The following is a 56007-nucleotide window of genomic DNA, read 5'->3' on the forward strand; positions in this document are numbered from 1 at the left end:
CGACGAGAACGGCGAGTACAAGTACCCCGAGGGCTTCGACCCCGAGTCGGGTGCCTGGCTCGAGGGCTTCGACGCTCAGCGCGAGAAGTGGGAGCAGGAGTACGCCGCTGCCCAGGCGCGCTGGGAGGCGCACAAGCTCGCCGTTGCCAAGACGCTCGAGGCCGAGGCTGCCGCTCCGATCGAGACCGGCGGATCGTCGTTCTCGTCCGACGCCTCGAACGGCGGCGGAACGCTGGCCGACGACGAGGCTCTCGCGGCTCTGCGCGAGAAGCTGTCGGGCCGCTGAGCCGCACCGCGTTCGCACAGGGCCGTCGCCCCGGATCCGTCCGGGCGGCGGCCCTGTGCCGTTGTCTTCTGCCGTCGCGCGCGCCCCGGCTGTAACGTCGTCCCATGGCGAGCCCTCCGAGCCCCAGCGGCCCCGCAGACGGCCGCATCCGCGGCCAACTGCGCGACCGCGCCGCGGCGAGCAATCAGCTCGTGCTGTGCGCCGTTGTCGGTGTGCTGTTCTTCATCGGTATCGCCACGGCGTCCCTCACCGACGGCGGCCTCTTCGGGATCGCGGTGCTGCTCGTCGTCCTCGGAGGAGTGGCCGGCCTCGCCGTACCCTGGTCGCGCTTGCCGCCTCACGCCGTGATCGTCCTTCCGGTCGTCGATATCGTCGCCATCGCCCTGATGCGCCTCGCCGAACCGAACGCCGCGTTCGGGTTGCTGTGGGTGTTTCCGGCGATGTGGCTGTCGATCATCGGGCGGGCGGGGTTCGCGATCTCGGCGGTCGGCATCCCGCTCACATACTGGTTCATCCTCGCGACCGGCGCGTCGCCGGCGGGGACGTACGCGGTGGTCCTCCTTCCGGTGGTCATCATCGCCGTCGGCGCTGCCAGCTACACGTCCTCCCGTCGCTTCCGCGCGCAACGGATGCTGCTGGACCGTCAGGCGGTGCGCGTGTCGGCGGCGCACCGCGAGGCGCTGCGTCAGGAGCAGCTGGTCAGCGAGGTGCTCGACACGGTCGACTTCGGAGTCATCCGCCTCTCCGCCGCGGGTGAGGTCGTCCTCGAGAACGATGCGCTCCTCCGCTTCGGCCGCATCCCCGGATTCCTTCCCGGCAGCGGCGGTGAGGATGCCGTCACCGACGAGAAGCTGGTGCCGCTCGATCCTCAGCAGCATCCGTTGGTGCGTCTGCAGCGCCACGAGTCGTTCGACGACGTCGTCCTGTGGTTCGCGCTCGCCGACGGCCGCCGACGCGCGTTCGCCTTCGCCGGGCGCCATCTCACCGATCACAACGGAGCCCCGGCCGGAGCGCTGCTGATCGTCCGCGACATCACGGCGGAGCGGGACGCGCAGCGGGTGCGCGACGACCTCGTCGCCTCGATCTCCCACGAGCTTCGCACCCCGCTGACGTCGATCCTCGGGTATCTCGAGCTGGCGCTCGACGGCGGTGGGCTCTCGGATGACGCTCGCAGACAGGTCGACACCGCGTACCGCAACAGCGAGCGGCTGCTGGGGATCGTCACCGACATCCTGTCGGCGTCGTCGCGGTCGGGGTCGTCGATCGATACGCGCCTGCACCCTCGCGTCGTCGACATGACCGAGATCGTGCGCGCTGCAGCGGCAGGGCTCGAGCCGGTCGCAGAGGGGCGCTTCGTCGACCTTCGCGTGGAGGAGTCGGGCGCGGCCGAGGCGTACGCCGATCCGGCCCGCATCCGACAGGTGGTCGACAATCTGGTGGCGAACGCGGTGAAGTTCAATCGCGACGGTGGCCGGGTGACGGCATCCACCTCGACCGACGGCGTTCACACGACGGTTCGGGTCGCCGACACCGGTATCGGCATGGCCCCCGATGCGGCCGCGAGAGTGTTCGAGCGGTTCTTCCGAGCCGTGCCGTCCGTGCCGGGCAACGGTTTGGGGTTGACGATCACACGTGATCTGGTCGCCGCTCACGGCGGATCCATCGCCGTCGAATCGACCGCGGGGGAGGGCAGCATCTTCACCGTCGTGCTGCCGGCGACCCGCGAGGTCTTCGACCGGGAGGCGTCCACCGGACTCCCGCCCGGATCGGCCGAGCTCACCGACAAGGACGGGGCATGAATCTCGATCTGTTCAGCGTCACGGTCATGACGGCCATCGTGGCGTCAGTCGCCAGTCTGACCTTCATCATCGACACCCTGCTGCGCCGCGATACCGGCCCCGGACGGCTGTGGGCGGTGGCGTTCTTCTGCGGACTGGCGACAACGCTCGCCTACATGGCGTGGTCTGCGGGTGTAGGCGGTGCGGTCTCGGTCGCGGTCGGCAACGCCCTGTTCGTCTCGGTGCCGGGATTCATGCTTCTGGGATGCCGACGGTTCAACGACCGCTCCGTCCTCGTCTCGTCGGTGGCGGTCGGGACGCTTGCGGTCATCACCTTCGTCGCCGCGCTCATCGAGTACCCGACGCGGGGCAGCTGGGGTGGCTGGTGGGCGATGGCGGCATCGCTCGTGCTGCTCTTCGGCAGCGGAGCAGCCGAGTCGCTGCGCAGCCCCATGCGCGGACTGCGCAGTGCGTGGGCCCTGTCGACCGTACTCGCGGCAGCGGGACTGTTCTACGCGGTGCGCCTCGTCGTCTTCGCGGTGCTCGGGCCGCAGAGCGAGCTTTTCTCGCGCTGGCTCGGCTCCCTCAGCGCGAACATCGTCACGGTGATCCTGACGATGGTGGCGGCGATCGTCATGTCGGTGCTGCGCTCGCAGCGCACGACGCGGCAGCGCTACGAGTGGCTGACCTCCAATGGTGTCGCCGCCGACGGTGTCATGCTGCCGCGAACCTTCGCCGGAGCCCTCGCCGACATCGTGGAGCGAGCCTCGTGGCGGCAGGAGGGCATCGCCGTCATCGTGCTTCGTGCAGACGGGCTCGACGAGATCGGCGACGCCTTCGGCGGTGACGTGGTCGATACAATCTCGGCCGCCTGCCGTCATGCGGCTCGGTCCTTCGCGCCGGCCGCGGCTCTGGTCGGCGAGGACGGTGACGGACAGCTCGTCATCTGCACTCTCGCCGAATCGACCGCCGATGCCCGCCGCGTCGGCAGCGCGCTGTTCCGGGGCGCCATCGACGAGCTCACCGCGGTCGCACACGGCCGTCTCGCGTCGGTGGGCGTCGGAGTGGGACTCACCTCGTCGCTCGGGTACGACCCCGGAATCCTCATGAGTGCTGCGCGCTCGGCGGCTCTGCGCGCGGCGCGCATCGCAGAGGCCTCCGTCTTCGTGGCGCCGCCGTCGACGGCTCCGGCCGACGCCGACGTGGCATCCTCGTAGGCATGCCCCTTCTCGCGCTCACCGGTGGCATCGCCTCCGGCAAATCGACCATCGCGCGCCTCCTCGCCCAGCACGGTGCAGTCATCGTCGACGCCGACGCCATCGTCCGCGAGCTGCAGGCTCCCGGGTCTCCGGTGCTCGACCAGATCGCCGCCGCGTTCGGTTCGGGGGTGATCGCCGGTGACGGCAACCTCGACCGCGCAGCGCTGGGAGCGGTCGTCTTCTCCGATGACGACGCCCGTCGCCGCCTCAACGCCCTCATCCATCCGGCCGTGGCGGCAGAGTCGGGCCGGCGCTTCGCCGCGGCGTTCGCCGCCGATCCCGATGCGGTCGTCGTCTACGACGTGCCGCTGCTGGTCGAGGCGCGGGCCGACGACCCGTGGGATCTGATCGTCGTGGCGCACGCCCCCGCATCCCTGCGCGAGGAGCGCCTCGTCGCGCTGCGCGGGCTCACCCTCGCCGATGCCCGCGCGCGGCTGGCCTCGCAGGTCGACGATGACACGCGGTTGGCCGTCGCCGACGTCATCATCGACACAGCCGGATCGCTGGCCGAGACCAGTGCGCAGGTCGAGGCGCTGTGGAGGCGCTTGCACCCCTCGCGCTGAGGTACGCGCTCACGGTCGCGGCACGGAGGCGACGGAGGTCCCTGCGCGGTGGCGGCGTCGACGACGCAGCAGAAGCACGGCCGACACGATGAGGGCGACCACGAGCGCTCCGGCCAGAACGGGCGCGAAGATCGCGGTCACGATGAGTGCTCCCGCAGATACATCCTCCGCCGCCGACAGGACGGGGGCGGCGATGCCCGCGGTGGCGACATTGGCGAGAGGGCGCACCGACGCTTTGAGGGCATGCAGCGCGAGGGCGATCACGACGCCGACGACGATCGGCACCCATGCGGCGCCCGCGAAGAGGCTCGGGTCGTCGACGCGCACCGTCTGCGCGCTCGCACCGGCGCCGAAGGCGATGCCCCCGGATGCCGGGCGCACCACGGTCTGCAGGACGTCGTTCACGGAATCGACCGCGGGGATCTTGTCGGCCACGATCTCCACGACCAGCAGCACACCGGTGATCCAGAGGGCGACGTCGCTGGAAAGCCACGACCAGGAGGCGGGCAGATCGATCACCGGCACGAAACGGTCCAACAGCCCCAGTGCGAACAGCGGCATCCACGCGTTCAGCCCCGCGGCCGCGGCGAGGCCGGACCCGACGAGGAACTCCAGCATGGTTCCACAGTACGGGGCCGAGCGGACCGAGCGTCTCGGGAGGGCATGGGCGAACGAGGACGCCGAGGGCGAACGACGCGGCCGATGTCGGAGGCCGAGCCTACGCTGGAGGTATGCAGACCACGCGATCCGTCCGGCCGTTCGAGGTCGTCAGCGAGTATGCGCCCAGCGGTGATCAGCCGCAGGCGATCTCCGAGCTCGCGGCCCGTATCAACGCGGGGGAGACCGATGTCGTCCTGCTCGGCGCGACCGGTACCGGCAAGTCGGCGACGACGGCGTGGCTGATCGAACAGGTACAGCGTCCCACGCTGGTGCTGGCCCACAACAAGACCCTCGCGGCGCAGCTGGCCAACGAGTTCCGTGAGCTGATGCCGCACAACGCCGTCGAATACTTCGTCAGCTACTACGACTACTACCAGCCCGAGGCTTACGTGCCGCAGACGGACACCTTCATCGAGAAGGACTCGTCCGTCAACGCCGAGGTCGAACGCTTGCGTCACTCGACGACGAACTCGCTGCTGAGCCGTCGCGATGTGGTCGTGGTCAGCACGGTGTCGTGCATCTACGGTCTCGGTGCGCCCGAAGAGTACCTCCGCGCGATGGTCGCCCTGCAGGTGGGCGAGCGGTACGACCGCGATGCGCTCATCCGCAAGTTCATCGCGATGCAGTACAACCGCAACGACGTCGACTTCTCGCGCGGCAACTTCCGTGTGCGCGGCGACACGATCGAGATCATTCCCGTCTACGAGGAGTACGCCGTCCGCATCGAGCTGTTCGGCGACGAGATCGAAGCGCTCTACATGCTCCATCCCCTCACCGGAGACGTCGTCCAGAAGCTCGACAGTGTGCCCATCTTCCCGGCGTCGCACTACGTCGCGGGCACCGATACCGTCCACCGCGCCATCGGCACGATCGAGACCGAGCTGGCCGAGAGGCTGGCGGAGCTGGAGGGCCAGGGCAAGCTGCTGGAGGCACAGCGCCTGCGGATGCGCACGACGTTCGATCTCGAGATGCTGCAGCAGCTCGGTTTCTGCTCCGGCATCGAGAACTACTCCCGACACATGGACGGTCGCGAGCCCGGCGAGCCGCCGCACACGCTGCTCGACTTCTTCCCCGACGACTTCCTGCTCGTCATCGACGAGTCGCACGTCACGGTGCCGCAGATCGGCGCCATGTACGAAGGCGACGCGTCGCGCAAGCGCACGCTGGTCGACCACGGCTTCCGGCTTCCGAGCGCGCTCGACAACCGCCCGCTGCGTTTCGACGAGTTCAAGAACCGCATCGGTCAGACGGTGTATCTGTCCGCGACGCCGGGCCGCTACGAGATGGGTATCGCCGACGGCGTCGTCGAGCAGATCATCCGACCGACGGGTCTGGTCGATCCGCAGATCGTGATCAAGCCGTCCAAGGGGCAGATCGACGACCTTCTGGAGGAGATCCGGGTGCGGGTCGAGCGAGACGAGCGCGTGCTCGTCACCACCCTGACCAAAAAGATGGCCGAAGAGCTGACGGACTTCCTCGGCGAGCACGGTGTGCGCGTGCGATACCTGCACTCCGACGTCGACACGCTGCGTCGCGTCGAGCTGCTCACCGAGCTTCGACAGGGTGTCTACGACGTGCTGGTCGGAATCAACCTGCTGCGTGAGGGGCTCGACCTGCCCGAGGTCTCGCTCGTCGCCATTCTCGACGCCGACAAGGAAGGGTTCCTGCGCAGCGGGACGTCACTGATTCAGACGATCGGTCGAGCGGCGCGAAACGTCTCCGGTGAAGTCCACATGTACGCCGACAACATGACCGACTCGATGCGATCGGCGATCGAGGAGACCGAGCGTCGCCGGGAGAAGCAGATCGCGTACAACACGGCGCACGGCATCGATCCGCAGCCCCTGCGCAAGAAGATCGCCGACATCACCGACGTGCTGGCACGCGAGGCGTCCGATACCAAGGCGCTTCTGGCTCGTGGCGGCGGCTCGGGTCGCGCAGGCTCGCCGACGCCGCGCCTGCGGCGGGAGGGCATCGCGGCAGAGGGTGCCATGCAGCTCGAGGCGACCATCGAGGATCTCTCGCAGCAGATGCTCGCCGCGGCCGGTGAGCTGAAGTTCGAGCTGGCCGCGCGGCTCCGCGACGAGGTGCAGGATCTCAAGAAGGAGCTGCGGGCCATGGTGAATGCCGGCCACGCGTAGCAGGTTCAGCGCGCCGCACCACCTGAACGACGTGCAGGCGGTGTCGCCGGCAGGGTGGACTCGGGCTTCGCACGGCGATGCTGACAGCCGGGTTCGCACTGTTTTGCTATCGTCGCCGAGTGAGCATCGAGCAGTCCTCCCCGTCGGATCCTTCGGAGGCCGGAATGGGGGTTGCGCAGCCCGCCGCGAACCGTCCGCAGAACGTCGTTGCTCGCTCGCTCGCCGACATCGCCGATCAGGTCGGTGCGTCTCTCGTCGCCGGCGACGCGTTCGTCACGGGTATCGCTCTCAGCGCGGCCTCAACGCAGCCGGGTGATCTGTTCTTCGCTCAGCCGGGGGCCCGGACTCACGGCGCGCGCTATCTCGCCGACGCCGTGGAAGCCGGGGCGGTCGCGGTGCTCACCGACGCCGCCGGCGCCGACATCATCGACGCCACGACAGGACTCTCCGCTCTCCCACGGATCGTCGTCGATGGGCACCCCCGTCGGGTGTTGGGTGGGCTCGCCGCCTGGTTCTACGACCAGCCTGCGCGTGCGCTGAAGACGATCGGCATCACGGGCACGCAGGGCAAGACCTCGACGACCTATCTCGTCGATGCAGCGCGTCAGTCCCGGCACACCGGGGTGATCGGCTCGATGGGAACGCGCATCGACGGCGTCGCCGTTCCGTCCACTCTCACCACTCCGGAAGCCCCGCAGATGCACGCGCTGCTGGCGCTCATGCGCGAGCGCGGTGTCGAGGTGGTCTCTTCCGAGGTGTCGAGCCATGCCATCACGATGGGTCGCGTGGAAGGCCTCCGCTTCGACGTCGGCATCTTCCTCAACCTCGGCCACGACCATCGCGACTTCCACGGCACGCAGGAGGCCTATCTGCTGGCCAAGCGCGAGCTGCTGACGCCGGCGATGTCCTGTGTCGCGCTCGTGAACGTCGACGACCGGGCCGGGCGGCGCCTGCATGCCGATGCCGACCTGAACACGCAGTCGTTCTCGGTGACGGGTCGCGACGCGCACTGGCGCGCCGTCGATATCGACCTGCGGCTGGACGGCTCCTCGTTCACCGTGATCGGACCCGATGGCCAGACGGAGCGTTTCACCACACCCCTGGTGGGAGAGTTCAACGTCAGCAACATCCTGGCCGCGGTCGCGGCCCTCGACATCGTGGGTCATCCGCTCTCGGCATCCGTGGCGGGGATTGCGAACTTCGCGGGCGTCGAGGGGCGGGTCCAGTTCGTCCCGGTGGATGCCGAGTTCCAGGTCGTCATCGACGCCGGCCACAAGCCCGAGGCGATCAACGCGCTGCTGCGCGCGATGCGGCCTCTGACGCCGGGGCGCATCATCACGGTGATCGGATCCAACGGCAATCGCGATGCGCACAAGCGCCCGCTCATGGGCCGCTTCTCCGCGATGGCCTCGGACATCGTGATCGTCACCGACGACAATCCCGCCGACGAGGACCCCGCGACCATCAGGCGAGCCGTCGTCGCCGGTACGCGCGGCTCGCGCGCAGAGGTCTTCGACGTGGGCGGCCGAGCCGAGGCGATCCACAAGGCCGTCGAACTCGCCCGGGAGGGCGACCTCATCGCCATCGTGGGTAAGGGCGACGAGCGTCACCAGATCATGCGAGACGGCGTGATCGTTCCGCACAGCGACCCCGACGAGGTGGAGTGGGCGCTCCGGCAGCGCGCGCGATGACCTTCGAGCGCGCCTGACGGGCGATCCTGATCAGGGGCAGTGCATGAGCGGCTTCGGGCCGCTGCGGTCGAACGTGTGCTGGGACATCGCGTGGCCGCAGAGCGGGCAGGCCCGTTCGGCGCGCGCCGGCTCGGGCTCGCTCTCGTACGGCCCGACCGACGCGGGACCGGCCAGGCGGATGAGCCGCGTGTTGAGGTACGTGTACCACCCGCCGGCGTCGCGCACCCGTTGACGCAGCGGCGGCCGCTCGGCATCGTTTCGTGTCATGAACATTAGTGTACTAACGAAATGAGTACAGTAGAGGCATGGATGCGCGCGACGATCTGCTGAAGCTCGAGAACCAGCTGTGCTTCGCTCTCGTGACGGCCGCACGCAACGTCGTCTCCATCTATCGTCCTGTCCTCGATCCCCTCGGCCTGACGCACCCGCAGTACCTCGTGATGCTCGCCCTCTGGGAGCACTCGCCGCGCTCGCTGGGTGAGCTCGCGGAGGAGCTTGCGATGGAACCGGCCACCCTGTCGCCGCTCGTCAAGCGCCTCGAGGCGCAGGGGCGGGTCAGTCGCACGCGCCGCACTGACGACGAGCGGGTGCTGGATATCGCGCTCACCGCCGACGGCACGTCTCTGCGGGCCCGGGCTCTCGACGTGCCGGCGCAGATCATGGCGAGAGTCGGGATGGATGCCGACCAACTTGCGGCACTGCGCGACGGTCTCGCCCCCTTCGCCGGCCGTCGGCCGGACTGAGGAGGCTACGCCCAGAGCGCACCTCGGATCCGGTGTCGGAGGCCACACCTAGACTTGTCCGGTGCCCATCGTCCCTGTTGCCTCGTCGAAACTCAGCGTGCGCGGAGCCCGCGTCCACAACCTCAAGAACGTGGATCTCGACATCCCGCGCGACTCCCTCGTCGTCTTCACCGGCCTCTCCGGTTCGGGCAAGTCCAGCCTCGCTTTCGACACGATCTTCGCCGAAGGTCAGCGTCGTTACGTGGAGTCGCTGAGCGCGTACGCGCGGCAGTTCCTCGGTCAGGTCGACCGCCCGGACGTCGACTTCATCGAGGGATTGAGTCCCGCCGTCTCGATCGATCAGAAGTCGACGAACCGCAACCCGCGTTCGACGGTCGGCACGATCACCGAGATCCACGACTACATGCGTCTGCTGTGGGCGCGTATCGGTGTTCCGCACTGTCCCGAGTGCGGCGCCCAGATCCAGCGGCAGACCGTGCAGCAGATCGCCGATCAGCTCATGGAACTGCCCGAGCGCACGCGCTATCAGATCGTGGCCCCGGTCGTGACTCAGAAGAAGGGCGAGTTCGTCGACCTCTTCAAGGAGCTGTCGGCCAAGGGATACGCCCGCGCCGTCGTGGACGGCGACCTGATTCAGCTCGCGGAGCCCCCGACGCTCAAGAAGAGCTACAAGCATGACATCGCGGTCGTGGTCGACCGGCTCGTGGCAAGTGGCGACATCCTCGGCCGCGTCACCGATTCGGTCGAGACCGCGCTCGGCCTCGCCGACGGCATCGTGCAGATCAACTTCGTCGACGAAGAAGGCGACGACGCGTGGGTGAGTTTCAGCGAGAAGCTCGCCTGTCCGAACGGGCATCCGCTGCAGCTGACCGAAATCGAGCCGCGTACCTTCTCGTTCAACGCTCCCTTCGGCGCGTGCCCCACCTGTTCCGGTCTGGGCACGCGGATGTCGGTCGATGTCGAGCTGATGCTGGGCGATGAAGAGCTGTCGATCAACGACGGCGTCATCATCCCATGGACGACACAGGGCAAGGGGCTGTACCAGTATTACGAGCGCCTCCTGGTGGGCCTGGCCGATGACCTCGACTTCTCGCTCGACACACCGTGGCGAGACCTGTCCACCGACGTCCAGGATGCGATCCTTCGCGGCGAGAACTACAAGGTCACGGTGAAGTGGCGAAACCGCTACGGCCGGGAGATGCGCTACTCGTCCGGGTTCGAGGGGGTGGTGCCCTACATCGAGCGTCAGTACACCCAGGCCGAGACCGACGCGCAGCGCCAGCGATGGGCGGAATACCTTCGTGAGGTCCCGTGTCCCGTGTGTCACGGCGACCGTCTGAAGCCCGAGGTGCTGGCCGTCCTGGTGCACGACCATTCGATCGCCGATGCGTCGCGCATGAGTCTGGCCGACGCGCAGCAGTACTTCGCGCAGCTCGAGCTGACCGACCGCGAAGCCAAGATCGCCGCTGCCGTCCTCAGGGAGATCCGCGCGCGCTTGGACTTCCTCGTGCAGGTCGGACTCAACTATCTGAGCCTCGGACGCTCCGCGGGCTCGCTCTCCGGTGGGGAGGCCCAGCGCATCCGGCTCGCGACGCAGATCGGCTCCGGGCTGACGGGCGTGCTGTACGTGCTCGACGAACCCTCCATCGGACTGCACCAACGCGACAACCGCCGGCTGATCGAGACCCTCGTCCGGCTGAAGGATCTGGGCAACACCCTCATCGTCGTCGAGCACGACGAGGAGACCGTGCAGGCGTCGGACTGGATCGTCGACATCGGGCCCCGCGCGGGTGTCGACGGAGGCGAGGTCGTGCATTCGGGTCCGCTGTCGTCGCTGCTCGAGGAGGAGCGCTCCCTGACGGGCGCGTACCTCAGCGGGCGGCGGGCGATCGCGACGCCCAAGAAGCGTCGCAAGGTCGACAAGAAGAGAATGCTGACCGTCGTCGGCGCGCGCGAGAACAACCTGCAGAACGTCACCGCCGAATTCCCCCTCGGGGTTCTCACCGCAGTGACGGGCGTCAGCGGCTCGGGCAAGTCGACTCTGGTCAACGGCATTCTCTACGAAGTCCTCGCGACCAAGCTCAACGGAGCGCGCCGCGTGGCGGGCAAGCACACCCGAATCACCGGCCTCGACAACCTCGACAAGGTCGTGCACGTCGATCAGGCCCCGATCGGGCGGACACCGCGATCCAACCCCGCGACCTACACGGGCGTGTTCGATCGCATCCGCACCCTGTTCAGCGAGACGCCCGAGGCGAAGGTGCGCGGCTACCAGCCGGGTCGGTTCAGCTTCAACGTCAAGGGCGGTCGTTGCGAGGCCTGCTCGGGCGACGGCACGATCAAGATCGAGATGAACTTCCTCCCCGACGTCTATGTCGACTGCGAGGTCTGTCACGGCAAGCGCTACAACCGTGACACGCTCGCCGTGCACTACAAGGGCAAGAACATCGCCGAGGTGCTGGAGATGCCGATCTCCGAGGCGGCCGACTTCTTCGAGCCGATCCAAGCGATCCACCGCTTCCTGAAGACCCTTGTCGACGTCGGGCTCGGGTATGTCCGACTCGGACAGTCGGCGACGACGCTCTCCGGCGGCGAGGCTCAGCGCGTCAAGCTCGCGACCGAGCTGCAGCGCCGCTCGAACGGGCGCAGCATCTACGTGCTCGACGAGCCCACGACCGGGCTGCACTTCGAAGACGTGTCTCTGCTGCTGAAAGTGCTGGGCGGCCTCGTCGACAAGGGGAACACGGTCGTTGTCATCGAGCACAATCTCGACGTGATCAAGTCGGCCGACTGGATCATCGACCTGGGGCCCGAGGGTGGTTCGGGCGGAGGCCGCATCGTCGCGACGGGGACGCCCGAGCAGGTGGCACGCGTCGAAGAGAGCCACACCGGCGCCTTCCTGGCCGAGATCCTCGCGGCAGGGCCGTCTGACGCGGGAGCGACGGCGCGGGGGCCGGTGCGGAAGGCCGGGTGACGATGGCCGACGCGCTTCCTTACAAGCCGAAGCCGGGGGAGATCCCCACGCAGCCCGGGGTCTACCGCTTCCGCGACGCGGACGGCCGCGTCCTCTACGTCGGCAAGGCCAAGAATCTGCGCGCCCGGTTGTCCAACTACTTCGCGCCGCTGCACACCCTGCACGAGCGCACCCGCCGGATGGTGCTCACGGCGGCATCCGTGGAGTGGACGGTGGTCGGCAGCGATGTCGAGTCGCTGCAGCTGGAGTACATGTGGATCCAAGAGTTCTCGCCGCCGTTCAACGTGCGCTACAAGGACGACAAGTCCTACCCCTACATGGCGATCACCTTGGCCGACGAGGCGCCGCGCGTCATCGTGACCCGCAATCGGCGCATTCCCGGAGCGCGCTATTTCGGCCCGTACCCGAAGGTGTGGGCGGTGCACGACACGATCGACCTGATGATCAAGGTCTTCCCCATCCGCACCTGCTCCGACGCGTCGTACAAGAAGGCCATGGCGACCGGACGACCGTGCTTTCCGGGACAGATCGGTCGATGCGGCGGACCGTGTTCGATGAAGGTCACGATCGAGGAGCACCGCGCCATCGTCGACGACTTCGTCGCTTTCATGGCGGGCGGAGACCAGCGCTTCGCGCGTGACCTCACCGCGCGCATGCGCGAGGCGGCGGCGGCGATGGACTACGAATCGGCCGCGGTCTACCGCGACCGGCTGCAGGCGATCGATGCGGTGCTCAGTCGCAGTTCTCTGGTGCTGGCCGAGGACACGGATGCCGATCTGTTCGGCATCGCGGAGGACGAACTCTCGGCGGCGGTGCAGCATTTCGTCGTCCGGGGCGGTCGCGTACGCGGTGTCCGTGCGACGACCATCGACAAGGAGCTCGACATCTCCTCCGCCGACTTGGTGGATCAGGTGCTCCAGCGCACGTACGGTGACGCTGAGTCATCCGACATCCCTCGCCAGGTCCTGGTGCCGCGCCTGCCGGATGATGCCGCGGAGCTGGAGCAGTGGCTGCAGGAGCGGCGCGGCAAGCGCGTGAGCCTGCAGGTCGCCCAACGCGGGCGCAAGGCCGACCTGATGCGCACCGCCACCGTCAACGCGCAGCAGGCGCTCTTGCTGCACAAGACGCGCCGCACGTCCGACTACACGTCGCGCACGAAAGCTCTCACCGACCTGCAACTCGCCCTCGGCATGGACGAGGCGCCGCTGCGGATCGAATGCTACGACGTGTCGCATCTGTCGGGAACCAACGTCGTGGCCTCCATGGTGGTCTTCGAAGACGGGCTGCCGCGCAAGGATCAGTACCGCTCCTTCAGCATCGCGGAGACGACCGACGACACCGACTCGCTCTATCAGGTGCTGACGCGTCGCCTGGCCCACGTCGACCGCGACGAGGCCGCTGCCGCCGCTGCGGAAACGGCGGTGGCGGGGGTCGATCCCGCCGATGGCGAGTCGCCGGTGGTCACCGAGCGCAAACGACCGCGGTTCGCATACCGTCCGCAGCTGCTGGTCGTCGACGGCGGTGCGCCACAGGTCGCGGCTGCCGCACGCGCCCTCGAGGATGCCGGGCACGCCGAGATCGCACTGTGCGGCATCGCCAAGCGCTTGGAGGAGATCTGGCTGCCGGGGGAGGACTTCCCGGTGATCCTTCCCCGCACCTCCGAGGCCCTCTACCTGATCCAGCGCCTGCGCGACGAAGCGCACCGCTTCGCGATCACCCATCAACGAAAGCGCCGCAAGCGCGACATCTCCACCGTGCTGGGTGAGGTCCCGGGGCTCGGTGATGCACGGATCAAGGCCCTGCTACGGCACTTCGGCTCCGTCGCCGCGCTCAGCAATGCGTCCGCGGACGAGATGACGGCGCTGCCCGGAATCGGCCCCAAACTGGCGGCCGCGATCGAGCAGCGCCTCGCAAATCGCTAGGCTGTGGTCATCCGCACCGGCTTTCGAACACCCAGGGAGAGCACGTGACCGACGAGCAGCGCGCCGGCGAGGTGCTCATCGTCACGGGGATGTCGGGAGCGGGGCGCACCACGGCAGCCAACGCCCTCGAGGACCTGGGGTGGTACGTCGTCGACAATCTGCCGCCGCAGATGCTCGGGCATCTCCTCGAACTCACCGAGATGGCCGGGGGAGCGCTTCCCAAGCTCGCCGCAGTCGTCGATGTCCGCGGCCGCGATCTCTTTCAGGCGCTGCCGGCGGTCACCAATGCGCTGCGGGCGGGACGCCAGCTGCGCGTGCTGTTCCTCGACGCCGGAGACGATGTGCTCGTGCGACGGTTCGAGTCTGTGAGGCGGCCGCATCCGTTGCAGGGCGAGGGCACGATCCTCGATGGCATCCTGCGCGAGCGCGATCGCCTCCGGGTGATCCGCGAGAGCGCCGACGTCATCATCGACACGAGTGAGATGAACATCCATCAGCTCGCCTCGCGCGTCGTCGACCTCTTCAGCGACGCGGGAGAGGCGCGCCACACCCTCACGGTGATGAGCTTCGGCTTCAAATACGGTCTGCCGACCGACGTCGATCTCGTCGCCGACATGCGTTTTCTGCCGAACCCGTATTGGATCCCCGAGTTGAAGGGACACACGGGTGAAGAAGAACCCGTGCGCGACTTCGTCCTGGCTCAAGAGGGCGCGCGCGAGTTCATCGACGCGTACGCCCAGGCTCTGCACCCCGTGCTGGCGGGCTATCAGCGTGAGAACAAGCGTCATTCCGTGCTGGCGGTCGGCTGCACCGGGGGCAAGCACCGTTCGGTGGTCACCGCGCGGGAACTCGCCGACCGGCTGGCAGAGATCCCCGGTGTCGCCGTTCGTGTGAAGCATCGCGACCTCGGTCGCGAGTAGGCTATCCCTTTGTCCCGCACCCCCGAACGAAGGATCGCTGTGTCGCCAACCGTTGACGTGAAGTCAGAGCTGGCCGCGGTGCGCGACCCTCGTCCCACGGCGCGGGTGGCCGAACTCACCGCCATCCTCCGCTTCTCCGGTGGATTGCACTCGATCGCCGGGCGCGTCGCCGTCGAGGCCGAACTGGAGACCGACCCGCTTGCGCGTCGTGTCGCCCGCGACATCATGGAGATCTACGGGGTGCGCCCGGAGCTGCACCGCGTCCAGGCGTCCGGCGGACGCGCCGGCGGCCACTTCGCCGTCCGCGTCATCGAAGGCGGCGAGACGCTCGCGCGTCAGACCGGTCTGCTCGATGCGCGTCGCCGTCCGGTGCGGGGGCTTCCGAACAAGCTGACCACGGGCGCTCGCCATGATCTGGCCGCCGTATGGCGCGGTGCGTTCCTTGCGAGCGGTACGCTGTCCGACCCCGGTCGGTCGGCGGCGCTGGAGATCTCCTGCCCGTCCGGCGAGGCGGCCATGGCGCTCGTGGGCGCCGGCCATCGCATCGGCATCGCCGCCAAGGCCCGCGAGGTGCGCGGGGTGCCACGGGTCGTCGTTCGCGATGGCGAGGCCATCCGCGTCGCCCTCGCCGAGATGGGTGCGGTGCGCACGGCTCAGGCCTGGGAGGAGATGCGGCAGCGTCGTGAGGTGCGCGCCGGCGTCAACCGCCTCGTCAACTTCGACGACGCCAACCTGCGTCGCTCGGCCCAGGCGGCCGTCGCGGCATGCGCGCGCGTCGAACGCGCCCTGGAGATCCTCGGCGAGGAGGTTCCCGATCACCTGCGCGAAGCGGGCGAACTGCGCCTCTCGCACCGCGACGCCAGCCTCGACGAGCTCGGCCACCACGCCGATCCGCCGCTGACCAAGGATGCCGTCGCCGGCCGCATCCGACGGCTGCTCGCGATGGCCGACAAGAAGGCCGTCGCCGACGGCATCCCCGGCACCGACGCGGCGGTACCGGAGGGTCTCGAGGACTGAGGTCGTCGGAGGCGCTTACATCTCGTTCTCAGAGGGAACAACCCCCTCGCCCTCGCGTTGCACCTCAATAGGATGGCAATGTCCCATCGCCGCAGCGCAGTTGCGGCGCCGACGACAGGAAGAAGAGAACATGGCGATCTACACGCTGCCCGACCTCCCCTACGATTTCGCGGCTCTTGAGCCGCACATCAGCGGCAAAATCATGGAGCTTCACCACGACAAGCACCACCAGGCGTACGTGACCGGCGCGAACACCGCGCTCGAGCAGCTCGCCGAGGCCCGTGAGAGCGGCAACCTCGCGAACGTCAACAAGCTCGAGAAGGACCTCGCCTTCAACCTCGGCGGGCACGTCAACCACTCGATCTTCTGGACCAACCTCGCGCCGGCCAGCGACGGCGGCGGCGGGGCTCCCGAGGGCGAGCTGAAGGCGGCCATCGACGAGTTCTTCGGCGGCTTCGACAAGTTCCAGGCGCACTTCACGGCTGCCGCGACCGGCATCCAGGGCTCGGGCTGGGCGGTGCTCAGCTGGGACACGATCGGCGAGCAGCTGATCATCCAGCAGCTGTTCGACCAGCAGTCGAACACGGCGCAGGGAACCATCCCGGTCTTCCAGCTGGACATGTGGGAGCACGCCTTCTACCTGGACTATCTCAACGTCAAGGCCGACTACGTCAAGGCCGTCTGGAACATCGCCAACTGGGGCAACGTCGCCGAGCGCTTTTCGACGGCGCGCGAGAAGACGGCCGGACTGCTCAAGTAGTAGTCTCAAGACCAGGTGAGGATGCCGGGTCCCTCCCGGCGACGGGCGGTGACCCGGCATCCTTTTTCCTTCACACACCAAGTTCGCGAGTGGCGCGTCGAAACGTCGTCGCCGTCGCGACATGAACCGGGAGACAACGTGTCTGTCAAGATCGGAATCAACGGCTTCGGCCGTATCGGCCGCAACTTCCTCCGTGCCGCGCTGGAGCAGGGAGCTGACCTCGACATCGTGGCGGTGAACGACCTCACCGACAACAAGACCCTCGCCCACCTGCTGAAGTACGACTCCGTCGGCGGCCGCCTCGACGCCGAGGTCTCGTACGATGCTGACTCCATCACCGTCAACGGCAAGGCCATCAAGGTCTTCGAAGAGCGCGACCCGGCGAACCTCCCGTGGGGCGAGCTCGGTGTCGACATCGTCATCGAGTCGACCGGTCGCTTCACCAAGGCCGTCGACGCGAAGAAGCACATCGAAGGCGGCGCGAAGAAGGTCATCATCTCCGCTCCCGGCACCGACGTCGACGGCACCTTCGTCATGGGTGTCAACGACGGCGACTACGACTCGGCGACGATGAACATCATCTCCAACGCCTCCTGCACCACGAACTGCCTCGCGCCCCTCGCCAAGGTCTTCAACGACAACTTCGGCATCGAGCGCGGGTTCATGATGACGGCGCACGCCTACACGGCCGACCAGAACCTGCAGGACGGCCCGCACAGCGACCTGCACCGCGCCCGCGCCGCCGCGATCAACATCGTCCCGGCCTCCACCGGTGCGGCCAAGGCGATCGGTCTCGTGCTGCCCGAGCTCAACGGCAAGCTGAGCGGTTCGTCGTACCGCGTGCCGGTTCCCACCGGCTCGATCGTCGACCTCACGATCATCACCCCGACCGAGGGCCTCACGGCCGAGGTCATCAACGCCGCGTACAAGAAGGCGGCGGAGGAGGGCGAGCTCGTCGGCTACCTCAAGTACAACGAGGACGCCATCGTCTCCAGCGACATCCAGCTCGACCCACACTCGTCGGTCTTCGACGCGGGTCAGACGAACGTCTCCGGCAACCTCGTGAAGGTGTCGTCCTGGTACGACAACGAGTGGGGCTACTCGAACCGCCTCGTCGACCTCACCGAGCTCGTCGCCGACAAGCTCTGAGGCTTCACCATGGCTTTGCGCACCCTTGCATCCCTCGGGTCGCTGGCCGGTAAGCGTGTCATCGTCCGTGTTGACTTCAACGTCCCTCTGAAGGACGGCGTCATCACGGACGATGGCCGTATCCGGGCGGCTCTTCCGACCCTCAACGAGCTCATCAACCAGGGCGCGCGCGTCATCGCGTGCTCCCACCTCGGACGCCCGGACGGCGCGCCCGACCCCAAGTACAGCCTCGAGCCGGTCGCTCAGCGCCTCTCCGAGCTGCTCGGCAAGCCCGTCGTCTTCGCCCGCGACACGGTGGGGGAGTCCGCGCAGGAGGCCGTCGCGGCCCTCGAGGACGGCGATGTGACCGTCATCGAGAACCTGCGCTTCAACCCCGGTGAGACCGCGAAGGACGACGCCGAGCGTCGCGCCTTCGCGGAGCAGCTCGCCGCCCTCGGCGATGTGCTCGTTTCCGATGGCTTCGGCGTCGTGCACCGCAAGCAGGCGTCGGTCTACGACCTCGCCGAGCTTCTGCCGTCGGCCGCGGGATATCTGATCGAGAAGGAGGTCGACGTCCTCGATCGCCTCACGGAGAATCCCGAGCGTCCGTACGCCGTCGTCCTCGGCGGGTCGAAGGTGAGCGACAAGCTGGGTGTCATCGCCCATCTGCTGCCTCGCGCGGACAAGATCCTCGTCGGCGGCGGCATGCTCTTCACCTTCCTGGCCGCTCAGGGCCACCCGGTGGGCAAGAGCCTCCTCGAGACCGATCAGATCGAGACCGTCAAGGGCTACATCGCGGATGCCGCGGCGCGCGGGGTCGAGCTGATCCTCCCCGTCGACGCGGTCATGGCATCCGGCTTCGCCGCCGACGCCGATCACGTCGTCGCCGCCGCCGACGCGCTGGAGGACACTCCCTTCGGCGCCGACGGCATGGGTCTGGACATCGGTCCGCGTACGGCGGAGATCTTCGCCGACGCGATCCGCGGCGCGAAGACGGTGTTCTGGAACGGTCCGATGGGGGTGTTCGAGATGCCGGCCTTCGCGGCCGGGACGAAGACGGTCGCGCAGGCGCTCACCGAGGTCGACGGTCTGTCGGTCGTCGGTGGCGGTGACTCGGCGGCGGCCGTTCGTCAGCTCGGTTTCGCGGACGACCAGTTCGGTCACATCTCGACCGGCGGTGGCGCGAGCCTGGAGTTCCTGGAGGGCAAGAAGCTCCCCGGGCTGGAGATCCTGGGATGGGAGGCCTGATGTCGCGCACACCGCTCATCGCCGGCAACTGGAAGATGAACCTCGACCACCTGCAGGCGGTCGCGTTCGTGCAGAAGCTGCACTGGACGCTCAAGGATGCCGGGCACGACGAGGGCTCGGTCGAGGTGGCCGTCTTCCCGCCGTTCACCGATCTGCGCACCGTCCAGACGCTGTTGGACGCCGACAAGATCCCCTTCGCACTCGGGGCGCAGGACCTGTCGACGCACGACAGCGGCGCGTACACGGGCGAGGTCTCGGGAGCCTTCCTGAGCAAGCTCGCCTGCCGGTACGTGATCATCGGTCACTCCGAGCGTCGCGAGTACCACCACGAGTCCGACGCGATCGTCGCCGAGAAGGTTCAGGCGGCGCTGCGGCACGGCCTGGTTCCGGTGATCTGCGTGGGTGAGACGCTGGAGCAGCGCGAACAGTCGGGGCCCACGGCGGTCTCGGTCGCTCAGCTGCAGGCGGCTCTGGCCGGAGTTGCGGCCGACGCGGACATCGTGGTCGCTTACGAGCCCGTCTGGGCCATCGGCACCGGTCAGGTGGCGTCGCCCGAACAGGCTCAGGAGGTGTGCACGGCGCTGCGCCAGGTGCTCTCCGAGACTCTCGGTGCGGACGCCGCGGCGCGTACCCGTGTGCTCTACGGCGGTTCGGTGAAGTCGGGCAACATCGCCAGCTTCATGCGTGAGCCCGATGTCGACGGCGCGCTCGTCGGCGGCGCGAGCCTGGTGGCCGACGAGTTCGCCGCCATCATCCGCTACCAGAAACACGTCGGCGTCTGACACGCTGCGGTTCCGCGCGCGTCGGCCTGCGTTTCGACTCGCTTCGCTCGCTCAACGACCGGGATCCAAGGCCCGGTCGTTGAGCGGCACCGCGGGTGCGAGCCGAAACGTCGGTATACTCGACCTTTGTGCGCTCGATGACGCGAGCGCCGCGAAAGGCATTTTCGACTGTGGATATCCTCGAGTTCGTACTGCAGGTGGTGCTGGGCATCACCAGCCTCCTGCTGACCCTCCTGATCCTCCTGCACAAGGGGCGCGGTGGCGGTCTGTCCGACATGTTCGGCGGCGGCATGAGTTCAGCGCTCGGATCGTCGGGTCTCGCGGAACGCAACCTCAACCGTTTCACGGTCGTCCTCGCACTCGTCTGGTTCGTCGCGATCGTCGCGCTCGGACTCATCACCAAATTCCAGGGGCTCTGATGGCAACCGGCGGAAACGCGATTCGTGGCACCCGAGTGGGTGCCGGTCCCATGGGCGAGCAGGACCATGGCCATCACGCCGACCGCATCGCCGTGTCGTACTGGGATGCGCTGGGAAACGAGACCGTCCGCTACTTCGCCGCGGGAATCGCGGAGGAGGAGATCCCCGACGTCATCGATTCTCCGCACTCGGGACTGCCGGCGGGACGTGACAAGGACAACCCCCCCGCTCTCGCGAAGACCGAGCCCTACAAGACGCATCTGGCTTATGTGAAGGAGCGTCGCACCGACGAAGAGGCCGATGCCCTTCTCGATGACGCCCTGCAGCAGCTGCGGGAACGCCGCGGCCAAGCCTGACCTTCCGGCCTCACGGTCGACGAAGAAGCCCTCGTGCGACGAATGATCGTTGCGTACGAGGGCTTCTGACGTGATATCGGCGTCGATCAGAAGTCTTGGTCGATGAGCTCCGCCGGCACGTTCGCCGCGGCGGCCTCGTCGACGAAGAACATCGTCTTCTTGCGGCCCTTTGCACCTGCGGCCGGCACCGTCTCATAGCTGGCGCCGGCGAGGGCCAGTCCGAGGGCGGCGGCCTTGTCGGTACCAGAGACGACGAGCCAGACGAAGCGCGCCGAGTTGATCACCGGGCGGGTCATCGTGACGCGCACGGGGGGCGGCTTCGGGGCGTCGCGAACGGCGACCACCGTACGGTCCGTCAGCTGGATCTCGACCCGATCGGGGAAGAGCGACGCGACGTGTCCATCGGAGCCGACGCCGAGGAAGCAGACGTAGAACTCCGGCCACGCCTGCTCCGGCGTGCCGAAGCGCGACAGCTCGTCGGCGTACGCGGCCGCGGCGGCATCCGGATCGGCGGCGACGTCACTGGCCGCGATCGCGTGGATGTTGCTCGCCGGCAGCGCGACCCGGTCCAAGAGCGCGGCGCGGGCGGCGCTGTCGCGGCGATCGACGTCGTCCGGCGTCGTGAACACCTCGTCGCCCCACCAGATGTGCACGAGCGACCAGTCGATGTCGGCACGCCGAGGGCTGTCGCCGGCGGCGCGCAGCACCGCAGTGCCGATCTGGCCGCCCGCCAGAGCGATGTGGGTCGTCTTGCCTGCGGCCGATCGACGGGCGAGACGGGACAGCAGGCGTTCGGCGACCGCCGCCGCCAGCGTCGGCGCGTCAGGGCTGATCACGACGCGCTTCTCGGTCCACATCTGCGCCATCGGAACTCCTAGGACTCGCTCGTGGTCGCCGGGCCGAGAAGCTCCCAGCCCTCCGTGATCACTCGACCATACAGGAGGTCCGGATCGAGCCTGCGCAGTTCCTCCGCGAGGCATTCGCGCAGTGTCCGGCGGGGGAGGACGATGTCGTGCGACGGCTGTCCGGGCTGCGTGAGCGTGGCGTCGATGTCGTTCGTCCGCTCGAGCACGATGTCGCCGCTCGCACGCGTCAGCCGCACCTTCTGGATGCCGTGCTCCCATTCCTCCGGGGGCGAGTAGCGCCAGGTGACCGGCACGTCGAGCTTGAGTCGCAGCCATGCGGCGAGCAGACCGGTCGAGGGCGAGCTGCCGGCTCCGACCACCTCGACGCCCGTCACCGGCTCGTAGGGCGGCTGGTCGAGCACCGCCGCCAACTGCTCCCGCCAGTGCGTCAGGCGTGTCCACGCGAGGTCGGTGTCGCCGGGCTCGTACGACGGTCCGAGACGCGAGAGGCGATCCTTGGCGTAGGGCTTCGTCGACGCGTCGGTGATGCGGCGCTGGGCCATGCGGCCGATGTCGGATGCCGCGGGCTTGGTGGGAGGGAAGTCGGGCCACCACGCGATGACGGGCGCATCCGGCAGCAGGAGCCCGGTCACGAGGCCCTCCTGATTGGTTGCGACGTCGCCCTGCGCGCGCAGCACCACGACCTCGCTGGCGCCGGCGTCGCCTCCGACGCGGATCTGCGCGTCGAGCTTGGCGTCGCCTTCGGGATTCGCCATGAGCACGATGACGCGCATCGGGTGCTCACGAGAGGCGTCGTTGGCAGCCTCGATCGCTTCCTCGTGCAGGCCGTGGGTCGTGACGATCACCAGGGTCAGCACCCGACCGAGGGCGACGGCGCCGCCCTCCTCGCGTACGCTCACGAGCGAACGCGCGATCTTCGACACCGTGGTGTCGGGCAGGTCGACGATCATGGACGCCTCCAGACGCGGCCGTCGCGGGCCAGAAGTTCATCGGCCGAGGGAGGACCCCACGAGCCGGGGGAGTATTGTTCGAGCGGTCCGCCCTGGGCGCTCCAGTACTCCTCGACGGGGTCGAGGATCTTCCACGAGAGCTCCACCTCCTCGTGACGGGGAAACAGCGGCGGGTCGCCCAGCAGCACGTCGAGGATGAGGCGTTCGTACGCCTCGGGGCTCGACTCGGTGAACGCGTGGCCGTAGCCGAAGTCCATCGTGACGTCGCGCACCTCGTTGCCCGCACCGGGCACCTTCGAGCCGAATCGGATCGTCACACCTTCGTCGGGCTGCACGCGGATCACGAGCGCGTTCTGTCCGAGCTCGAGCGTCTGGTTGCGCTGGAACAGCAGCTGCGGTGCGCGCTTGAACACGACGGCGATCTCCGTCACCCGTCGTCCCAAGCGTTTGCCGGTGCGCAGGTAGAAGGGCACGCCCGCCCAGCGTCGCGTCGCGATCTCGAGCTTCACGGCCGCGTACGTCTCGGTCGTCGACTCCGGGTTCATGCCGTCCTCTTCGAGGAAGCCGGTGACCTTCTCGCCACCCTGCCAGCCGCCACCGTACTGACCTCGTGCCGTGGCCGTGGACAGATCATCGGGCAGGCGCACCGCCGCGAGCACCTTCTCCTTCTCCGCGCGCAGATCCTTCGCGTCCATCGAGATGGGCTCCTCCATCGCGGTCAGTGCGAGCAGCTGGAGAAGGTGGTTCTGGATGACGTCGCGTGCCGCGCCGATACCGTCGTAATAGCCCGCGCGGCCTCCGACGCCGATGTCCTCGGCCATCGTGATCTGCACGTGGTCGACGTAATTGGCGTTCCACAGCGGCTCGTACAGCTCGTTCGCGAAGCGCAGCGCGAGGATGTTCTGCACCGTCTCCTTACCGAGGTAGTGGTCGATGCGGAAGATCGAGTCGGCCGGAAAGGCGACCTCGAGCGTGGCGTTGAGCTCGCGGGCCGTCTGCAGGTCGCTGCCGAAGGGCTTCTCGATGACGACACGGCGCCAGGCATCCGGGTTGTTCGACTTGTCGTCGACGAGGCCGGACGCCTTCAGCTGCTTGGCGACGATGGGGAAGTCGCGCGGCGGGATGGACAGGTAGAACGCGTGGTTTCCCATCGTTCCCCGTTCGACGTCGAGCTTCTCCACCGTCTCGCGCAGCCGGCGGAACGCGTCGTCGTCGCCGAACTCGCCCGACACGAAGCGGATGCCCTGCAGCAGCTGCTTCCACGTCTCCTCGCGGAACGGCGTGCGCGCGTACTGACGAACGGCATCGTGGACGACGTTCGCGAAGTCCTGATCCTCCCAGTCGCGTCGGGCGAAGCCGACCAACGCGAATCCGGGTGGCAGCAGACCGCGGTTGGCCAGGTCGTACACGGCCGGCATCAGCTTCTTGCGCGACAGATCGCCTGTCACGCCGAAGATCACCAGCGCGCTGGGACCGGCGATGCGGTTGAGGCGGCGGTCATCGGGATCGCGCAACGGATTGTGGTCGCGCGAGATCTCGGCAGTCATCGAGAAAGACTCCTCCTGGTCGCGCTACTGCGCGGCCTCGAACAGGGAAAGCACCTCGACCTGAGGGTCGGTCAGGGTGAGGGTGACCACGGGTCGTCCGTGCGCGACGAGCACATCCGCGTCGCCGGCCGCCTGAGCGGTGATCAACTGACGGAACGTGAACGGGCGACCGGGTATTTCCAGATCGACCTCACCGGCTCCGATGATCTGCAGGAACACCCCGGTGGCGGGCCCGCCCTTGTGGAACTGACCCGTGGAGTGCAGGAAGCGGGGCCCCCAGCCGAACGTGACGGGTCGACCCGTATCGGCGGCGATGAGTTCGCGGATGCCGGAAAGCTGAGGCACCGAGGTGCGATCGGCGTAGGCCTGCACGGCGACGTAGCCGTCGGGACCGAGACGAGCCCACAGGGCGTCCAGCACTCCGGCGAGTGTGCCGGACGCGGCCAGCTCGGGATCGGACACGCGCACCTCGACGCCGTTCGCTGTGAAGGCGGGGTCGCTGAGGGCGGGGCGAGAATCGAGCAGCGCGCGAGCGGCGGCCTTGGCGGACTCGACGTCGGGCTGGTCGAACGGATTGATGCCCAGCATGCGTCCCGCGATGGCCGTCGCGTACTCCCAGACGACGAACTGAGCGCCCAGCGAACCGCTGACGAGTACCTCGTCGGGGTGTTGCTCGATCAGCCGGAAATGCACGGCATCATCCACGAGACGCACGAGCTGCATGTCTGCCGGGGTCTGGTCGACCTCCGGGGACAGCGGCAGCAGCACCACGGGAAGGATGCCGGTGCCGTTCTTGCCGGTCGACTCCGCCACGAGCTGCTCGATCCAGTCGGGCAGGCCCACGATGTGCGTGCCGTCGCTGATCAGGCCCAGCTTGTCGCGCCGCGGGTCGCCACCGGCGATGGCCGCGGCGAGCGTGAGTGCGGGGTTGCGGGGGTCGTCGATGGCGACCTCCAGAAGCGTCGCCTCCGCCTCGTCCAGGAGCTCAGCGATGTCCACGCCCGCGAGCCCGGAGGGCACCAGCCCGAAGGCCGTGAGCGCCGAATAGCGTCCCCCCACGTTCGGGTCGGCGGTGAACACGCGGTAGCCGGCCTCGCGGGCGGATTGCTCGAGCGGGGATCCCGGGTCGGTGACCACGACGATGCGCTCGGACGGATCGATGCCGAGATCGGACCAGGCGGCCGCGAAGGCGCGCTGCGCAGAATCGGTCTCGATGGTCGAGCCCGACTTCGATGCGACGACGAGAACCGTCTGCGCGAGGCTGCCGGACTCGGCATCCCCGTCGATCGCGGCCAGGACCTGCGCCGGGTCGGTCGAGTCGAGGATCACCAGCGGTACACCTGCCGTGCGGGTGATGACCTCCGGCGCGAGGGATGAGCCTCCCATCCCCGCGAGCACGACGCGGGTGAGACCCCGTGCGACGAGATCTGCGCGCAACGCGAGGATCTCGTCGACGAGGGGCCGTGACACGCTGACCGCGTCCACCCATCCGAGGCGGACAGCCGCCTCGGATGCCGCCTCGGGTCCCCACAGGTCGGGGTCGCCGGCGGTGATACCGCTGGCGACCAGGTCGTCGACCAGACCCGGAACGGTCTGGTCGACGACCTGCTTGACGTGACCCGAGACGTGGATCTCGAAACTCACCGGCTGGTCTCCGGGGCCGTCGCCAGCGCCTCGGCGACGGTCTTCTTGAGGTCCTGCCACGAGGCGATGAACTTCGCGACACCCTCGTCCTCGAGCGTCTGGGTGACATCGTTGATGTCGACGCCGAGTTCGGCGAGCTGCGAGAAGACCAGGTGAGCGTCTTCGTAGGCACCGGTGACGGTGTCGCCGGTGATGACACCGTGGTCGAAGGTGGCCTCGAGCGTCTTCTCCGGCATCGTGTTGACGGTGCCGGGCGCGACGAGCTCGGTGACGTAGAGCGTGTCGGGCAGCGCAGGGTCCTTCACACCGGTCGAGGCCCACAGCGGACGCTGCACGTTCGCGCCGGCGGAGATGAGCTCCTGAGCGCGCGCGGTCGCGAACTGCTGCTCGAACAGCTCGTAGGCCAGACGCGCGTTCGCCAGGCCCGCGCGGCTCTTCAGTGCCTCGGCATCCTCGCTCTCGAAAGCCGACAGACGCTTGTCGACCTCGGTGTCCACGCGCGAGACGAAGAACGAGGCGACGGAGTGGATGCCGGACAGGTCATGCCCGGCCGCCTTCGCCTGCTCCAGGCCCGCCAGGTAGGCGTCGATGACCTCGGCGTACCGCTCGAGCGAGAAGATCAGCGTCACGTTGACCGAGATGCCCGCGCCGATGACCGCGGTGATCGCGGGCAGGCCGGCCTTGGTCGCGGGGATCTTGATGAGGGCGTTGGGCCGGTCGACCTTGGCCCACAGCTTCTCCGCCTCGGCGACGGTGGCGTCGGTGTCGTGGGCGAGATCGGGGGAGACCTCGATCGACACGCGGCCGTCTACGCCGCCCGTCGCGTCGAACACGCCGCGGAAGATGTCGGCGGCGTCACGCACGTCGGTGGTCGTCAGCTCGAAGATCGCGGCGTCGACATCCGCGCCGCCTTCGGCCAGCGCGGCCAGCGGTGCGTCGTACGAGTCGTCGTTCTGGTTGCCGATGGCGGCCTGGAAGATCGACGGGTTCGTCGTGACGCCTGAGACATTGCGCGACGAGATCAGGTCGGCGAGGTTGCCCGACGCGATGCGCGCGCGGGAGAGGTCGTCGAGCCAGATACTGACGCCGGCGTCGACGAGCTGCTGGGTCGGGGTCGAGCCCGGGGTGGGGGTGCTCATGCGTTCTCCTTGACGGTTGCGCGGGCCGCTTCCACGACCGCATCGGTGGTGATACCGAACTTCTCGAACAGGGTCTTGTAATCGGCGGAGGCGCCGAAGTGGTCGATGCCGACCGTACGGCCGGCATCGCCCACGATGCCGCGCCAGAGCGGGGTCGACCCGGCCTCGACGGACACGCGCGCCGTGACGGCGGCCGGCAGCACGCTCTCGCGGTAGGCGGCATCCTGCTCGGCGAACCACTCCAGCGACGGGGCCGAGACGACGCGCGCCTGGATGCCCTCGGCGGCCAAGGTCTCGCGGGCCGCGACGGCCAGCTGCACCTCGGAGCCGGTCGCGATGATGATCACGTCGGGCTGTCCGCCCTCGGCGTCGATGAGCACATACGCACCCTTCGCCACGCCGTCGGTCGTCGCGAAGCCCGCCTCGCCGCGGGGGAACACGGGGATGTTCTGACGCGTCAACGCGATGCCGACCGGGCCGCCGCTGGTGCGACGGACGATCTCCAGCCAGGCCGCGGACGTCTCGTTCGCATCCGCCGGGCGCACCACGGTGAAGTTCGGAATGAGGCGCAGCGTCGACAGCTGCTCGATCGGCTGATGCGTCGGTCCGTCCTCGCCGAGGGCGACCGAGTCGTGCGTCCACACGAAGATCGAGGGGATGTCCATCAGAGCGGCCAAGCGCACCGGCGGGCGCATGTAGTCGCTGAAGATCAGGAACGTGCCGCCGAACGGGCGTGTCGGACCGTGCAGCTTGATGCCGTTGACGATCGCACCCATCGCGTGCTCGCGGATGCCGAAGTGCAGCACACGCCCGTACGGGTCGCCCGACCACTCGTGGGTCGACCACTCGGCGGGAATGAACGACTTGGCGTCCTTGATCGTCGTGAGGTTCGACTCGGCCAGGTCGGCGGAACCGCCCCAGAGCTCCGGAAGCTGCGCGGCGAGCGCGTTGATGACCTGACCCGAAGCGGCGCGCGTGGACACGTCCTTACCGGAGGTGAACTCCGGGACGGAGACATCGGCGGGCAGCTCGCCGGCTTCCAGACGCTCCAGCAGTGCCTTGCGCTCGGGGTTGGCCGCAGCCCACGCGTCGAAGTCGACCTGCCAGGCCGCGCGCGCCTCGGTGGCCCGCTCCTGGAGAGCGCGCGTGTGCGCGATCACGTCGTCGTCGACGACGAAGGACTTCTCCGGGTCGAACCCGAGGACCTTCTTCGTCGCCGCCAGCTCGTCGGCGCCCAAGGCGGAGCCGTGGATCTTTCCGCTGTTCTGCTTGCCGGGCGAGGGCCATCCGATGATCGTCTTCAGGATGATGAGCGACGGCTTGTCGGTCTCGCCCTTGGCGGCCTCGATCGCGGCGTACAGCTCGGCGACGTCTTCGACGTACTCCCCGGTCTTCTTCCAGTCGACCGTCTGGACCTGCCACCCGTAGGCCTCGTATCGGGCGGCGACGTCCTCGGTGAAGGCGACGTTGGTGTCGTCCTCGATCGAGATCTGGTTCGAGTCGTAGATGGCGATGAGGTTTCCGAGGTTCTGGTGACCGGCCAGGCTCGAGGCCTCGCTGGTGACTCCTTCCTGGAGGTCGCCGTCGCCCGCGATCACGTACACGAAGTGGTCGAACGGGCTCGTGCCGGCCGCCGCCTCGGGGTCGAACAAGCCGCGCTCGTAGCGGGCCGCGTACGCGAAGCCCACAGCCGAGGACAGGCCCTGGCCGAGCGGGCCCGTCGTGATCTCGACACCCTTCGTGTGGCCGTACTCCGGGTGGCCCGGCGTCAGGGAGCCCCAGGTGCGCAGCGACTCGAGATCGGACAGCTCGAGCCCGAAACCGCCGAGATAGAGCTGCACGTACTGCGTCAGCGAGGAGTGTCCGGCGGAGAGGATGAAGCGGTCACGGCCGAGCCAGTGCGTGTCGGAGGGATCGTGACGCAGCACACGCTGATACAGCAGGTATGCGGCCGGCGCGAGGCTCATCGCCGTGCCGGGGTGTCCGTTGCCCACCTTCTCCACGGCATCCGCGGCCAGCACGCGAGCGGTGTCCACCGCGCGCCGATCGATCTCATCCCAAACCAGTTCCGACACGTGGTGCCCTTTCGAAAAGAGGGGAGTGCGTCCGACTCTCCAGCCGGCCTCGGCGGCGTCGAAGCGCTGCCTGCCGGCGCTCGGCGACGCCTGTGTTTTCAGCTTAGCGAAGTGCCGCGGGTCGCAGGCCGCATGTGTCGTCCGTGACAATTCGCCGTCGAACCTCGACCGATCGGCGGTGGGCGGCTGCGGCTCGGGCGATCACCCGATGGCCTCGTGACCTAGACTGGGGGAAGGTCTGGAGTGAGCCGGGGAAGGGGTCTGCGGGCATGGTGCAGTCGAGCGTGTCCGCCGGGAACGATGTCGCGATCGGCCTGCCCCTCGGCCAGAAGATCCGCGCCTACGTTGCGCTGACCAAGCCCCGCGTGCTCGAGCTGCTCCTGGTGACGACGGTGCCGGTGATGATCCTGGCGCAGGGCGGGATGCCGAACCTGTGGCTCGTGCTGGCGACGGTGATCGGCGGCGCCATGAGCGCCGGATCGGCCGCCACCTTCAACATGTACCTCGATCGCGACATCGACGCGCACATGCGTCGGACCGAGAATCGTCCGCTCGTCACGGGCGAGGTGACTCCGCGAGGCGCTCTCGTGTTCGCCTGGAGCCTGGCGGTGGGCTCCACGCTCTGGCTGCTGCTGGCCACCAACTGGCTGGCCGCAACGCTGAGCGCCGTGGCCATCTTCTTCTACGTGGTCATCTACACGATGCTGCTGAAGCGCCGCACCGAGCAGAACATCGTCTGGGGCGGCATCGCCGGGTGCTTCCCGGTGCTCATCGGATGGTCGGCCGTCACCGGATCGCTGACCTGGACCCCCTTCGTCCTCTTCCTCCTCGTCTTCCTCTGGACCCCGCCGCACTACTGGCCGCTGTCGATGAAGTACAAGGGCGACTACCAGGAAGCGGACGTGCCGATGCTCGGTGCGACGCGCAACGGCCAGCAGGTCGGGCTGCAGGTCATCCTGTACGCCTGGGCCACCGTCGCCTCCTCGCTTCTGCTCATTCCCGTCGCGGGCATGGGTCTCGTCTACACGGCATCCGCTCTCGTGTTCGGCGGCTGGTTCATCGTCGAGTCCCACGTGCTCTACAACCGTGCCGTCCGCGGAGAGCAGATCCGCCCCATGCGCGTCTTCCACGCGTCGATCACGTACCTGACGCTCCTGTTCGTCGCCATCGCGATCGATCCGCTGCTTCCGTTCTGAACGGACGACGAAGGCGCCGACTCCTCGAGGAGCCGGCGCCTTCGTGTCGTTCGGTGCGCGATCAGACCGTGGGGCGGTCCGTCGTCGCAGCAGCGGACTCGTCGGCGTCCGCAGTCGGGGCGGCGATCGTCTCGGCCGCCGGGGCGGCGACCGTCGCGGGCTCCACGACCTCGACCACGTCGATCTCCTGGGGGACGACGCTCGGCGTGACGGCGCGCGCGATCGAGCCGATGGTGCCGAGGGTCAGCGCCAGAGCCAGACCGATGAGGCCGACGCCGATGAGGATCGCGCCGAGAACGGCCCAGATCTGACCGGCGTAGACCTCGACACCGGTGGCGGTGCCGTCGGCGAGCGTGCTGGCCATGACGGTCAGCTTGTCGACGAGCAGGTAGACGCCGCCGCCGACGGCGACGAGCGAGCCGCCCACGAGCACCCAGAACGGGATGCTGCGGATCACACGGGCGGTGTTGGGCATGGGAAAGCTCCTTCTGTCACGTCGCCGCACGCGCGGCGACACATCGACTATCTGCGAACCACCAGAGGAGCGGTGATGCGCCGGCTATGAGATCGCTGTGGAGCGCTCGCCGGCACCCAGCATGTCATGCGGCTGCTTCATGTGCAGGATCACGGCGGTCATCGCCGCCACGAGTGTCACGGCGAGCATCATGTGGACGTTCACGAGAGCGATCGGAAGGCCCGTGCGCGCCTGCCACAGCCCGATCGCGATCTGCACCAGCTCCACGCCGAGCAGCAGACCCGTCCATCGCCGCATGCCCGTCGTCGCACCCAGCCGGTAGGACCACCCGAACAGCACCAGCGTGAGCGCGAAAAGGACGTAGGCGGGCCAGCTGTGCACGTGCTGCCAGAAAATCGGGTCGAGGCCGTTGCGGGCGGCGGCGGTGTCTCCGGCGTGCGGGCCGGAGCCGGTCAGCAGGATGCCGATGACCACCGTGATGAGAACGACGACGCTCGTCACGTGCGCCACGACGGCGTAGCCGCGCGGGACGACGAGCTCTCGCCGGCCGGGCTTCGCGTACACGCGGACGACGTAGGCGGCGGCGATCGCGACGAGCGCGGCCGACAGCAGATAATGCAGCCCGACGATGCTGGGGTGCAGGTGCAGCCACACGGTGACACCGCCGATGACGGCCTGCAGGATGATGCCGATGCCGATCGCGAGCACGAGCCTCGGCAGTTCCGGACGCGTGCGCCACAGGCGCACGACGGACAGGAAGGCGAGGAGGGCCACGATCACCAGGACGCCGGTCAGCGTGCGGTTGCCGAACTCGATGAGGCCGTGGATGCCGAGCTCCTGCGTCGGGACGAGCGAATCCGGGGTGCAGTACGGCCAGGTCTCGCAGCCCATGCCCGAGCCGGTGAGCCGGACGAGACCGCCCGTGCCGACGATGACGATGTTGCTGATCAGCACGAGCCACGCGAGGACGCGTGTCGGGCGCCCGACACGCGCGGGAAGTCGCGACAGCAGTCCGCGCCCGTCCGCGGGTGCGGGAGCCGCGGTGGTGGTCTCGGCGCTGGAGGTCTGTGGTGCGGACAAAGTGGGGTCGCCTCCCGGATGCGCGCCCGGACGGGCGCCGGCCACCCCCGTGTCGGGGTGTTGCCTATAGACTGAAGGGGTGGGAACAGCGGCGCGCGAAGCGCGTCACGCCCCCTACAGTCTAGGCGCGCGCGGTGCACGCCCCGACGAAGACCACGTCGGAGAAAACGACACGAAAACGGCCCTGGAAGCGGCATCCGACCTTCGCCCACGACACTCCGATCGTGAGACAGGCGCAGGCGCAGGAATGCCGGAGCGGATGACACCGCCGGGCACGAAGGAGGCAAACCCCATGTCGGATGTGCTCATCGACCGTCCCGAACTCGAGGGACTGGGCGTCTATGAATTCGGCTGGCACGACGAAGACGCCGCCGGCGCCGTCGCCCAGCGCGGGATCAACGAGGACGTCGTCCGCGGGATCTCGGCGCTGAAGAACGAACCCGAGTGGATGCTGAAGACCCGACTGAAGGGCTTCCAGCTGTTCGGGCGCAAACCGATGCCCACGTGGGGTGCCGACCTCTCGGACATCGACTTCGACAACATCAAGTACTTCGTACGCTCCACCGAGAAGCAGGCGCAGTCGTGGGAGGACCTCCCGGAGGAGATCCGCAACACGTACGAGAAGCTGGGCATCCCGGAGGCGGAGCGTCAGCGCCTCGTCGCCGGCGTCGCCGCACAGTACGAGTCCGAGGTCGTCTACCACCAGATCCGCGAGGACCTGGAGCAGCAGGGCGTCATCTTCATGGACACCGATACGGCGCTGCGCGAGCATCCCGAGTTCTTCGAAGAGTACTTCGGCACCGTGATCCCGGCCGGGGACAACAAGTTCGCCGCCCTCAACACGGCCGTCTGGTCAGGTGGATCGTTCGTCTACGTCCCGAAGGGCGTGCACGTCGAGATCCCGCTGCAGGCGTACTTCCGCATCAACACCGAGAACATGGGCCAGTTCGAGCGGACGCTGATCATCGCCGACGAGGACAGCTACGTCCACTACATCGAGGGCTGCACGGCGCCGATCTACAAGAGCGACTCGCTGCACTCGGCCGTCGTCGAGATCATCGTGAAGAAGAACGCGCGCGTGCGGTACACGACGATCCAGAACTGGTCCAACAACGTCTACAACCTGGTGACCAAGCGCGCCATCGCCCACGAAGGCGCGACGATGGAGTGGATCGACGGCAACATCGGCTCGAAGGTCACGATGAAGTACCCGTCCATCTACCTCATGGGCGAGCACGCGAAGGGGGAGACCCTCTCGGTCGCCTTCGCCGGTCCCGGACAGCACCAGGATGCCGGCGCGAAGATGATCCACATGGCTCCCTACACGCAGTCCTCGATCGTCTCCAAGTCGATCGCCCGCGGTGGCGGCCGGGCCGGGTACCGCGGCGAGGTGCGCGTGGACGCCAACGCCCACCACTCGGCGAACACCGTGCGCTGCGACGCGCTCCTGGTCGACACGATCTCGCGTTCGGACACGTATCCGGCGATCGATATCCGTGTCGACGACGTGCAGCTCGGTCACGAGGCCACGGTCTCCAAGGTGAGCGAAGAGCAGCTCTTCTACCTGATGAGCCGCGGCATGCCGGAGGACGAGGCGATGGCGATGATCGTGCGCGGCTTCATCGAGCCCATCGCACGCGAACTGCCCATGGAGTACGCCCTCGAGCTCAACAAGCTCATCGAGATGGGCATGGAAGGATCCGTCGGCTGATGACGACAGCGACTCAGACCCCCGCCGGCGAGAGCATCCGGGCGGAGGGTCACATCGACCCTGCGGCCACGCTGGTCTCCGGCTTCGTGCCGGTGCAGACCCGATCGGAGCGGCCGACCTCGTTCGACCCCTCCGATTTCGCCGTGCCGACCGGCCGCGAAGTCAACTGGAAGCACACCCCGTTGGCGCTCCTGGGCGACCTGCTGCGGGACGAGCCCGCCCCCCACGACGTCATCGGCGTCGACGTGAGTGCGCCTTCGTCCGTCGAGCAGATCCGTCTGCGCGTCGGGGAGGCCCCACGCGGTGAGGTCTTCCGTCCCGAGGACCGTGTCAGCGCGATCGCCTGGGCGCAGGAGGACGAGGCTCCGCTCATCCGCATCCCCTCGGGCGTCGAACTCGAGGAGCCGATCGTCGTGCAGCTGACCGGACGCGGCGGTGTCGCGCATGCGCACGTCGTGATCGAGGCACAGGCGCACTCACGGGCGACGGTCGTGCTGCGCCACGCCGGTACCGCACAGCAGGCGCAGAACGTCGAGATCATCGTTCGTGACGGCGCCGCGCTGACGGTCGTCTCGGTACAGCGCTGGGACGATGACGCCATTCACCTGGCATCTCACCAGGCGCGGGTCGACCGCGACGCGACGCTGACCCACGTCGTGGTCAGTCTCGGCGGACGCGTCGTTCGCGTGAACCCGTCTGTCGAGCTCGCGGGAGCAGGTGCGGAGGGCAGACTCTACGGTCTGTCGTTCGCCGACGCCGGTCAGCACCTGGAGAGCCAGGTCTACCTGCACCACAAGGGTGCGCAGACGGTCGGAGACGTGCTCTACAAGGGAGCGCTGCAGGGCGAGTCCGCGCGCAGCGTCTGGGTCGGTGACGTGCTCATCGGACCGGATGCCGTGGGCACCGACTCGTATGAGGCCAACCGCAACCTCGTGCTCACCGATGGTGCACGCGCCGACTCGATCCCCAACCTCGAGATCGAGACGGGCGACATCCGCGGCGCGGGACACGCGAGCGCGACCGGGCGCTTCGACGATGAGCAGCTGTTCTACCTGCAGGCGCGGGGAATCGCGGAGGACGAGGCTCGACGTCTGGTCGTGCTGGGATTCCTCGCCGAGATCGTCCAGAAGATCGATGTGCCGGCCCTGCAGGACGAGCTCATCGCCGCGATCGAGGACGAGCTGGCTCTGGCGACGGCGGCCGAAGGAGAACACGCATGACCGCGCAGAAGGCCCTCAGCCTCAGCGACCTCACCCAGGACACCGCGGTGCGCGTCGAGATCGACGGCGTTCCGATGGCCGTCGTCCTGGATTCGAACGGTGAGGTCCATGCGATCGGCGACACGTGCACGCACGGCGACATCTCGCTGTCGGACGGGTTCGTGGAAGGGGAGACCCTGGAGTGCTGGGCCCACGGCTCGGCCTTCTCGCTGCGCACCGGTCGCCCCCTGAACCTTCCGGCCTATGAGCCGGTGCCCGTGTACGCGGTCACGATCGACGGGGACGACGTCCTGATCGATCCCGCTGTCCTCAAAGATGTGAACTGAAGAAGGTAACTGACATGGCTGTTCTCGAGATCCGCGACCTCCACGTGACGGTCGAGACCGACGCGGGGGAGACCCCCATCCTCAACGGCGTCGACCTGACCGTGCGCACCGGGGAGACGCACGCGATCATGGGCCCCAACGGCTCCGGAAAGTCGACGCTCGCCTACACGATCGCCGGTCACCCCAAGTACACGGTGACCCAGGGCACGATCACTCTGGACGGCGAGGACGTGCTGGCGATGTCGGTCGACGAGCGCGCTCGTGCCGGGCTGTTCCTCGCGATGCAGTATCCGGTGGAGATCCCCGGGGTGACCGTCACGAACTTCCTCCGTACGGCGAAGACCGCGATCGAGGGCGAGGCGCCCGCGATCCGTACGTGGACGAAGGACGTCAAGGAGGCGATGAAGAACCTCCGCATGGATCCGAAGTTCGCTGCCCGCAACGTCAACGAGGGCTTCTCCGGCGGCGAGAAGAAGCGCCACGAGATCCTGCAGCTCGAGCTGCTCAAGCCGGCGATCGCCGTGCTCGACGAGACCGACTCGGGGCTGGACGTCGACGCGCTGAAGATCGTCTCCGAGGGCGTGAACCGCGCCAAGGAGGCGACGGACCTCGGCGTCCTGCTCATCACGCACTACACGCGCATCCTCCGCTACATCAAGCCCGATTTCGTGCACGTGCTCGTGAAGGGCCGCGTTGCCGAGGAGGGCGGCCCGGAACTCGCGGAGCGTCTGGAGGACGAGGGCTATGACCGCTACCTCGAGCCCTCTGACATCGTCGAGGCATAGGATCGAACGCATGACTGCGACCCTCAGTCCGGAGAAGTACGACGACGTCACCGAGGCGCTCAAGGACGTGATGGATCCCGAGCTCGGAATCAACGTCGTCGACCTCGGTCTCATCTACGATCTCAGCTGGGACGAGGAGAACGACGCCCTCGTCATTCACATGACGCTGACCTCGGCGGGCTGCCCGCTCACGGACGTGCTCGAAGAGCAGACCGCGCAGGCCCTGGACGACGTGGTCGATCGCTTCCGCATCAACTGGGTGTGGATGCCGCCGTGGGGACCGGAACGCATCACCGACGACGGACGCGACATGATGCGCGCGCTGGGGTTCGCTATCTGATCGTCATCCGATGTCGGCGTGGCGCACCCGCAGGGGAGCCGTCGGTAGGCTCGAGGCGTGAGCATCGTTCCTCTCGAAGCCCTTCCCGTGGAGAGCCTGCGGCGGCGGTCCAGCACGAAGTGGCGGACGTACGGTTCCGACGTCCTGCCGCTGTTCGTGGCGGAGACGGATTTCCCCCTCGCGCCGCTGATCACGAGCGCCTTGCGCACGGCGGTGGAGCTCGGCGACACCGGGTACACACCACCCGATCCCGGCGTGCGCGATGCCTTCGCATCGTTCGCCGCTCGCCGCTTCGACTGGGTGGTCGATGCCGACCGCGTGCGGACGACGGGTGACGTGATGATGGGCGTCGTCGAGATCCTGCGCGCGGTCACCGCGCCCGGTGACGCGGTCGTGATCACCCCACCGGTGTATCCGCCCTTCACGATGACGGTGGAAGAAGCCGGATGCCGTGTGGCACCCGTGCCGCTGCGCGATACGGGTGCGACCTGGGCACTCGACCTGGACGGCATCGACGCGGCGCTGGCCGACGGCGCGCGCGCCGTGCTGCTGTGCAATCCCCACAACCCCACCGGTACCGTCCATTCGCGTGAGACGCTGGCCGCGCTGGCCCGGATCGCCGCGCGACATGGTGCCATGGTCATCAGTGACGAGATCCATGCGCCGCTCGTCTACGACGATGCGACCTTCACGCCGTTTCTCGCGTCATCGGCGGAAGCTGCCGCGGTCGGCTACACGGTCACCAGCCCCTCCAAGGCGTTCAATCTCGCAGGGCTGAAGTGCGCGGTCATGGTGACCGGGGACGAACGGACCGCCGCCGTCGTGCGCGGCCTGCCGTCGGAGGTGGAGTGGCGTACGGGGCTGTTCGGCGCGATCGCCAGTGTCGCGGCACTGGACGCGGCATCCGATGAGTGGCTCGACGCCCTGCGCGCCCGACTCGATCTCAACCGTCATCTCCTCGCGGACCTCCTCGCCGCACACCTGCCTCGCGCTCGTTACCGCCTGCCCGACGCGGGCTACCTCGCCTGGGTGGATCTGAGTGCCTACGGCTGGGGTGACGACCCGGCCGGGCGCATCCTCGCCGAGGCGCGCGTGGCTGTCCATCACGGCCCGCACTTCGGAGCGCAGGGCACAGGTCACGTCCGCGTGAACTTCGGCTGCGGGCCGGAGGTTCTCACCGAAGCCATTGCGCGAATCGGACGTCTCGTCGGCTCACCGGTGTGACATCTGACGAAGGTAAGGCTACCCTTAGGGTGTGACCGAATCTGCGACCGCCGTCCGCCCGGCCTACTGCCCGTATGCCGTCCGTGTCCGCGCCGTCGAGCGGCTCTCTGCGCACTTCGTGCGGGTATGGTTCACCGGTCCCGAGCTGGAGTGGTTCGGCACCGCGGGTCTCGATCAGCGGATCAAGATCGTCCTGCCCCTGGCCGATGTCGCGGGGGGATACTCCGACTTCGGTCAGGCGGAGCACGCCGGCGACTGGTACGACAGATGGCGGGCGCTGCCGTCTGCGCGCCGCAACCCGTTCCGCACGTACACGGTGCGTCGTGTGGATGCCGCCGCTCGCGAGCTCGCCGTCGATTTCGTCGTGCATCACGATGCCGGTCCGGCGGGATCCTGGGCCGCGCGCGCTGCCGTCGGCGACGAGCTCGTCATCATCGGTCCCGATGAGCGCAGCCCCCAGTCGCGCATCGGCCTGGATTGGCATCCCGGCACCGCCCGACGGCTGCTGCTGGCCGGAGACGAGACCGCCGCTCCCGCGATCTGCAGCATCCTGGAGTCACTGGATCCGCGGTGCGAGATCGACGCGTTCGTCGAGGTGCCCGACGACGACGATGCGCTGCGACCGCAGCTGCCGGCGGCATCCGGCGCGCGGCTCAGCTGGATCGTGCGGGCAGACCGACCGCACGGGGTCGCGCTCATCGAAGCGGTGACCGGGTGGACGCGGGATCACGCCGAGGTGCTCGCGCGCGCCGCGGCGCCCCGGCCTCAGGCCCTCGATGAGATCGACGTCGATCGTGAGCTGCTGTGGGACAGCCCCGAGGATGGCGACGGCGAGTTCTATGCGTGGATGGCGGGGGAGTCGGCGACGGTCAAGGTTCTCCGGCGGCTTCTCGTGTCGGAGTGCGGCGTCGACCGTAAGCGTGTCGCCTTCATGGGGTACTGGCGACGCGGTCAGTCTGAGCGCGTCGAATGAGCGCGCCGGTACGACCGCGCCGAACCTTGGTCGTCGCGGTGGCCGGAGTCGCCCTCCTGGCCGTTTTCGTCCTGCTCTCGCTGGGAGTCGGAGCGCGGCAGATCGCCCCGGTCGACGTGTGGCACGCGTTGGCGTCGTTCGACGCCGCCAACCCCGATCACATCGTGGTCGTCACACAGCGCGTGCCCCGCACCGTCATCGGCGTCTGCGCGGGCGCCGCGCTCGCCCTGGCGGGAACGGTCATGCAGGGCCTCACGCGCAACCCCTTTGCCGATCCCGGACTGCTCGGTCTGAACGCGGGGGCCTCCGTGGCCGTGCTCGCCGCGATCACGCTGTTCGGGATGTCGACGCCGGACGGCTTCGTCTGGTTCGCGTTCGGCGGCGCCGCCGTGGCGGCGGTCGCGGTCGCGCTGATCGGAGGCCGCGGGAACGAGGCCGGGCCTGCGCGACTCGCACTCACCGGCGCGGCCGTGACTGCCGGGCTCAGCGCGGTCACCTTCCTGATCCTCAACACCAACTCCTCCGCGCTCGACGTCTACCGGTACTGGGCGGCCGGAGGCCTGTCGACTCGAGGTCTGGATGCCGTCGCACTCGTGCTGCCCGCACTCGTCGTCGGTGCCGTTCTCGCCCTGGCATCCGCCCGCGGCCTCGACCTCTTCGCTCTCGGTGCGGACACCGCCGCCGGCCTCGGGCACGACGTCGGTCGCAGTCGCGTGCTCGGCATCGTCGCGACCGTGCTCCTGTGCGGCGGGGCGACCGCGATCGCCGGCCCGATCGTCTTCCTCGGGCTGCTCGTCCCGCACGCGCTGCGTGCCGTCGTCGGGGGCAGCTACGGGCGACTCCTGCCTCTCGGGATGCTCTACGGCGGGGTCTTTCTGTTGTTGGCCGATGTGGTGGGACGCGTCGTCGCGCCACCCGGCGAAGTGCAGGCCGGCATCGTCGTCGCGATCATCGGCGCCCCCGTCCTGATCGCACTCGTGCTGCAGCCGCGTCGGAGCATGCTGTGAGTGCCACCCTGGCCGTCCGCCGCGCCGCCGCCCGCCGTCACCGCATCGTGGTGAGCACGGTCATCGTCTTCGCCGTCGTCGCCGTCGTCGTCGCCGTCTCGGTGGGCGACTACCCGATCGCCCCCGACCGTCTCTGGGCGACGTTGACCGGGTCCGGGACGCGCATCGAGCAGTACGTCGTCTTCCAGGTGCGGGCGCCGCGCGCCGCCATGGCGCTGGTGGTCGGGGCCGCGCTGGGCGCCGCCGGAGCGCTCCTGCAGTCCTTCCTCGGCAACCCTCTGGCCAGTCCCGACCTGCTCGGCATCTCCGGGGGGAGCGGGCTGGCGGCGGTGTCCGCGATCCTCCTCCTCGGCACCACCGGACCGCTCGTCGCCGTGTTCGCCTTCGTGGGCGGCTCCGCCGTCGCGGTCGTGCTCATGCTCGCCGGTCGATCGCTGCGTGACGGCGGCTTCCGGTTGATCCTGGCCGGTATCGGTGTCTCGTTCCTCACCTCGGCACTCATCAACCTCATGATGGTGCGCGCCAAGATCGAACAGGCCCAGGTCGCGCTTCTCTGGCTCACCGGAAGCCTCGCCTCGACGCCGTGGTGGCAGGTGCTCGTCGTGCTCGTCGTCTTCGTCGCGCTCGTCCCCGCGCTGATCGTCGCGTCGCGGTGGCTGCCTCTCGTGCAGCTCGGGCGCGAAGCCGCCCACGGGCTGGGTGTGGCGAGCGGACCGGTGCGTGTCGTGGTCGTCACCAGCGCCGTGCTGCTCACCGCCGTCACCTGTGCGTTCGTCGGGCCCATCTCTTTCATCGCGCTCTGTGCCCCCGCGATCGCTCGAGCGCTCCTGCGCCACGGAGCGGTGGGCCTCGGCACGAGCGCCGTCGTGGGCGCCGCGCTGCTGCTCGCGGCCGACCTCGTCGCCCAGTACGCCCTCCCCGGCATGGCCGTGCCCGTCGGCATCGTCACCGGTGCGGTCGGGGCTCTCTTCCTCCTCTGGCTTCTGGCCACCTCGAAAGGACGCCGGCTGTGACCTCGCACTCCGCTTCCCCCCGCTTGACCGCGCGTGCCCTCGCCGCCGGCTACCCCTCCCGACGTGTCATCGACGACCTCGACCTCGAGCTCGCTCCCGGGCGCGTCACGATGATCATCGGCGCCAACGCGTCGGGCAAGTCCACCTTGCTGGGAACGCTCGCCCGACTCCACCCGCCGCTCGCGGGTCGCGTGGAGATCGACGACGCGGATGTCCGCGGCATCCCGCGCCGTCAGCTGGCCCAGACCGTCGGACTTCTCCCGCAGCATCCGACCGCACCCGACGGCGTCACGGTGGCCGAGCTGGTCGGTCGCGGCCGTCATCCCCACCGCGGACTGCTGCAACGCTGGAGCGCGCACGACACGGCGCGGGTGGACGAGGCGATGGCGTGGACGGGGATCACAGAGCTCGCCGAGCGTCCGGTGGGGGATCTGTCGGGAGGGCAGCGTCAGCGCGTCTGGATCGCGATGGCCCTGGCGCAGGATCCGCGCATCCTGCTGCTGGACGAGCCCACCACCTTCCTCGACCTCAGCCATCAGCTCGAGGTGCTCGACCTGCTGCGCGAACTCAACCGCGAGCGCGGGACGACTGTGGTTGCCGTGCTGCACGACCTCAATCTGGCGGCCCGCTACGCCGACGACCTCGTCGTCATGCACGCCGGCGCCATCATCGCCCATGGCGCTCCCACCGAGGTCATGACCGCCGAGACGATCCGCCGTGCCTTCGGACTGTCCGCACTGGTGATCCCCGACCCCCTCACCGCCACCCCGATCGTCATCCCCGTCCCGTCGACGAGCTCCGCTGCGCTCGTCGACGAGGCCACCCCTGCACGTCCCTGAGAAAGGAAGACCCATGAGACGACTCCGCACAGCACTCGGACTCGCCGCGATCGCCGGAGTGACCGCGCTCCTGCTGTCGGGCTGCGCCGCCGGATCAGCGGCGCCCGCCAGCTCCGAAAGCGTTGCGGGTGACGGCTTCCCCGTCACCATCACCTCCGCGCTCGGCGACGCGACGATCACGAAGAAGCCCGAGCGCATCGCGACATGGGGGTGGGGGGCGACGGATGCCGTCCTCGCTCTCGGCATCCAGCCCGTTGCGATCCCCGCCGACAACTACTCGGGCGGCGACGACAAGATGCCGCCGTGGATCGCGGATGCCGTCGACAAGCTTGGAGGCGCCAAGCCCACCATCCTCGACGTCAGCTCGAACGACATCCCCCTCGAGGAACTGCTGAAGACGAACCCGGATGTGCTGCTCGCCCCCTACTCGGGGCTCACGCAGAAGGACTACGACGCCATCACGGGGGCGGGCATCCCCGTCGTCGCCTACCCGACCGCGCCGTGGGCGACCCCCTGGCGTGATGTCATCACGATCACCGGCAAGGCTCTCGGCATGAGCACGCAGGCTGCCGACCTGCTGACGAGCCTCGACGCGCAGGTGAAGGACGCGGCCGCCGCTCACCCCGAGTTCGCCGGTGTCACGATCGCCTACGTGGACGACGACGTCGATACCTTCTACATGTATCTCCCGGCCGATCCCCGGGTGGAGGTCCTGCAGGACCTCGGCTTCGTCTCGCCGCCCAGCGTGACTTCCCTGGACAAGGGCGAGGGCACCTTCTACACCACGGTCAGCCAGGAGAACCTCGACAAGATCGATGCTCAGGTCATCTTCACGCAGGGCGAGGACCAGAAGACGATCGACGAGTTCCTCGGCTCCGCGCGAGGTCAGTTGATCCCCGCCGTGAAGAAGGGGGCCGTCGCAGCGATGGTGGGCGCGGAGAACGTGGCGGCGGTCTCGCCGACCGCGTTGACGCTGCCCTGGGCACTGCCGACGATCACGCAGAAGCTGGCCGCCGCGGTAGCCGTCGCGAAGGGCTGACGCGGCCTCCACCTCACGACGACGGCCCCGACCACTGCGGTCGGGGCCGTCGTCGTTGCGAGGTGAGGAGTCAGTGGCCGGAACGGTTCTCCACGGCACGCACGCCCGCCCAGGCAGCGGGGATCAGCAGCGCCGCGAGCGCGGCTTTGACGACGCCGCCAAGGATGAACGGGGTGACACCGGCGGCGAGGATCGCCTCGATACCGAGTCCCTTGCCGAGGACGGTGCTCAGGATGAAGGCCATGTAGGGCACACCGAACAGGAACGGGATCACGCTCGCCGCCACGAAGCCGACGAACGCGAGGACGGGACGTCGGTCCCACGCGCGCTCCGCGAACCATCCCGCGACGAAGGCGGCGAAGACGAAGCCGATGATGAACCCGAAGCTCGGCTTGGCGACGGCTGCGATGGTTCCCGTGAACCCGGCGAAGACCGGCAGACCCGCGAGGCCGGCGACGAGGTAGGTGAGGAGAGCGGCGGCGCCGCGACGGGCACCGAGCGCGGCGCCCACGACGACGACGGCGAGAGTCTGTCCCGTGATGGGCACGGGCCAGAGCGGAACCTCGACCTGCGCGAGCACCGCGACCACGGCGGCGCCCGCGATCACGAGGGCTGTGTCCAGGGCGGCGGCGCGGGCCCGGTCGGTCGGGCGGGCGATGAGATCGGCGAGCACGAGGCGGCGGCCTGCGGCGGCGAGGGACATGCGGTCTCCTTCGAGAGGCGGACGGGTCACGGCTCAGCCTAGAGTCTCCCCACGCGGGCCACCTGGCCGAGATCGATGGAAGAGAGGACGATTCGTTGTCGCATCGAGACAATCTGACGGCGATAGCCCGTCGCGATCCCGGTCCCGCCTCGCTGACTACACTCGCCGCATGATGACTTTCACCGTTCGCTCCGCTCGTCCCGCGGATGCCGCCGGTATGGCGCGCGTGCACGTGGAGGGGTGGCGGCAGACGTACCGCGGCCTCATGGCTGACGAGATCCTCGACGCGCCCGACTTCGTGGACCGCCGCGAGCGCTTCTGGACCGCGGTGCTGGGCGACGACCCCCGCTTCGCGCAGGTCGCTGCGGCCGTCGCCCTCGTCGACGACGAGGTCGTGGGGATCGCGATGACCGGTCCCACCCCGGAAGAGGACCGGACGGATGGCACTCCGGATCGTGCGCTCCACGTGCTCTACGTCCTTGCCGATCACCACGGCACCGGCGTCGGCGCCGCTCTCCTGGACGCGGTGGCCCCAGCATCCGCAGCGCACATGCTGTGGGTGGCCGATCCCAATCCTCGCGCGCAGGCCTTCTATGCGAAGCACGGATTCGTGCCCGACGGAACCGTGCGTGTCGACGACGGCGTGCGCGAGCAGAGGATGACCCGTCCTGCTCGCTCGTCAGCCGCCGGCCGGAGGGATCTCGACGAGGCGGAACCAGCGGCCCCTCGGTGAGAGGCGCGCCCATACGGGGAGGAAGTGCGGATCGCTGACATGGCCGTCGAAGGTGACCCACTCGACGCCGCGAGCTGCCAGCACGTCGAGGGAGCGCCGGACGCAGGCCTCGATCAAGCGCTCACCGTCGGCCGTCTCCCTCCTCGTGGTCTCCGCCGTGAGGCACGAGGGTGTCGAGTCGTGATAGACGAGCGCCAGCGCGACGATCTCGCCGTCGACGACGGCGGCGCTGCTCGCGTCGCGGTCGACCTCGGCCTCGAGGTCTTCCGAGAGAGCCGCCGCGAAATCCGGAGCGACGGGCGACCAGCCCTCGTGCGTCCAGGCGTAGACGGCCGCGTTGGCATCGAGGACGTCGTCCCAGGGCAGATCGCGGACGCTCTGCACCGCCGGGTGCGGCCGCAGAACCGCGCGAGACGCCGCCGGCACGTCCGCGGGTGGCACCACCTGTATGGTCCGTGCTCCCAGGGCGTCGGCGAAGCCGAGTGCATCGTCGTCGACGTACCCGCGCGTCATGAAGGCCAGTGGCGCATCTCGCAGTGTCGACAAGTGGGCGAACACGGCCTTCCCGTAACCGCGGCGACGCGATGCCGGCTCGACCACGATGGCGACCCAGTACCGGTCCGCGTGCACGCGCGAGGTCCACATGATGCCGGCGGCCACGGGGTGCCCGTCCACCTCTAGCACGCTCGAGCGGGTATGCGCATCACGCCATCGATCGGCGCGGAACGCGATCGTGCCGAGGAACGGCAGCGTCAGATCGCCGTCGGTGAAGGGGCGCAATCGCATGGTCCCGAGTCTGGCACCTCTGTATTCGAGCGGCGGCCGACGCCGGACGTGGACGGTAGAATGGGAGGCTGGTCCGTCTCCGGGCCGTTCCCCATCCCCGACGAACGGACGTCTGCTGTGCTTGCCGTGCACGACCTCGAGATCCGCGTGGGCGCTCGCACGCTCATGTCGGAGGTGTCGTTCCGCGTCTCCGACGGCGACAAGATCGGTCTCGTCGGCCGCAACGGTGCCGGAAAGACCACGCTGACGAAGGTGCTGGCCGGCGACCTGCTGCCGGCCGACGGCAAGGTCGAGCGCTCGGGCGAGCTGGGCTACCTTCCGCAGGACCCGCGGTCCGGCGACCCCGAGATGCTCGCGCGCACCCGCATCCTCGATGCGCGCGGACTCGGCACCCTGGCGCTGCAGATGCAGGAGGCGTCGATGCAGATGGGGGATGCCGACGAGAAGGTGGCCGCGAAGGCGATGCGCCGCTACGGCAACCTCATGGAGCGTTTCGAGGCGCTCGGCGGCTACACGGCCGAGTCCGAAGCGGCATCCATCGCCCACAACCTCTCTCTCCCGGATCGCATCCTCGACCAGCCGCTGAAGACGCTGTCCGGCGGCCAGCGTCGCCGCATCGAGCTCGCGCGGATCCTCTTCTCCGATGCGCAGACGATGATCCTCGACGAGCCGACGAACCACCTCGACGCGGACAGCGTCGTGTGGCTGCGCGAGTTCTTGAAGAACTACAAGGGCGGGCTCATCGTCATCAGCCACGACGTCGAACTCGTCGGCGAGACGGTCAACCGTGTCTTCTACCTCGACGCGATGCGTCAGGTCATCGACGTCTACAACATGAACTGGAAGAACTACCTGCGCCAGCGGGTCGCCGACGAGGAACGCCGCAAGAAGGAGCGCGTCAACATCGAGAAGAAGGCGACGGCGCTGCAGTTGCAGGCCGCGCGCTTCGGTGCGAAGGCTTCCAAAGCCGCCGCGGCCCACCAGATGGTCGCTCGCGCCGAGAAGATGCTCTCCGGCCTCGAGGAGGTCCGCCAGGAGGACCGCGTCGCGAAGCTGCGCTTCCCGAAGCCCGCGCCGTGCGGCAAGACGCCGCTCATGGCGAAGAACCTCTCCAAGTCGTACGGATCGCTGGAGATCTTCACCGACGTCGACCTCGCCATCGATCGTGGATCGAAAGTGGTCGTGCTCGGCCTCAACGGCGCCGGCAAGACCACACTGCTCAGGATCCTCGCCGGTGTGGACAAGGCCGACACCGGCGTCATCGAGCCCGGCCACGGCCTGAAGATCGGCTACTACGCCCAGGAGCACGAGAACCTCGACGTCAACCGCTCGGTCCTCGACAACATGATGTCGGCGGCGCCGGACATCAACGCCACCGAGGCGCGCAAGGTGCTCGGTTCGTTCCTGTTCACCGGCGACGACGTTCTCAAGCCCGCCGGTGTGCTCTCCGGCGGTGAGAAGACCCGCCTGTCGCTGGCGACGCTGGTCGTCTCCTCGGCGAACATGCTGCTGCTCGACGAACCGACCAACAACCTCGACCCCGCCTCGCGCGAGGAGATCCTCGGCGCGCTCGCGCATTACGAAGGCGCTGTCGTGCTCGTCTCCCACGACGAGGGCGCCGTTCAGGCTCTCAACCCCGAGCGGGTGCTGATCCTGCCGGACGGTGTCGAGGACATCTGGGGTCGCGACTACGTCGACCTCATCACGCTCGCCTGAGGGCTGGCGCTCGCACCGGTTTCAGCGAGGCGTGAGCTCGTCGAGCAGGGCGTCTTCTTCCTGCATGTCGCGATCGCGTCGCCGGGTCTCGCGCTGTCGACGGCGACGGGCAGCCGCAGAAGGCTCCGCCTCGTCGGGTGACGCGGACTCGGCCGCCTCAGCCGAGGCTGCCGCCGCCGCGTCTTCGGCATCCTCTCGTCGGTGACGGATCTCGGTGCGGATCATGTACCAGATGAAGACGAACCCCATCAGTGCGAAGAGGATCCACTGGATGGCGTACGAAAGATACGGGCCCGGGTCGTCCGACGGCGACTCGAGGGCGTTCGGCGCTTGCGAGGGGCTGGGCTGCTCCGACACCAGCAGTCCGTAGGCGCTCGTGATGAGCGCGGGCTGAGCGGTGGTCTCCGCGATCAGGGGGAGATTGATGGTCGGCACCTGGCCGCCCGGCGCGGAGCGTCCCGAGTTCGGCAGCGGCTCGCCCGGCTTGAGTCGCGCGATGACCTGTACCTGGCCGGCGGGGGGAGTGGGGATCGCGTCCGGCTCGGGCTGGGAGGAGCCGGGCGGCAGCCAGCCGCGGTCGACGAGGAAGACCGCACCGTCGACCGTCCGGAACGGGACGAGCACCTCGAAGGCGCTGGTCCCGCCGTGGGCGCGGTTTCGGGCCAACAGCGTCCGGTCTGTCAGGTACTCGCCGGTGAGGGTGACGGGGCGCCACTGGTCTGCGGGCGGGAACGTCCCGTCGGTTCCGATCACCTGGTCCAGCGGCACGGGAGCGGCGTCGTAGTTCGCGGCGATCAGCGCGAGCTGGCTGCTGCGGTCCGCGTTGCGCGTGAACTGCCAGTTCGACAGAAAGGCGCAGACGATGGCGAAGACGATCGCGATCGCGACGTATCCTGCCCAGCGCATCGCCGTCTGCTGCCGAGCCGTGCGTTCTCTCATCTGGTCGCCTCCGCATCGAAGGCGACCACGTCCACCGGGAAGTCGCGGGCGGCGAGATAGTCGCGCAGATAGTCGACGTGATCGCCGCACGCGGCCCAGATCTTGCGTCGTTCGGGCGCGTGGATGCGCGGATTGCGCCACTGCACCTGCCACGTCGCGGGCGCGCGGCAGCCGGTCCTCGAGCAGATGGCCTCGGTCATGAGTCGTCCGACGGCGTCCGGGGTGCGTGCGGCTGCCGCGAGGACTCGCTCAGTCTGATCACGCGGGGCGTCTCGTCGACCGCGGCGGTCGGGGCGTCCGACGGTGGACGCGGGGTCGGAGAGGCCTCGATCGCGCGCTCGGGGGCGATGGCGCGTTCGGCCGATCCGGCGGCGACGTTGGCGATCACCACGGCGAAGTACGGAAGGAACATCGCTCCCGCTCCGAACAGCCAGGTGTACCAGCTGTAAGGGGTGACGGCCACCATCAGGACGAAGCAGATCACGCGTATGACCATCATCGTGAAGTACTTCGTCATGCGCGCGCTCGCGTCGTCGCGCGGCGCGCGCGGCAACGACGTGGCGGACTGAGCACGGGAGCTTTTCACGGTCCCCTCAGCCTACGCCGCGTGGGCGTCGCAGGCGCGGCGTCGCCCGATCAGTACGAGCCGTAACGCGAGCTGGCGGCGGCCCCGAGGATGATGAAGAAGACGAAGAAGCCGATGATCAAGAGCGAGATCGCGGTGCCGACCCATCCCACGATCACGCCCGCGAGCGCCATTGCGCGGCCGCCTTCACCCGTGCGCTTGATCTGGTTCAGCGAGATGTGGCCCATGATGGCACCGCCGACCGACCCGATCAGCGGAAGGATCCACACGAAGCCCAGGATCGACGCGATCATCGAGATGACGGCGAGCACGTTCGTCTTCACGGCGGGCGCCCCGTAGTAGGGAGCGGACCCGTACACGGGCGGTGCGCCCGGAGCGGGCTGCACCGGGGCGCCGGTGCTCGCGCCGTACGCCGGGGGTGCGGAGGGATAGGACGGCTGCTGATATGCCGGAGGCTGGTAGGCGGGCGGAGCCGGAGGCGTGTAGGGGGCATCCGCCGCAGGAGCCGGAGTCGGAGGCGTCACCGGCGGGGTGGCCGCGGCATCCGGGGACTGAGGGTTCGTCGCGTCGGTCATGATCTCTCCTGTCTCGCCGTGCCAGCCTATCGGCCGCCGTGCGAGAGCGGGGAGCCGCCGGCGCGCCGAGTAGGCTGGGGCGGTTACTCCCCAGCGAAACGGAGCCCCCATGTCGCACGATCGCGTCGTCCTCGTCACCGGTGGAAACCGCGGCATCGGCCGCGCGATCGCCGCACGCTTCGTCGCCGAGGGGTACCGCACGGCGGTCACCGCCCGCTCCGGCGAGGGTCCTGAGGGCACGTTCACGGTGCGCGCGGACGTGACGGATGCCGCGTCGCTGGATGCCGCGTTCAGCGACGTCGAGAAGCAGCTCGGTCCCGTGGAGATCGTGGTCGCGAACGCGGGGATCACGAAGGACACGCTGCTGCTGCGGATGACGGAGGACGACTTCGACTCCGTCGTGGCGACGAACCTGGGTGGCACCTTCCGCGTCGTCAAGCGCGCGTCCAAAGGCATGCTGCGGGCCAAGTGGGGGCGGGTCATCCTCATCTCCAGCGTCGTGGGCCTGTACGGCTCGCCGGGCCAGATCAACTACTCGTCGTCGAAGGCCGCGCTCGTCGGCTTCGCGCGCTCGCTGACCCGCGAGCTGGGAGGCCGTGGGATCACCGCCAACGTCGTCGCCCCCGGATTCATCGAGACCGACATGACCGCCGAACTGCCCGAAGACACGCAGAACGAATACAAGCGGAACATCCCCGCCGGCCGTTTCGCGACGCCCGACGAGGTCGCCGGTGTCGTCACGTGGCTGGCGTCGGAGGATGCCGCCTACATCTCGGGCGCTGTCATCCCCGTCGACGGCGGCCTCGGCATGGGCCACTGAGCGGCGTCGGTGCTTCGACGCGCGGCTGCGCTCACCGCGGGGAGGACACGGTGGGTGTTCGCGTGATGGCGGCGGCGATGGCCTCGCCGAGCCGCTGCGGCTGGGAGAACTGGGGCCAATGACCGCTGCCGAGCCGGATGATCTCGCTGTCATCGATGGCGGCGAACTCGTCGGCGTACCGGCCCCACTGTGCGAGGAAGCCGCGGAACTCCTCTTCGCCCAGTGATCCGGAGAGCACGGTGACGGGAAGCTCGTAGCGACGTTCGTCGTGCAGCGCGATCGCGTCGGTGGGGACCCGAGCCGGCACCGAGCGGGTCAGCGGTGCGGTGCGCGCCCGCGTCTGCGCGTCGAGATCAGCCACGTCGTCCTCGTCGAAGAAGTCCCAGCCGGGGAACGGCACGACGCCGTCGACGACGTCGAACTCCGAGATCATGCCCCCGTCGTGCGGCACCGCGGTATCGACCAGGACGACGCGGGTGACGCGTTCCGGGCGGGCATCCGCTGCACCCCATGCGACGTTGCCGCCCCCGCTGTGGCCGACGACCGCAACCGGGCCGGCGGACTCGTCGATCGCGGCGACAGCCGCAGCAACCCAGTCGGCGATGCCGATATCGGCGCTCTCGTCGCCGGGGGCACCCAGGCCGGGCATCGTCAAGGGGCGTGGGCGCAATCCTGCCGCTCGCAACGGGGGAAGCACATCGTCCCACGACGATGCATCGAGCCAGAGGCCGGGAATCATGATGACGTCCATGCGCTGACGGTACGCCGTGCCACCGACATCGCGGCAGGGGTGCCAGCGGACGCGCTCGCGCCGGGTCAGGGAAGCAGCGGTATGAGTTCGCGCAGGTCGACGGGTCCCACGACGAGGTCGGCCTGCCGTCGCACCGCGGGCTTGGCGTTGAACGCGACACCGAGCCCGGCGACGGCCATCATCTGCAGGTCGTTCGCCCCGTCGCCCACCGCGATCGTGCGGTCGAGGGGAACGCCGGATGCCGCGGCCCACTCGCGCAGTGCTGCCGCTTTGCCGGCGGCATCCACGATCTCGCCCTCGACGAGACCGGACAGCACGCCGCTCTGGACCGCAAGCCGGTTCGCGCGCCACTGATCGATCCCGAGCGTTGGGGCGACGACGTCGAGGATCTCGTGGAATCCGCCGGATACGACGGCGGCCCGCCCGCCGCGGTCGTGAATGGCGGCGACGAGCTCGGCCGCTCCCGGGGTGGGCTCTACGCGCGCCCGCACGCGGTCGAAGGCGCTCAGCGGGACGCCGCGCAGCTCGGCCACGCGCGAGCGCAGACTCGTCGCGAAATCCACTTCACCGCGCATCGCCGCCTCGGTGGCCGCCGCGACTTCGGGGCCACGGCCGGCCTCGTCGGCGATGAGCTCGATGACTTCGTTGCGCAGCAGAGTGGAGTCGGCGTCGAACACGACGAGGAAGCGGGCGTCAGGCACCCGTCCAACCTATCGGCCGTCAGCGTGCGACGTAGGCGTTCTTTCCCACCACCGTGATGCCGCTGTCGGTCACGGTGAAGCCGCGCGCGAGATCGAAGGCGCGATCGACGCCGACCGTCGCCCCCGGCTCCAGGACGACGTTCTTGTCGAGGATCGCGCGATGCACCCGCGCGCCGGCGCCGACCTGGACGTGGTCGAAGAGCACGGAGTCGGTGATCGTCGACCCCCCGCCCGACAACGTCCACGGCCCGACCACCGAGCGCTCCAGGTGGGTTCCCGACAGCACCGAGCCCAGTGACACGATGGAGTCGATCGCGTTGCCCATGCGTCCGACGCCGTCGCGGACGAACTTCGCGGGTGGCGAGTTCACCGACTGAGAGTGGATCGGCCAGTCGACGTTGTAGAGGTTGAAGATCGGCAGCGTCGAGATGAGATCCATGTGCGCGTCGAAGAACGAGTCGATCGTGCCCACATCCCGCCAGTAGTCGCGGTCGCGATCGGTCGAGCCCGGTACGTCATTGCGCTTGAAGTCGTAGACCGCCGCCTCGCCGCGCCCCACGAAGTAGGGGATGATGTCGCCGCCCATGTCGTGGTTCGAGCCCGGCAGCTCGCCGTCCGCCTCCACGGCCGCGATGAGGGCGTCGGCGTCGAAGATGTAGTTGCCCATCGATGCCAGGACCTCGTGCGGCGCATCGGCCAGTCCGGTCGGGTTCTGGGGCTTTTCGAGGAACTCGCGGATCGTCACGTTGTCGCTGGGGTCGAGGTCGATGACCCCGAACTGATTGGCGAGCCCGATGGGCTGGCGGATGCCGGCGACCGTCGCCTTGGCGCCCGACTCGATGTGCGCGGCCAGCATCTGCTCGAAGTCCATGCGGTACACGTGGTCGGCGCCGATCACCACCACGATGTCGGGCTTCTCGTCGTGGATGAGATTCAGCGACTGCAGGATGGCGTCTGCCGAGCCCGAGAACCAGCGCTTGCCGAGACGCTGCTGCGCGGGCACCGACGCCACGTAGGAGTTCAGTAGAGCGGACATCCGCCAGGTCTGGGACACGTGCCGGTCGAGGCTGTGCGACTTGTACTGCGTCAGCACGACGATCTGGCGGAGCCCGGAGTTGATGAGGTTCGAGATCGCGAAGTCGATCAGCCGGTACTGGCCGCCGAAGGGCACCGCGGGTTTGGCTCTGTCCTCCGTCAGAGGCATGAGGCGCTTTCCCTCGCCGCCGGCGAGGATGATTCCGAAGACCTTCGGCGCTGCAGGCATGTCACCACACTAGGCCCCCGTTCGACCGTGTACTAGCGTTCGTGACATGCGCGTCGACATCGTCACCAAGGAGTACCCGCCCGAGATCTACGGCGGTGCGGGTGTCCACGTCACCGAACTCGTCTCGGCGCTGCGGCGGAGCATCGAGGTGCAGGTGCGCGCGTTCGGCGGCGACCGCGACGAGACCGACACGACGTCCTACGGTGTACCGGCGGAGCTGGTCGCTGCCAACCCCGCGGTCCAGACGCTCGGCACGGATCTGGAGATCGTCGGCGGTGTCGCGGGCGCGGATGTGGTGCACTCCCACACGTGGTACGCGAACTTCGCGGGACACCTCGCCTCTCTGCTGCACGGAATCCCACACGTCGTGACGGCGCACTCGCTCGAGCCGCTGCGCCCGTGGAAGGCCGAGCAGCTCGGCGGTGGCTACGCCGTGTCGAGCTACATCGAGAAGACGGCATACGAGAACGCCGCGGCCGTGATCGCGGTCAGCGACGGGATGCGCCGCGACATCCTGCGCAGCTATCCCTCCCTCGATCCCGCGAAGGTGCGTGTGATCTACAACGGCATCGACGTCGAGGCGTGGCATCCGCGAGAGGATCACGCGCTTCTCGAGCGGTACGGCATCGACCCGAACCGCCCATCCGTCGTGTTCGTCGGCCGCATCACGCGGCAGAAGGGTCTTCCCTACTTCCTCCGAGCCGCCGCCGAGCTTCCTGCCGAGGTGCAGATCGTCCTCTGTGCCGGCGCCCCCGACACGCCGCAGATCATGGCCGAGGTCGAAGGTCTCGTGCGTGACCTCCAGGCGCGCCGGGACGGCGTCGTGTGGATCGACGAGTTCCTGCAGCGCGACCAGCTCTGCGCGATCCTGACGTCGGCCACCACGTTCGTGTGCCCGAGCGTGTACGAGCCGCTCGGCATCGTGAACCTCGAGGCCATGGCGTGCGGCGCCGCCGTGGTGGGCACCGCGACCGGCGGCATCCCCGAGGTCGTCGTCGACGGCGTCACCGGGCGCCTCGTGCCGATCGAACAGGTACAGGACGGCACGGGAACGCCCGTCGATCCCGACCGCTTCGTGGCTGATCTTGCGGCCGTGCTCACCGACGTGGTGTCCGATCCCGAGCGTGCGCGCGCGTACGGTGAAGCCGGCCGCGAGCGCGCCGCCACGGCCTTCAGCTGGCAGGCGATCGCGGACGCCACGGAGGCGCTCTATCGCGAGGTCGCCGAGCGGGCGGACTGAGCGAAGATCCGGCGCGTGCCGCCGGGACGGCTCGAACGCCCCCGATAGGCTGGGGGCATGCCTCAGGTGCTCGAGTTCGTCGATGTCGTCGTCCGCCGCAATGCTCGCAACATCATCGATCGCATCGACTGGCACGTCGCCGACGATGAGCGCTGGGTGGTCCTCGGACCCAATGGCGCCGGCAAGACGACCATCCTGCAGCTGGCGGCGACGCTGATCCATCCGACATCGGGTGAGGTCACGATCCTCGACGAGCGCCTCGGTCGCACCGACGTGTTCGATCTGCGGCCGCGCATCGGGTTCGCATCGTCGGCGATGGCACGCCGGGTGCCGCCGGAGGAGACGGTGCTCGACGTCGTCCTGACCGCTGCGTTCTCCGTGCTGGGGCGCTGGAACGAGACCTACGAGACGATCGACGAGCGTCGCGCACGCCGCGTGCTGGCCGAGTGGAAGCTGGACCACCTCGCCGAACGCACCTTCGGGACTCTGTCCGACGGCGAGCAGAAGCGGGTGCAGATCGCCCGCGCGGTGATGACCGATCCGGAGCTGTTGCTGCTCGATGAGCCGACGGCGAGCCTCGACCTCGGCGCGCGCGAAGAGCTTCTCGAGCTGCTCAGCGGCTACGCGCAGGCGCCGACGACGCCGGCCATGGTGATGGTGACCCATCACGTCGAGGAGATCCCCGTCGGATTCACCCACGTCCTGCTCCTTCGCGACGGCGCTGTCGTGGCCGCGGGACCGCTCCAGGAGACGCTCACCGCGGAGAACCTCTCGGCGACGTTCGGCATGCCGATCGCCCTGACCGCCGACGCCGGGCGCTACGCCGCGCGGGCCACGCACGGCGACTGAGGATCCGGTTCATCGGGGCGATCTCGGGCTGGTATGATGGATCCTTGGTGCATGCGCGCCCGCGCCCGCATCACAGACTTCCCTCGCCCTGGCAAAATCCAGGGCACCACGTTAGGAACCCCATGAAGACTGACATCCACCCCGAGTACAAGGCGGTCGTGTTCCGCGACCTCGGCTCCGGCGAGACCTTCCTGACCCGTTCGACGGTCACGAGCGACAAGACGATCGAGCTCGACGGCGAGACCTACCCGGTCATCGACGTCGAAATCTCCTCCGCCTCGCACCCGTTCTACACGGGCAAGCAGCGCATCATGGACTCGGCCGGTCGCGTCGAGAAGTTCAACCAGCGCTTCAAGAACTTCGGCGGTTCGAGCAAGTAACCCGAACCCCGCGAAAGCCCCGCTTCGGCGGGGCTTTCGTCGTGTGGGCGGTCGAACGCACCGGGCGTCGCCGGTCGAGTGTCAGCGGATGGGCCAGCTGCCGTCGAGGCGATCGTCCGGGTCGAGTCGACCGATGCGGATGAAGTACTCCGTGAGGCTGTCGGCCTGCGCACGCGCCCAGCCGACCTGACGGGTGTGCAGCTCGTGGAGCGGGGCGTCGATGTCGAATCGTCGTGCCAGTGCCTGCGCGACGCGGCCTGCCGCAATGGCGTCGGCGGCCGCATCGTGGGCGTCGACGAGCGGCACGGCGTAGTGCGCCGCGACGGCCTCGAGGGTGCGCTTTCCCCGGCGGAAGCGGTCGTGCGCTTTGTCGAGCACGAGCGGATCGATCACCGGCGACGGCTCCAGGATGGGTGGGATGCCGTGCCGCAGCGCCTCGTACTTGAGCAGTGAGAAGTCGAACGGCGCGTTGTACGCCACGACCGGGATGCCGGCGTCCAGCAGATCGCGCAGTGCGGCGACGACCGCCGCGATCACGACGGACGCGGGGGAGCCGTGCGCGCGGGCGTGCGCCGTCGTGATGCCGTGGACGGCGGTGGCCCCCTCCGGGATCGCGACACCGGGATCGGCGAGCCAGGACTGCGCCCGCACGGCCGTTCCGCTCGCATCGAGGAGGCCGACGTGAGCGGTGACGATACGGTCGGAGGTGACGTCGACGCCGGTCGTCTCCAGGTCGAAGACCCCCACGGCATCCGTCCACCCGTGCGCGGGCGGTGGCGTGCCGGGCATCGTCGTAGCCGGTTCCTCCTTCCAGAGGGGGAGCGTCTGCCACGTATCCATGCCCCCGACGCTATGCGTGGGCTCCGACATCGCCGCGCAGGCGCGCGGGCTCGCGCGTCGATGACGGCCGGAGCGGCCTTTTAGACTTCTGGAGTGACCGTCGCCTCTCCCTACGCCGACCGCCTGGCCGCCATCGCCGTGCGGCGCGAGGAGGTCGAGATCTCCGGGACGCGCACGGCCTACTGGGTGTATGGAGATGCGGGTGCGCCGATCACGCTGATCGCGGTGCACGGGTATCGCGGCGACCATCACGGACTGGAACCGGTCGTCGCTTTCCTCGACGGCATCCGGGTCATCTCTCCCGATCTGCCGGGCTTCGGTCAGACACCGCCCCTTCCGGGGGTCGAGCACACGCTCGAGGCGTACGCTCAGTGGCTGCGCTCCTTCGTGGATGCCGTGGCGCCGGGAGCCGTCGTGCTGGGGCACTCCTTCGGGTCGATCGTCGTCGCCGCGGCTACGGCCGCCGGACTGCACACGCCGCGCGTGATCCTCGTCAACCCGATCGGCGCGCCGGCGCTGGAGGGCCCGCGCGGCGTCCTCACGCGACTCGCGGTGCTCTACTACCGCCTCGGCGCGAGGCTGCCGCAGCGTCTCGGCGACGCGCTGCTGCGAAACCGCATGATCGTCCGCGTCATGAGCGTGTCGATGGCCAAGACCCGTGACCCGCTACTGCGCCGCTTCATCCACGACCAGCACGACACCTACTTCTCCCTCTTCCACGATCGCGACGTGCTGTACGAAGGATTCGTCACCTCCGTCTCGAACGACATCCGCCGCTTCGCACCCGCGATCGCGCAGCCCACGCTGCTGATCGCCGCGGAGAAGGACGACATCACGCCGATCGAGGCCGAGCGGCGGCTGCGCGGGATGTTCCCCGACGCCGAGCTGGTCGAGATCCCCTCCGTCGGTCACCTCATGCACTACGAGACCCCGCAGGTGGCCGCGGATGCCATCAGGCGCTTTCTCGCGCCTTCCGGCGACGGTACGCGTTGACGTTCATGCGGTTGCCGCAGTTTCCGGTGTCGCAG

General features: G+C 68.6%; 56 protein-coding genes and 1 pseudogene (1 of these 57 only partly in view). 36 read left to right on the forward strand and 21 right to left on the reverse strand.

Annotated features, from left to right (window positions below; translation table 11 throughout):
* The 4 genes and pseudogenes from rpsA to coaE all read left to right on the forward strand — a co-directional run.
* Window positions 1–286: pseudogene (gene rpsA, locus ABS64_RS03635) on the forward strand (30S ribosomal protein S1); the annotation flags it as partial.
* 104 nt (window positions 287–390) lie between these two features.
* Window positions 391–2085 (forward strand): PAS domain-containing sensor histidine kinase, encoded by a 1695-nt coding sequence (locus ABS64_RS03640; RefSeq protein ID WP_292680951.1) that lies wholly within the window; start codon window positions 391–393, stop codon window positions 2083–2085.
* Window positions 2082–3281 carry a diguanylate cyclase gene (locus ABS64_RS03645; protein ID WP_292680954.1) on the forward strand — a complete coding sequence of 400 codons (1200 nt, stop codon included), beginning with the start codon at window positions 2082–2084 and terminating at the stop codon, window positions 3279–3281. The genes ABS64_RS03640 and ABS64_RS03645 overlap by 4 nt, the downstream gene beginning before the upstream one ends.
* A 2-nt stretch (window positions 3282–3283) precedes the next feature.
* Window positions 3284–3886, forward strand: a complete 603-nt coding sequence (gene coaE / locus ABS64_RS03650) for a dephospho-CoA kinase (protein WP_292680958.1) — start codon at window positions 3284–3286, stop codon at window positions 3884–3886.
* Between the two features lie 9 nt (window positions 3887–3895).
* On the opposite strand, the gene ABS64_RS03655 is transcribed toward coaE, so the two are convergent.
* Complete coding sequence (locus ABS64_RS03655; protein WP_292680960.1) at window positions 3896–4504, reverse strand: DUF4126 domain-containing protein; 609 nt, start codon at window positions 4502–4504, stop codon at window positions 3896–3898.
* Between the two features lie 113 nt (window positions 4505–4617).
* Between ABS64_RS03655 and uvrB the strand changes: the two genes are divergently transcribed.
* Both uvrB and ABS64_RS03665 read left to right on the forward strand, forming a co-directional pair.
* The gene (gene uvrB / locus ABS64_RS03660; protein ID WP_036287941.1) at window positions 4618–6687 is read left to right on the forward strand and encodes an excinuclease ABC subunit UvrB; all 2070 of its coding nucleotides are present in this window, start codon (window positions 4618–4620) and stop codon (window positions 6685–6687) included.
* Between the two features lie 119 nt (window positions 6688–6806).
* Window positions 6807–8378, forward strand: a complete 1572-nt coding sequence (locus ABS64_RS03665) for a UDP-N-acetylmuramoyl-L-alanyl-D-glutamate--2,6-diaminopimelate ligase (protein ID WP_292680966.1) — start codon at window positions 6807–6809, stop codon at window positions 8376–8378.
* Window positions 8379–8408: 30 nt separating this feature from the next.
* Here the strand turns inward: ABS64_RS03665 and ABS64_RS03670 are convergent, their stop codons facing one another.
* Window positions 8409–8651: a hypothetical protein gene (locus ABS64_RS03670; RefSeq protein WP_036287935.1), complete on the reverse strand. Its 243-nt coding sequence runs from the start codon at window positions 8649–8651 to the stop codon at window positions 8409–8411.
* Window positions 8652–8683: 32 nt separating this feature from the next.
* Between ABS64_RS03670 and ABS64_RS03675 the strand changes: the two genes are divergently transcribed.
* From ABS64_RS03675 to ABS64_RS03725, 11 genes are all read left to right on the forward strand, one after another.
* Window positions 8684–9121: a MarR family transcriptional regulator gene (locus ABS64_RS03675; RefSeq protein WP_036287931.1), complete on the forward strand. Its 438-nt coding sequence runs from the start codon at window positions 8684–8686 to the stop codon at window positions 9119–9121.
* Between the two features lie 61 nt (window positions 9122–9182).
* On the forward strand, window positions 9183–12095 hold the full coding sequence (gene uvrA / locus ABS64_RS03680; RefSeq protein ID WP_292680973.1) for an excinuclease ABC subunit UvrA: 2913 nt from the start codon (window positions 9183–9185) through the stop codon (window positions 12093–12095).
* A gap of 2 nt (window positions 12096–12097) precedes the next feature.
* The gene (uvrC, locus tag ABS64_RS03685; protein WP_204948173.1) at window positions 12098–14017 is read left to right on the forward strand and encodes an excinuclease ABC subunit UvrC; all 1920 of its coding nucleotides are present in this window, start codon (window positions 12098–12100) and stop codon (window positions 14015–14017) included.
* A gap of 44 nt (window positions 14018–14061) precedes the next feature.
* A complete protein-coding gene (rapZ, locus tag ABS64_RS03690; protein WP_036321514.1) occupies window positions 14062–14937 on the forward strand; it encodes an RNase adapter RapZ in 876 nt (291 codons plus the stop codon).
* Window positions 14938–14976: 39 nt separating this feature from the next.
* Window positions 14977–15954 carry a DNA-binding protein WhiA gene (gene whiA / locus ABS64_RS03695; RefSeq protein ID WP_036287924.1) on the forward strand — a complete coding sequence of 326 codons (978 nt, stop codon included), beginning with the start codon at window positions 14977–14979 and terminating at the stop codon, window positions 15952–15954.
* Window positions 15955–16084: 130 nt separating this feature from the next.
* A complete protein-coding gene (locus ABS64_RS03700; RefSeq protein ID WP_121190226.1) occupies window positions 16085–16714 on the forward strand; it encodes a superoxide dismutase in 630 nt (209 codons plus the stop codon).
* A 138-nt stretch (window positions 16715–16852) separates the two neighbouring features.
* Window positions 16853–17863, forward strand: a complete 1011-nt coding sequence (gene gap, locus ABS64_RS03705) for a type I glyceraldehyde-3-phosphate dehydrogenase (protein ID WP_036287920.1) — start codon at window positions 16853–16855, stop codon at window positions 17861–17863.
* A gap of 9 nt (window positions 17864–17872) precedes the next feature.
* Complete coding sequence (locus tag ABS64_RS03710) at window positions 17873–19090, forward strand: phosphoglycerate kinase (protein WP_292680987.1); 1218 nt, start codon at window positions 17873–17875, stop codon at window positions 19088–19090.
* Window positions 19090–19872 carry a triose-phosphate isomerase gene (tpiA, locus tag ABS64_RS03715; RefSeq protein ID WP_081768002.1) on the forward strand — a complete coding sequence of 261 codons (783 nt, stop codon included), beginning with the start codon at window positions 19090–19092 and terminating at the stop codon, window positions 19870–19872. The genes ABS64_RS03710 and tpiA overlap by 1 nt, the downstream gene beginning before the upstream one ends.
* A 170-nt stretch (window positions 19873–20042) precedes the next feature.
* Window positions 20043–20291 carry a preprotein translocase subunit SecG gene (gene secG, locus ABS64_RS03720; RefSeq protein ID WP_036283588.1) on the forward strand — a complete coding sequence of 83 codons (249 nt, stop codon included), beginning with the start codon at window positions 20043–20045 and terminating at the stop codon, window positions 20289–20291.
* Complete coding sequence (locus ABS64_RS03725) at window positions 20291–20647, forward strand: RNA polymerase-binding protein RbpA (protein WP_036287901.1); 357 nt, start codon at window positions 20291–20293, stop codon at window positions 20645–20647. The genes secG and ABS64_RS03725 overlap by 1 nt, the downstream gene beginning before the upstream one ends.
* A gap of 86 nt (window positions 20648–20733) precedes the next feature.
* Here ABS64_RS03725 and pgl read toward each other — a convergent pair whose 3' ends face one another.
* The 6 genes from pgl to tkt are packed head-to-tail and all read right to left on the reverse strand — an operon-like array spanning window position 20734 to window position 28868.
* On the reverse strand, window positions 20734–21513 hold the full coding sequence (gene pgl, locus ABS64_RS03730; RefSeq protein ID WP_292680993.1) for a 6-phosphogluconolactonase: 780 nt from the start codon (window positions 21511–21513) through the stop codon (window positions 20734–20736).
* A gap of 8 nt (window positions 21514–21521) precedes the next feature.
* Window positions 21522–22463, reverse strand: a complete 942-nt coding sequence (locus ABS64_RS03735; RefSeq protein ID WP_036287898.1) for a glucose-6-phosphate dehydrogenase assembly protein OpcA — start codon at window positions 22461–22463, stop codon at window positions 21522–21524.
* The gene (gene zwf, locus ABS64_RS03740; protein WP_036287896.1) at window positions 22460–24010 is read right to left on the reverse strand and encodes a glucose-6-phosphate dehydrogenase; all 1551 of its coding nucleotides are present in this window, start codon (window positions 24008–24010) and stop codon (window positions 22460–22462) included. Before zwf ends, ABS64_RS03735 begins: the two co-directional genes overlap by 4 nt.
* Before the next feature lie 24 nt (window positions 24011–24034).
* The gene (locus tag ABS64_RS03745) at window positions 24035–25654 is read right to left on the reverse strand and encodes a glucose-6-phosphate isomerase (protein ID WP_061681578.1); all 1620 of its coding nucleotides are present in this window, start codon (window positions 25652–25654) and stop codon (window positions 24035–24037) included.
* On the reverse strand, window positions 25651–26793 hold the full coding sequence (tal, locus tag ABS64_RS03750; protein ID WP_061681576.1) for a transaldolase: 1143 nt from the start codon (window positions 26791–26793) through the stop codon (window positions 25651–25653). Before tal ends, ABS64_RS03745 begins: the two co-directional genes overlap by 4 nt.
* Window positions 26790–28868, reverse strand: coding sequence for a transketolase (gene tkt / locus ABS64_RS03755; RefSeq protein WP_036290558.1), 2079 nt, complete (start codon window positions 28866–28868; stop codon window positions 26790–26792). The genes tal and tkt overlap by 4 nt, the downstream gene beginning before the upstream one ends.
* A gap of 269 nt (window positions 28869–29137) precedes the next feature.
* Between tkt and ABS64_RS03760 the strand changes: the two genes are divergently transcribed.
* Window positions 29138–30064, forward strand: a complete 927-nt coding sequence (locus tag ABS64_RS03760) for a heme o synthase (RefSeq protein ID WP_016465326.1) — start codon at window positions 29138–29140, stop codon at window positions 30062–30064.
* 61 nt (window positions 30065–30125) lie between these two features.
* Here the strand turns inward: ABS64_RS03760 and ABS64_RS03765 are convergent, their stop codons facing one another.
* Window positions 30126–30539 (reverse strand): hypothetical protein, encoded by a 414-nt coding sequence (locus ABS64_RS03765; protein ID WP_036290561.1) that lies wholly within the window; start codon window positions 30537–30539, stop codon window positions 30126–30128.
* 84 nt (window positions 30540–30623) lie between these two features.
* Complete coding sequence (locus ABS64_RS03770) at window positions 30624–31619, reverse strand: COX15/CtaA family protein (RefSeq protein ID WP_036290563.1); 996 nt, start codon at window positions 31617–31619, stop codon at window positions 30624–30626.
* Window positions 31620–31911: 292 nt separating this feature from the next.
* On the opposite strand from ABS64_RS03770, the gene sufB reads away from it, so the two are divergent.
* Genes sufB through ABS64_RS03825 form a run of 11 tightly spaced genes read left to right on the forward strand, consistent with a single transcriptional unit; the run spans window position 31912 to window position 42096 of the window.
* Window positions 31912–33330, forward strand: a complete 1419-nt coding sequence (sufB, locus tag ABS64_RS03775; RefSeq protein WP_005049286.1) for a Fe-S cluster assembly protein SufB — start codon at window positions 31912–31914, stop codon at window positions 33328–33330.
* Complete coding sequence (gene sufD / locus ABS64_RS03780) at window positions 33330–34550, forward strand: Fe-S cluster assembly protein SufD (RefSeq protein WP_036290566.1); 1221 nt, start codon at window positions 33330–33332, stop codon at window positions 34548–34550. The genes sufB and sufD overlap by 1 nt, the downstream gene beginning before the upstream one ends.
* On the forward strand, window positions 34547–34876 hold the full coding sequence (locus ABS64_RS03785) for a non-heme iron oxygenase ferredoxin subunit (RefSeq protein WP_036290568.1): 330 nt from the start codon (window positions 34547–34549) through the stop codon (window positions 34874–34876). Before sufD ends, ABS64_RS03785 begins: the two co-directional genes overlap by 4 nt.
* Window positions 34877–34890: 14 nt before the next feature.
* The gene (sufC, locus tag ABS64_RS03790; RefSeq protein WP_005049291.1) at window positions 34891–35661 is read left to right on the forward strand and encodes a Fe-S cluster assembly ATPase SufC; all 771 of its coding nucleotides are present in this window, start codon (window positions 34891–34893) and stop codon (window positions 35659–35661) included.
* A 10-nt stretch (window positions 35662–35671) separates the two neighbouring features.
* Window positions 35672–36001 (forward strand): metal-sulfur cluster assembly factor, encoded by a 330-nt coding sequence (locus ABS64_RS03795; RefSeq protein ID WP_005049292.1) that lies wholly within the window; start codon window positions 35672–35674, stop codon window positions 35999–36001.
* 57 nt (window positions 36002–36058) lie between these two features.
* Window positions 36059–37225, forward strand: coding sequence for an aminotransferase class I/II-fold pyridoxal phosphate-dependent enzyme (locus tag ABS64_RS03800; protein ID WP_288120419.1), 1167 nt, complete (start codon window positions 36059–36061; stop codon window positions 37223–37225).
* A 31-nt stretch (window positions 37226–37256) separates the two neighbouring features.
* Window positions 37257–38198: a siderophore-interacting protein gene (locus ABS64_RS03805; RefSeq protein ID WP_288120421.1), complete on the forward strand. Its 942-nt coding sequence runs from the start codon at window positions 37257–37259 to the stop codon at window positions 38196–38198.
* A 38-nt stretch (window positions 38199–38236) separates the two neighbouring features.
* Entirely contained in the window at window positions 38237–39205 is a 969-nt protein-coding gene (locus ABS64_RS03810; protein WP_292681015.1) for an iron ABC transporter permease, read from the forward strand.
* Entirely contained in the window at window positions 39202–40218 is a 1017-nt protein-coding gene (locus ABS64_RS03815; RefSeq protein ID WP_288120424.1) for an iron chelate uptake ABC transporter family permease subunit, read from the forward strand. Before ABS64_RS03810 ends, ABS64_RS03815 begins: the two co-directional genes overlap by 4 nt.
* Window positions 40215–41057 (forward strand): ABC transporter ATP-binding protein, encoded by an 843-nt coding sequence (locus ABS64_RS03820; RefSeq protein ID WP_288120426.1) that lies wholly within the window; start codon window positions 40215–40217, stop codon window positions 41055–41057. The genes ABS64_RS03815 and ABS64_RS03820 overlap by 4 nt, the downstream gene beginning before the upstream one ends.
* Before the next feature lie 13 nt (window positions 41058–41070).
* Window positions 41071–42096: an iron-siderophore ABC transporter substrate-binding protein gene (locus ABS64_RS03825; RefSeq protein WP_292681019.1), complete on the forward strand. Its 1026-nt coding sequence runs from the start codon at window positions 41071–41073 to the stop codon at window positions 42094–42096.
* Window positions 42097–42166: 70 nt separating this feature from the next.
* Here the strand turns inward: ABS64_RS03825 and ABS64_RS03830 are convergent, their stop codons facing one another.
* Window positions 42167–42799, reverse strand: a complete 633-nt coding sequence (locus ABS64_RS03830) for a biotin transporter BioY (protein WP_292681126.1) — start codon at window positions 42797–42799, stop codon at window positions 42167–42169.
* 169 nt (window positions 42800–42968) lie between these two features.
* Here ABS64_RS03830 and ABS64_RS03835 point away from each other — a divergent pair, with 169 nt between their 5' ends.
* On the forward strand, window positions 42969–43532 hold the full coding sequence (locus ABS64_RS03835; RefSeq protein WP_051498885.1) for a GNAT family N-acetyltransferase: 564 nt from the start codon (window positions 42969–42971) through the stop codon (window positions 43530–43532).
* On the opposite strand, the gene ABS64_RS03840 is transcribed toward ABS64_RS03835, so the two are convergent.
* The gene (locus tag ABS64_RS03840; protein ID WP_036290588.1) at window positions 43479–44318 is read right to left on the reverse strand and encodes a GNAT family N-acetyltransferase; all 840 of its coding nucleotides are present in this window, start codon (window positions 44316–44318) and stop codon (window positions 43479–43481) included. The genes ABS64_RS03835 and ABS64_RS03840 overlap by 54 nt on opposite strands.
* Window positions 44319–44435: 117 nt before the next feature.
* Between ABS64_RS03840 and ABS64_RS03845 the strand changes: the two genes are divergently transcribed.
* Window positions 44436–46034 (forward strand): ABC-F family ATP-binding cassette domain-containing protein, encoded by a 1599-nt coding sequence (locus ABS64_RS03845; protein WP_036290590.1) that lies wholly within the window; start codon window positions 44436–44438, stop codon window positions 46032–46034.
* A gap of 21 nt (window positions 46035–46055) precedes the next feature.
* Here the strand turns inward: ABS64_RS03845 and ABS64_RS03850 are convergent, their stop codons facing one another.
* Genes ABS64_RS03850 through ABS64_RS03865 form a run of 4 tightly spaced genes read right to left on the reverse strand, consistent with a single transcriptional unit; the run spans window position 46056 to window position 48134 of the window.
* On the reverse strand, window positions 46056–46973 hold the full coding sequence (locus tag ABS64_RS03850; RefSeq protein ID WP_036290592.1) for an SURF1 family protein: 918 nt from the start codon (window positions 46971–46973) through the stop codon (window positions 46056–46058).
* Complete coding sequence (locus tag ABS64_RS03855; protein WP_036290595.1) at window positions 46970–47173, reverse strand: hypothetical protein; 204 nt, start codon at window positions 47171–47173, stop codon at window positions 46970–46972. The genes ABS64_RS03850 and ABS64_RS03855 overlap by 4 nt, the downstream gene beginning before the upstream one ends.
* A complete protein-coding gene (locus tag ABS64_RS03860) occupies window positions 47170–47559 on the reverse strand; it encodes a DUF3099 domain-containing protein (RefSeq protein ID WP_036290596.1) in 390 nt (129 codons plus the stop codon). The genes ABS64_RS03855 and ABS64_RS03860 overlap by 4 nt, the downstream gene beginning before the upstream one ends.
* A gap of 50 nt (window positions 47560–47609) precedes the next feature.
* Window positions 47610–48134 carry a DUF4190 domain-containing protein gene (locus ABS64_RS03865; protein WP_036290599.1) on the reverse strand — a complete coding sequence of 175 codons (525 nt, stop codon included), beginning with the start codon at window positions 48132–48134 and terminating at the stop codon, window positions 47610–47612.
* A gap of 109 nt (window positions 48135–48243) precedes the next feature.
* Between ABS64_RS03865 and ABS64_RS03870 the strand changes: the two genes are divergently transcribed.
* Window positions 48244–48954, forward strand: coding sequence for a beta-ketoacyl-ACP reductase (locus ABS64_RS03870; RefSeq protein WP_061681533.1), 711 nt, complete (start codon window positions 48244–48246; stop codon window positions 48952–48954).
* Between the two features lie 31 nt (window positions 48955–48985).
* Here ABS64_RS03870 and ABS64_RS03875 read toward each other — a convergent pair whose 3' ends face one another.
* The 3 genes from ABS64_RS03875 to glgC all read right to left on the reverse strand — a co-directional run bounded on the left by ABS64_RS03875 (window position 48986) and on the right by glgC (window position 51670).
* Window positions 48986–49705: an alpha/beta hydrolase gene (locus ABS64_RS03875; protein WP_288120438.1), complete on the reverse strand. Its 720-nt coding sequence runs from the start codon at window positions 49703–49705 to the stop codon at window positions 48986–48988.
* Between the two features lie 65 nt (window positions 49706–49770).
* On the reverse strand, window positions 49771–50406 hold the full coding sequence (gene serB, locus ABS64_RS03880; RefSeq protein WP_288120440.1) for a phosphoserine phosphatase SerB: 636 nt from the start codon (window positions 50404–50406) through the stop codon (window positions 49771–49773).
* Between the two features lie 19 nt (window positions 50407–50425).
* Window positions 50426–51670 carry a glucose-1-phosphate adenylyltransferase gene (glgC, locus tag ABS64_RS03885; RefSeq protein ID WP_005049311.1) on the reverse strand — a complete coding sequence of 415 codons (1245 nt, stop codon included), beginning with the start codon at window positions 51668–51670 and terminating at the stop codon, window positions 50426–50428.
* 46 nt (window positions 51671–51716) lie between these two features.
* Between glgC and glgA the strand changes: the two genes are divergently transcribed.
* The 3 genes from glgA (at window position 51717) to ABS64_RS03900 (ending at window position 54139) form a co-directional block, all read left to right on the forward strand.
* Window positions 51717–52910 carry a glycogen synthase gene (glgA, locus tag ABS64_RS03890; protein ID WP_292681031.1) on the forward strand — a complete coding sequence of 398 codons (1194 nt, stop codon included), beginning with the start codon at window positions 51717–51719 and terminating at the stop codon, window positions 52908–52910.
* Window positions 52911–52967: 57 nt separating this feature from the next.
* Window positions 52968–53759, forward strand: a complete 792-nt coding sequence (locus ABS64_RS03895; protein WP_005049313.1) for an ABC transporter ATP-binding protein — start codon at window positions 52968–52970, stop codon at window positions 53757–53759.
* A 122-nt stretch (window positions 53760–53881) separates the two neighbouring features.
* Entirely contained in the window at window positions 53882–54139 is a 258-nt protein-coding gene (locus ABS64_RS03900) for a type B 50S ribosomal protein L31 (RefSeq protein ID WP_005049315.1), read from the forward strand.
* An 81-nt stretch (window positions 54140–54220) separates the two neighbouring features.
* Here the strand turns inward: ABS64_RS03900 and ABS64_RS03905 are convergent, their stop codons facing one another.
* Window positions 54221–55009 carry an exonuclease domain-containing protein gene (locus ABS64_RS03905; RefSeq protein WP_016465309.1) on the reverse strand — a complete coding sequence of 263 codons (789 nt, stop codon included), beginning with the start codon at window positions 55007–55009 and terminating at the stop codon, window positions 54221–54223.
* 63 nt (window positions 55010–55072) lie between these two features.
* Between ABS64_RS03905 and ABS64_RS03910 the strand changes: the two genes are divergently transcribed.
* Window positions 55073–55972, forward strand: coding sequence for an alpha/beta hydrolase (locus ABS64_RS03910; protein ID WP_292681039.1), 900 nt, complete (start codon window positions 55073–55075; stop codon window positions 55970–55972).
* On the opposite strand, the gene ABS64_RS03915 is transcribed toward ABS64_RS03910, so the two are convergent.
* On the reverse strand, window positions 55932–56007 hold the 3' portion of the coding sequence (locus ABS64_RS03915; RefSeq protein ID WP_005049319.1) for a CGNR zinc finger domain-containing protein. 485 nt of this gene lie beyond the right edge of the window; the window shows 76 of its 561 coding nt (coding positions 486–561); the start codon falls outside the window, past its right edge; its stop codon occupies window positions 55932–55934. The two genes, ABS64_RS03910 and ABS64_RS03915, sit on opposite strands and share 41 nt — an antisense overlap.

Origin of the sequence: Microbacterium sp. SCN 69-37, assembly GCF_001724435.1 — a bacterium.
GTDB classification, from domain to species: Bacteria; Actinomycetota; Actinomycetes; order Actinomycetales; family Microbacteriaceae; genus Microbacterium; species Microbacterium laevaniformans.

Bases quoted from the DNA above. Each gene is read 5' to 3' on its own strand.
- ABS64_RS03640 (WP_292680951.1), top strand. From the start codon at position 391: ATGGCGAGCCCTCCGAGCCCCAGCGGCCCCGCAGACGGCCGCATCCGC.
- ABS64_RS03645 (WP_292680954.1), top strand. From the start codon at position 2,082: ATGAATCTCGATCTGTTCAGCGTCACGGTCATGACGGCCATCGTGGCG.
- coaE (WP_292680958.1), top strand. From the start codon at position 3,284: ATGCCCCTTCTCGCGCTCACCGGTGGCATCGCCTCCGGCAAATCGACC.
- ABS64_RS03655 (WP_292680960.1), bottom strand. From the start codon at position 4,504: ATGCTGGAGTTCCTCGTCGGGTCCGGCCTCGCCGCGGCCGCGGGGCTG.
- uvrB (WP_036287941.1), top strand. From the start codon at position 4,618: ATGCAGACCACGCGATCCGTCCGGCCGTTCGAGGTCGTCAGCGAGTAT.
- ABS64_RS03670 (WP_036287935.1), bottom strand. From the start codon at position 8,651: ATGTTCATGACACGAAACGATGCCGAGCGGCCGCCGCTGCGTCAACGG.
- ABS64_RS03675 (WP_036287931.1), top strand. From the start codon at position 8,684: ATGGATGCGCGCGACGATCTGCTGAAGCTCGAGAACCAGCTGTGCTTC.
- uvrC (WP_204948173.1), top strand. From the start codon at position 12,098: ATGGCCGACGCGCTTCCTTACAAGCCGAAGCCGGGGGAGATCCCCACG.
- ABS64_RS03700 (WP_121190226.1), top strand. From the start codon at position 16,085: ATGGCGATCTACACGCTGCCCGACCTCCCCTACGATTTCGCGGCTCTT.
- ABS64_RS03710 (WP_292680987.1), top strand. From the start codon at position 17,873: ATGGCTTTGCGCACCCTTGCATCCCTCGGGTCGCTGGCCGGTAAGCGT.
- tpiA (WP_081768002.1), top strand. From the start codon at position 19,090: ATGTCGCGCACACCGCTCATCGCCGGCAACTGGAAGATGAACCTCGAC.
- ABS64_RS03725 (WP_036287901.1), top strand. From the start codon at position 20,291: ATGGCAACCGGCGGAAACGCGATTCGTGGCACCCGAGTGGGTGCCGGT.
- pgl (WP_292680993.1), bottom strand. From the start codon at position 21,513: ATGGCGCAGATGTGGACCGAGAAGCGCGTCGTGATCAGCCCTGACGCG.
- ABS64_RS03735 (WP_036287898.1), bottom strand. From the start codon at position 22,463: ATGATCGTCGACCTGCCCGACACCACGGTGTCGAAGATCGCGCGTTCG.
- zwf (WP_036287896.1), bottom strand. From the start codon at position 24,010: ATGACTGCCGAGATCTCGCGCGACCACAATCCGTTGCGCGATCCCGAT.
- tal (WP_061681576.1), bottom strand. From the start codon at position 26,793: ATGAGCACCCCCACCCCGGGCTCGACCCCGACCCAGCAGCTCGTCGAC.
- ABS64_RS03760 (WP_016465326.1), top strand. From the start codon at position 29,138: ATGGTGCAGTCGAGCGTGTCCGCCGGGAACGATGTCGCGATCGGCCTG.
- ABS64_RS03765 (WP_036290561.1), bottom strand. From the start codon at position 30,539: ATGCCCAACACCGCCCGTGTGATCCGCAGCATCCCGTTCTGGGTGCTC.
- sufB (WP_005049286.1), top strand. From the start codon at position 31,912: ATGTCGGATGTGCTCATCGACCGTCCCGAACTCGAGGGACTGGGCGTC.
- sufD (WP_036290566.1), top strand. From the start codon at position 33,330: ATGACGACAGCGACTCAGACCCCCGCCGGCGAGAGCATCCGGGCGGAG.
- ABS64_RS03785 (WP_036290568.1), top strand. From the start codon at position 34,547: ATGACCGCGCAGAAGGCCCTCAGCCTCAGCGACCTCACCCAGGACACC.
- sufC (WP_005049291.1), top strand. From the start codon at position 34,891: ATGGCTGTTCTCGAGATCCGCGACCTCCACGTGACGGTCGAGACCGAC.
- ABS64_RS03795 (WP_005049292.1), top strand. From the start codon at position 35,672: ATGACTGCGACCCTCAGTCCGGAGAAGTACGACGACGTCACCGAGGCG.
- ABS64_RS03825 (WP_292681019.1), top strand. From the start codon at position 41,071: ATGAGACGACTCCGCACAGCACTCGGACTCGCCGCGATCGCCGGAGTG.
- ABS64_RS03830 (WP_292681126.1), bottom strand. From the start codon at position 42,799: ATGTCCCTCGCCGCCGCAGGCCGCCGCCTCGTGCTCGCCGATCTCATC.
- ABS64_RS03835 (WP_051498885.1), top strand. From the start codon at position 42,969: ATGATGACTTTCACCGTTCGCTCCGCTCGTCCCGCGGATGCCGCCGGT.
- ABS64_RS03840 (WP_036290588.1), bottom strand. From the start codon at position 44,318: ATGCGATTGCGCCCCTTCACCGACGGCGATCTGACGCTGCCGTTCCTC.
- ABS64_RS03850 (WP_036290592.1), bottom strand. From the start codon at position 46,973: ATGAGAGAACGCACGGCTCGGCAGCAGACGGCGATGCGCTGGGCAGGA.
- ABS64_RS03855 (WP_036290595.1), bottom strand. From the start codon at position 47,173: ATGACCGAGGCCATCTGCTCGAGGACCGGCTGCCGCGCGCCCGCGACG.
- ABS64_RS03865 (WP_036290599.1), bottom strand. From the start codon at position 48,134: ATGACCGACGCGACGAACCCTCAGTCCCCGGATGCCGCGGCCACCCCG.
- ABS64_RS03870 (WP_061681533.1), top strand. From the start codon at position 48,244: ATGTCGCACGATCGCGTCGTCCTCGTCACCGGTGGAAACCGCGGCATC.
- ABS64_RS03875 (WP_288120438.1), bottom strand. From the start codon at position 49,705: ATGGACGTCATCATGATTCCCGGCCTCTGGCTCGATGCATCGTCGTGG.
- glgC (WP_005049311.1), bottom strand. From the start codon at position 51,670: ATGCCTGCAGCGCCGAAGGTCTTCGGAATCATCCTCGCCGGCGGCGAG.
- glgA (WP_292681031.1), top strand. From the start codon at position 51,717: ATGCGCGTCGACATCGTCACCAAGGAGTACCCGCCCGAGATCTACGGC.
- ABS64_RS03895 (WP_005049313.1), top strand. From the start codon at position 52,968: ATGCCTCAGGTGCTCGAGTTCGTCGATGTCGTCGTCCGCCGCAATGCT.
- ABS64_RS03900 (WP_005049315.1), top strand. From the start codon at position 53,882: ATGAAGACTGACATCCACCCCGAGTACAAGGCGGTCGTGTTCCGCGAC.
- ABS64_RS03905 (WP_016465309.1), bottom strand. From the start codon at position 55,009: ATGTCGGAGCCCACGCATAGCGTCGGGGGCATGGATACGTGGCAGACG.